The organism is Sulfitobacter sp. G5_S2_6_S6 (genome assembly GCF_054968505.1).
Genome location: NZ_JBQKUI010000010.1, coordinates 1 through 54,392, shown reverse-complemented (window position 1 = coordinate 54,392; position 54,392 = coordinate 1). Strand labels below are relative to the sequence as shown.

Here is a 54,392-nt window from a genome sequence, read left to right as displayed (position 1 = left end):
CCCTTCGACCTCCGCCACAACCCCGTTGATGGACTCGATAGCCCGATCGTACGTCTGGCGATGAAAATCCGTTCTGGCGATCTCGAACAGTGTCTGTTGCGTGAGTCCAGCGTCAGAGACTGCGGAGGATTTCAGGAAAGGCTGAGTAAGAACGTCATCCGTGAACATGGTCCGCAGGAATGCCGCCATCTGAGTTTGGGGGCCGTCATTGGGCTCGAAACGAGTGATTAGAAATCTCATGAAGTCCCAGTCGGGCGATGCGCCCACATCAGCAATTGTTGCCATGAGGCTGGATGTGAGCTGCAGGAATTGGGCCATCGAGGCGACGTCAAGCATGCTTGGAATGACAGTGACGACTAGGGACGTCGACGCTACCAAAGCCGATAGTGTGGTAAACCCGAGTTGCGGTGGGCAGTCGATGACGACAATGTCGTAGTCTGTCTCGACTTCATTAATGCAAAGAGCAAGCCGCTGATAGAACGGCGGCCTGATATTGTTTCGAAGCGCGTGTGCGGTTTCGGTCTCGAACTCAGAGAGCAACAAGCCGGCCGCGGCTAGATCGAGGTTGTGGAAATACGTTTTGCGCACAACGTCTCTAAATGGGATAGGGTCCTCATACCGGAGGGCATCGTACACCGTTCCGGCCTCAGGGAAGTCGATTTCCGGCCGGAAACCGAACATGGTGGTCATTGAGGCTTGTGGGTCGAGATCGATTGCCAGAACTCGATAACCATCAAGGGCAAGCTTTTGGGCGAGATGGATCGCCGTTGTCGTCTTCCCGGCCCCCCCTTTGAAGTTGGCGATCGAAATGATCTGGATATGCTCCCCATCCCGACGACGAGGAACGATATGCTGGAACTTGGTGCTTGACCGGGCTATTTCGTGGCGCGCTATATCGATTTGCTCTGCAGTGTAGAACCTGCGGCCGCGGGCGTCTGTCTCGATATCACCGAGATCGAGCTTGTCCTCGAAAAACATCTTCCGCAAAAAATCTTGGCTTACCCCGAGGATCTGGGCAACTTCCGTGGATGAGAAGCGTCTGAGAGCCTTTCGTTCATCAGGTAGAAACGACTTGCGCATATTCACATCAAGCGATTTGCTTAGACGTGTCGCCATCGTTTGGATTTTTTGATCCATTCTGATCCGCTGCTCGTTCATGCCCGTCCCGCCGCCCGTCTTCCGGGTCTATCTTGAGAAGGAACGCAAAACCGCCGGAAACTGATGGTTAGCGTTCTTCCGCAAAAATGTCAGGAAAGCGTTTGACAGGCAAGGATTTTTTCAAATGGTGGGCCGGTATCCGGTGAAATCATTTATTTACAATGACTTATCTTATTTTGCGGATCCAGCGCGTCAAGTGCTTGTGTCGCTGCCATCTCTTAAACGCAAGATGTACGCGATTCACATAGGCGGTTTTGCTTCCAAAGAACGAATCTGAGTCTCTTAAATCATTCCCAGACTCTCGGCTCGCTCCAACAGCATCTTGACCGATGAGGGCTGCCATCTCGTTCGGCCACGGGGCGTGCGTTCGCGCATAGCTTCCAGCCGTTCACAGATCGCTCGAAGCGTGATGTCAGGATCTGCGCCCTTGATGCCAGCAATAATGGCGGGCAGGCGGTCGTCGGTTTCGCGGCGCCCGGCGCGGGCCAGAACCTCGGCAGGCAGGAAGCCGTCGCCGACATATGCCTTCACAGCGCGCAAGAGACGGCTTTGGGTCCAGCGACGCGCCTCGGGCAATGGGCCGTTGATGATGCGCAACACGTCTTCCCAGGCCAAGTCGGGGCGCAACCGGCGCACATGGGGCACCCAGTCTTGTGCCGTCTCGTTCAGGCGCTCCATGTAGCCGTCCTGTCTTGCCAGCCGTACCTTACGAAGAGCGGCAGGGTCTTTGGCGCGCAGCCCAGGGTTCCCGCCCACGCGGCCCTTTGTGCGCGCGCTGGCGAGGCCGGCCTTGGTACGTTCCCGGATCAGGGCGCGTTCGAACTCGGCCGCGGCCCCCAGCACTTGCAACGTGAACTTGCCCTGCGGGGATCCGGTGTCGATGGGGTCGTGAATGGAACGAAAGAACGCGCCCTTGGCCTCCAGCCGCTCGATCACCTCCAGCAGATGCGACAGGGATCGCGCAAGGCGGTCGATCCGCACGACCACCAGCGTGTCGCCCTTGCCGATGCGCTCCAACACCCGCGCCAGCACCGGCCGCGCACGATTGCCGCCCGAGGCCTGTTCTTCATGGATCTCGGCGCAGCCCACGGATTTCAGGGCCTGCGTCTGGGGCAGGGGGGTCTGATCCTCGGTCGAGACCCGAGCGTAACCTATCAGGGGCATCAAAACAGTCTTTTTGCAGTTTTATGTATCGCTAATAAACGACCGTTTGAAAACGAATGCAAGGGCGTGCACTGTGGCGCTGCTCAGCAGAGAACCCTTGGTTTCCATACGCTGAGCGCGATCAGCGAGCTCTCGCAGACCATCGCGCGCCCGTGCTATATAAGGTGTGCAGGCGCACTCTGACAAAACACTTTGGTAAAATGCAAAAGTGCCATATTTTGCATACATGAAGACTCAAGTATCTATGCAGTATGATATTTTTTACGATCCTCTTGTGGATGCGGAGGGGCTTGAAGAGACGTCTGAGGACGACCTGTGGTTCCTGCCCGGTCCGATGGACGAGGAGCCAGATTATCTGCCGCCCGGACCTAGGGCAGAGCTTCGTGAAACCGCAGTCCTCGACGATTGGCGGAAGGCAGAGGCGGGCAATGCCGCGCGTCTCGCCCGTGTGGCTGGCCGGATCGGCGCGCTGGACGACCGGCTGCGCCGTGGCCCGAAAGGTTGGCGGCACAGGCTCGCGCTGATGGAGGCGGCAGACCTCAGCTGGTTTGTAGGCGACCGAATTGGCCCGGATCGGCTGGCGCTCTGGAAATCCATGCGCTTGTCCGGCGTGCAGGACGACACCGCGGCGCTCGCGCGTGTCGGATGGGCAGTGCGGCGTCTTACAGGCGGCCTTGGACCGGAAGTGGACCTGTCCGCCTTCCTCGACCGCCGCGACCCCGAGAACCTCGGCGTTGAAGCCGAACCGTCCGCGGATCGCGCGGGCGGTTGGCTCGATCTTATGGCGCAAGCCGCCGATCTTCACCCAATCACGCGCGCTTGCATGGGCTTCCATCTCTGGAGTCTCGCGGGCCTCGGGCAGCACGGCGACCGGATGGAAGCGGCGGTCACAGCCGCACGGATCGTGGCCAGTGAGGGCAAGGGGGCGCTCTTCGCGCCTTTGGCCATGGGCGGGGCAGGAGGATTGCGCTCCGGTGGCCCACCCGCTGACCGTCTGTCTCGTTGGCTTGACGGGATGGAGACCGCATGCCTGACCGCAATGCGTCACCTCGATGATATCGAGGCATGGTCGGCGAGGGCGGAAGCCGAGATGAGCCCGCTTTCCGGCCGCACGCCCCCGGCCTTGTGCGCGGTACTTACCGAATGGCCGCTCGTGTCCGCTCCGAAGGCCGAGGCCCTGATCGGCGCCAGCCGTGCTGCCGTCCAGCGCAACCTTGCTTGGATGGAAGCGCGTGGTATGATCCACGAGATGACGGGGCAGGGGCGGTATCGGATGTGGAGGGTCGCAACTTAAGCCGTGCTCTTTGTCGGGGGGCCGACAGTTTATGTTAGAGTCAACGCTTCTGTCCGCCAAACTTGCAGAGAATTCGCGCATCGAGCCCACTTTGATGAATTTTGCTCGAAGCACGAATGTCCGCATGGATGAAAACGAACCGCCCGTGTCCAGTCTTCGTCTCTTGCTGCGGCTTATAAATGCGTGGCCCAGCGAGGATGGCTCTCGTCAATGATCAAGGCATGGCTGTGCCTGCGATGTCCCCTTAGGTGGGGATGGTCGAGTGGCAAATTATCGTGGGTGTGCTCAAGCTCAACGGGATCGCCGGACGGCCAGAGTTTCAGCGCTGCGAGCATTCCGAAGGCGGCGATGAGGGCCAGTCCGATCAGTGCGGGAACGACACCATAGACTGTCAGCAGCCATCCCGACAGCGGATAGGTCACAAGCCAGCAGGCGTGGGACAGCGCGAATTGCGCCGCGAAGAGTGCCGGGCGGTCCCCGGCGTGGGCGGAACGGCGCAGCAGTCGGCCGGAAGGCGTGAGGACAGCGGAATATCCGAGCCCCACCAGCAACCAGGCTGTCAGAAGGATGGACCAGCCAAGGCCCGCTCCAAGGACCGTCAACGCCAGACCGACCAGAGTAGCCACCATCAGCGTGGCTCCGCCGAACATCACGGGCCGGTCCGGCAACACATCGAGAACACGCGGCAGGACCAGCGCGGCGATCATCGACCCTGCGCCGAAGGCGAACATCGTCCAGGCCAGAGCACTTTCCGAAAGGCCGAGCGAGCCGCGCACAAGAACGACGGTATTGACCAGCACCATCGCACCTGCCGCCGCCGCCGCGAGGTTCAATGCCAAGAGCCCGCGCAAGCGGGGCGTGGCCAGATAGATGCGGATGCCGCGCGTAGTGCGGTCATAGACACCGCGCGGCTCGGATGGGCGGGGACTGGGCAGCACGACCGAAACAACCAGAAGGGCCGATGCGGCGAAACCGAGGACCGTGCCGAGGAAAAGCGAATTGTAGGACATCACCGCGAGCAGAAGGGCCGCCAGCGTCGGGCTGACGATGTTTTCCAGATCGTAGGCCAGCCGCGACAGCGACAGCGCGCGGGTATAGCGCGCCTCTTCGGGCAGAACGTCCGGGATCGTCGCCTGAAAGGTCGGCGTGAAGGCGGCGGAAGCCGATTGAAGAAGAAAGATCAGGACGTAGACCTGCCAGACCTCGGTCACGAAGGGCAGTGCGAGCGCGACACCGGCACGCACCAGATCGAGCGTCACCAGAAGCGCGCGGCGCGGCACGCGGTCTGCGAAAGCCCCTGCAATGGGCGCGATGCCCACATAAGCAACCATCTTGATGGTGAAGACTGTGCCGAGGACCAGCGCCGCCCCGTCGCCCGAAAGATCAAAGGCGAGCAGGCCGAGTGCGACTGTGGCGAGTCCGGTACCCAGAAGGGCTACGACCTGTGCCAGAAACAGGTGCCGATAAGTGCGGTCGGAGAGAATATCGAGCATGGTCAGCCTCAGAGATATCGGGCGATCGCCCGCAACTCGGCGCGATCAGTTTCAGAACTTTCAACGTCGATACAATGGTCCATGTGATCATGGATCAGCGCACGCTTGGCGTTCGTCACGGCCTTTTCGACCGCTTGCATCTGCTGAGCAATCTCCAGACAGGGTTTGCCCGCCTCGATCATTTCGATCACGGCGCGCAAATGGCCGTCAGCGCGTTTCAGCCGGGCGACAAGGGCGGGATGGGTTGCATGGACTGGATGTTTTGTCATAAAGTAGTTCTATCCCCCCCGGGAGGATAGAACAAGATGGTGCCACGACGCACCACGCTAGAGACGGGCAGACGGGCAGATCCTATGGATACCTTGAGGACAGTTGTAAACGCCGCGTTTGCGACACTCTTATGTTTGGCCGTACTCCTCTGGTCTGTGGTGCCCGCAACCTCGCACGCACCCTCAGTCATCGGCGTCCTTCAAGAGCACGCAGAAATGGTTGCTGAGCACGGTCATTCGCATGGACTGGAAGAAGACCTCGCCTGGGCCATGCATGGACATAGCCATGACAGCATCGATCACGATCACAGTCAGGCGGTCGTGCCTGGCCCCGACCGATCGCCGCACCCGCTCGATATTTATAGAGCCGCATGGCCGTTGAGTTCGGCCACGTCGAACACCTTGCAGACATACCAAATCGAAAGACCTCCGCGCGTCTGATCGACTGCGTGCCAACAGCGCGCTGCATTCGATCATCAACACATATGCGGAGTTCAATCCATGAATACAGTCCACCAGGGCTGGACCGATCCCGGCATACGCCGGATCGTGATCCTGTCCTTCATTGCCCTTTCGGCGCTCGTCTTGGGTGCGGAAAACGCTCTTGCCCATGCCGTCACAGAAGGTGACGCAGGCTATATCCAGGAAATCTGGGGGGTGAACATCATCCCCTTCATGTATCTCGGCGCCAAACACATGGTCACGGGATACGATCACATCCTGTTCCTGCTCGGCGTCGTCTTCTTCCTCTACAAGATGAAGGATGTAGGCATCTATGTCAGCCTCTTCGCCCTCGGGCACTCGACCACGATGCTGGCCGGTGTCTGGTTCGGCTGGGGCATCAACGCCTACATCATCGACGCGATCATCGGCCTTTCGGTCGTCTACAAGGCGCTCGACAATCTCGGGGCTTATCAGCGCTGGTTTGGGTTCCAGCCGAACACCAAGGCCGCAACGCTGATCTTCGGCTTCTTCCACGGCACGGGCCTGGCCACGAAGATCCTAGACTACGAGATCGCGTCAGAGGGCCTACTGGCCAATCTTCTGGCGTTCAACGTGGGCGTCGAGCTTGGCCAGATCATGGCGCTTGCCGTGATCCTCATCGTCATGGGCTTCTGGCGGAAATCCCCAAGCTTCTTCCGCCAAGCCTACACCGCCAACGTCGTCATGATGTCCATGGGATTCATCCTCATGGGCCTGCAAATCACCGGCTACTTCGTAGCCACCTGAGAACTTAGGAGACCAAAATGTTTAACGCAAAAAAACCGAGCCTTGATGAGCTTCCCAGCTCCGCGCAGCTTATCCGTTCCACTGCCATTGCGGCGGCCAGCGCCGTTGCGATCCTTGTGACCGTCGTGCTGCCTGCCGAATACAACATCGACCCGACCGGGATCGGCGGGGTTCTCGGGCTGAGCGAGATGGGTGAGATCAAAGCCCAGCTTGCGGAGGAGGCCGAAGCCGACAGGCTGTTGGAGATCGAAGCCGAAGAGCAGTCGAGCCTTATGAACGATATCTTTGGACTTTTTGTCGGCACGGCATATGCACAGGAGGCCGAAATCTGGCGTGACGAAACCACCTTTACGCTTGCACCCGGCGACAGTGCCGAGTGGAAGCTGGTCATGGAAGAGGGCCAGACGGTGGAATACCGAATGCTGGTCGATGGCGGTCGGGTGAATTTTGACATGCACGGCCACGGCGGCGGCAATTCGGTGACCTATGAAAAGGGCCGCGGTTCGACGGGCGACGAGGGCGAGATCATCGCGGCATTCGACGGCGAACACGGATGGTTCTGGCGGAATCGGGACAGCCAGCCCGCAACCGTGACTGTCCAGGTGCGCGGCGAATACACCGAATTCAAAGACGCAAGTTGACACAAGGGCAGCCACCCGCATGAAAAGATGCGGGTGGTTGCCTGGCTCCGAAACAGACCTTGGATGAGTCCGCAGTCTCGCCTCAGATTTTCCCCCGAAACCAACCTCGGGCATCTTTTGGCCAATCAGTGAGTACCCGCGTGGCAATGTCACGCCTATGTTACGGGATACTTCTTGACCTCCCCCTACTGGAAGCTTGCATAAGGATCGCATGATCTGCGTTTTCCGCCTCATTTTGATTCTTGCATTGAGCTTCGGTGCCGTGGTTGCGCCGGATGTATCGGCAGCGAATGCGGCTGAGGCAGCAATGGCTCAGATGGTGGGCGCTGAAAGCGGGGACGACCATTGCGGCGGATGCGATCCGATCGGATTTGCTGACGGGATAACCTGCGAGGGTGGGTGTACAGTCCCTTGTGGCGCGGGAACTACGGCCGGTATCGTAGCTCGTACGTCAGCGATGACGCTTGAGATGGCCTTCGGTGTTGTCATCCCGGTCGCGGGACCTGTGATCCCGATTGGCGCGGTTCCCTCCCTTGATCCATTTCCTCCCAAGCTGCCTGTCTGAACCTGATAGCGGCCTCGCTTGTTGCGGGGCCTGACCGTTGCCTTGGCCGAAGCTGGCTGAGTGCGACCCTTTCAGATCAAGGCAGAAGTAATGACCCTCAACAGACTGATTTCACGACGGCACGTGCTGCGCACCGGTGCCGCTTTCACGGCCATATCCACTCTGTCACCGGCACGAGTAGCGATGGCAGGTCCGACAGAGGACCCATTCTTGCTACGCGCTGCGGCCGGACAAGCCGCCCTGCGACCGGCACCCTACGGCCCTACCGACGTCTGGAGCTACAACGGATCCCTCCCCGGCCCCGAGATCCGGGTGCGGCAGGGAGACCGAATTCGGGTTCTGGCCCGGAACGGGCTAAATGAAGGGACGACGGTCCACTGGCATGGCATTCGCACACCCAATGCGATGGACGGTGTGCCGTTCCTGACACAGGACCCGATCCCGGTCGGTGGCGAGTTTCTCTACGAATTCGATGCGCTGGACGCAGGTACATTCTGGTATCACCCGCACCAGCGCAGTTCGGAACAGGTCGGGCGCGGGCTTTACGGGCCGCTGATCGTCGAGGAAGCAAACCCGATCCGCGTGGATCGCGATTTGACCTGGATGCTCGATGACTGGCGGATGACCGGCGACGGACAGATTGCGACAGATTTCGGAAGCCGGCACGACGCGATGCACGGCGGTCGTATCGGCAATTCCGTGACGATCAACGGCCAGATCCCTGACCGTATCGCGGTGCGATCCGGGGAACGCATCCGCCTTCGGCTGGTCAATGCAGCGAACGCGCGGATATTCGGGCTGGATTTCGGGGGGCTTGCGCCGGTCGTGGTCGCTCTGGACGGTCAACCCGTGTCACCTCATGTACCAGACGATGACATCGTGGTGGTCGGTCCGGCCATGCGTGTCGATCTGGTGATTGATATGACCGGCAAGCCCGGAGAGAGCCTGACCATCACCGATGTCTTCTACAGGGATCTGGAATACCGTCTGGTCGATCTCGCCTACGGGCCGGATCGGTTACGGGACGCGGTCCCGGACTGGTCGATGGAACTGCCACCCAACCCGCTGGCCGAACCCGATATGCAAGCTGCCACGCGGCATCAGATCATCTTTAATGGCGGCATGATGGGGCAGATGATGATGGGCGGCGGCATGGGGTCCATGATGGAGCAGATGCGCGAAGGCAACATGTGGTTCATCAACGGCAAAGCAGCAACGGGGCACATGATGGATCCATTGCTGGTCCTGCCGCAGGGCACGTCGCATGTGCTGCAGATGGACAATCGCACCGCGTGGCATCACCCGATGCATCTTCATGGACATTCGTTCCGTGTGATCACACGGAACGGGCAACCGACACGGCATCGCGAATGGCAGGACACCGTCCTGATGGCACCGGAGGAACGGGTCGAGATCGCCTTCGTGGCGGACAATCCGGGAGACTGGATGTTCCATTGTCACATCCTGGAACACCAGGCGGCCGGCATGATGGGCATCATACGTGTCGATCCTGGCACGACCAAAACCTGAAACAATCTCACGTAACGATCACCACGAAAGGAAAGAACCGATGAAGAAACTAATTGGACTTGCCAGTCTTGGCACCGCAGGTGCTGCCGCTGTCCTTGCAATGAGCCTGAATGCCGCGCCTGCAGCAGCGCAAGAGGCCACGCTCTACAAGAACCCGCAATGCGGATGCTGCGAGAGCTATGCGGACTACCTGCGCGAGAATGGCTTCACGGTCGAGGTAAAGCCGACCCATGATCTGGCTCAGATCAGCCGTGATGCAGGTATCCCGGACGATTTCCAGGGCTGCCATACGACCTTTCTGGGTGACTACGTCGTCAGCGGTCATGTGCCAATTGATGTCGTCAACAAGTTGCTTGATGAGCGCCCGGACATTGCCGGTCTGACACTTCCCGGCATGCCGTTGGGATCGCCGGGTATGGGGGGCGCGAAGCAGGAACCGTTCAAGATTTACACCGTCGAAGAAGGTGTGAACCCGACCGTCTATGCGGTCGAATGATTAATTGCGCGGACTGGTGCGATCCCGTGCCTGACCGGTTTCAAGGGAAAACAAAGGATGAAGTGCATGATGATGGATGGTGGAATGATGGGTGGCGGCATGATGATCGCGATGGGACTGGTTTGGTTACTCATCGTGGCGGTGCTGGTGCTCGCGGCAATCGCCTTGGTCAAATACATCCGCTCGGACAGCGGAAAATAGAAATGCGCCAAGATGCGGAATGAGGGCGACAGCAACGGCGACGGCCTGTTGTCGATGGGGATTGGTCTGGGGGCGTGCGTCCTGCTTGTCGTGGCATCGATAGTCGCACTCTCGTTGTATTTGGATAGCCAGAAGAAGGCACAAGCGACATGAAAAACACCATTAGGCTCGCCGCGGTCTTGCTCGCCACAACGGTCTCTCCCGTTTCGGCGGAGAGCGGCTTGCGCATGGGCGAGCGTCTCTATCAGGAGAATTGTGCCAGTTGCCATGGCGCAAACCTGGAGGGGCAGCCTGATTGGCGCACCCGATTGCCGAACGGCAGATTGCCTGCCCCGCCGCATGATGCGTCGGGTCATACCTGGCATCATACGGACCGCGTATTGTTCGACATCGTGAAACGCGGACCGGCGGCGATTGTCGGGGCCGGTTATGAAAGCGACATGCCCGGATATGAGGGCGTACTGACAGATGACGAAATCACGTCGATCGTCGACTACATCAAGAGCACCTGGCCCGACAAAGAACGTGCCTTTCAGAGTGAGCGGACCCGCGAGGACCAGCAAGCACAGCCATGACCAGCTATCGTGACAATATGACTGTTCCCACGCCCCGCCGGAGAAATCTCGGCTTTGTGCTGGTGCCCGTCGTGGCTTTGGCCCTTATGGTCCTGTTTGGCTGGGGGCTTTTCAGCGAGGGCGATGATCTGCCGTCCGCGCTTATCGACAAGCCTGTACCGGAGTTTGCACTCGCTCCGGTGCTCGGCCGCGAGGAAGGTCTTTCGACGCAGGACCTGATCGGCCATGTTTCGCTGGTGAACGTCTTTGCCTCGTGGTGTGTGCCCTGCCGCGCCGAACATCCGCTATTCATGGAATTGAGCGCCACGGGCGAAGTGCCGCTCTACGGGATCAACTACAAGGATCCGCCCGAACAGGCGCGCGCCTGGCTAGACGAACTGGGTGATCCCTACACCCGCATCGGGGCCGACATAAACGGACGTGCGGGCATCGAGTGGGGTGTTTACGGCGTGCCTGAAACCTATGTCATCACTTCCGACGGCACCATTGCCTACCGCCATGTCGGCCCCATCACGCGAGCGATTCTGGAGGAAACCCTTTTGCCGATCGTCCGTGATCTGAAAACCCAAGCCGGCAAGGAGCCAACGCCATGAAATATCTCAAAACGGCGCTGCTCGTCTGGGCATTGTCCGTCGGCACGGCGTTTGCCGGGCCGCAAGGCTTCGCACTGCACGACACGCCGCAGCCGGTGATCAATGTGCGCTACGAGACCGAGGACGGCAGCCGTGGGGACATGGAGGATTTTCGTGGCAAGGTGATCCTCGTGAACGTTTGGGCAACCTGGTGCGTCCCCTGCCGGGAAGAGATGCCGACGCTGGATGCACTTCAGGCGGAACTTGGCGGCGACCGTTTCGAGGTTGTCGCCCTGTCCATCGACAGGGCCGGGTCGCCCGTCGTGCGGCGGTTCTACGACGAGATCGGTGTCAACAATCTCAAGATGTATGTCGACAAGACCATGCTGTCGATGACCGCGCTGCGCACCGTCGGTCTGCCGACAACGATCCTGATCGACGCGCAGGGGCGGGAGCTTGGGAGACTGGTCGGCCCGGCCGAATGGGATGATCCCGAGATGGTCTCCTTCTTGCGAGGCTTTATCGAATAAGCGCCCCTGAAAGAGCGCCGCCCGCCCTTGACCGCCCAGTTATCAGAATGACCAGTACTCAAACTTCAGAAGGATTTTCCGGATGACCGACATATCATCTTCCAACGATGCGGGTGCCGCCGACATCGAAAGCGCAGGCAACTGGCCCCGGTGGTTGACGCGCAGACGACTGCTGTTCGTCGGTGCGGCAACCGTTATGGGCGGCGGCATGGCGCTGAACTGGGGATGGCTCACCGCGATCGGTCTCGCGCCTGTCTTGGTTTCGCTGGCACCCTGTGCCGCGATGTGCGGGCTCGGTCTGTGCATGAAGGGCGGGTCCGGCGGGAAATGCGACGATGCGGGTGGTGGCAAGCCCGATCAATCCGAAAGGTGATGCAGTTGATTGTCTATCTGACCCGGCGCGCCGCCTTGGCGACATTTGCGGCCACGATCGCCTTTCCGGCCTCCGCCGATCATCCGGGTGAAAATCTGGATGCCCGGATGTTCGAGATGGAGCCATACTTCCAGGCCATCGACGCGGCACAGGCCCCGGATTTCGAGTTGCAGAATGCGGAGGGCAATCCTGTGCGCTTGGCGGATTTCAGCGAAAGGGTCGTCATCCTGCATTTCATCTACGCCAACTGCCCGGATATCTGCCCGCTCCATGCGGAAAAGATCGCGGCGGTCCAGGCTTCGATCAACGACGGGCCGATGAGGGATCTGGTGCAATTCATCTCGATCACAACCGATCCCGTGAATGACACGCCGGACGTTCTGCGCGACTACGCGGACCGGCATGGGCTCGATCCGAGCAACTGGGTCATTCTGACCAAACGGCCCGATCAGAGCGACGACGCGACGCGCCTTGTGGCGCGGGACTATGGGCTCGAGTTCACCACGACCGCCGACAGCGACATGATGATGCACGGTGCGGTCACCCATGTCGTGGATATCGGCGGGCGGTTCGCCGCAAAGTTCCATGGCATGGATTTCAAGAATGTGAACCTGATCCTCTATGTCAGCGAGTTGATCAACAATGCCCAGCATCGACGCCGGGAACGCAGTTGGTGGGACCGGGTGACAGGGGTGTTTCAATGAGTGTCACCGCGACTGGCGTCATGCCATCTTCGGCGGATGGAATATCCCTGACAGCGCTACGTCGGTATTTTTCGGTAATCATCCCGGCCAATCTGATCTGGGAGTTCGCCCATATGCCGCTCTACACGATCTGGAACGAGGGCACCTGGGGTGAGATCGTCTTCGCCGCGGTTCATTGCACGGGTGGCGACATCCTGATTGCCATGAGCGCGCTGGTGCTTGCCTTGATGCTGACCGGCCGTGGCTGGCCCTTCGTGGCTCCGACGCGACGCTCGGTAACCGTCCTGACGGTGGTGTTCGGGTTGGGATATACGCTGTTCAGCGAATGGCTCAACATCGTGATCCGCGCGGCTTGGGCCTATTCGGACCTGATGCCGATCATTCCGGTCCTCGATGCAGGGCTGTCGCCCGTGCTGCAATGGATCGTAATCCCGCTGATTGCCTTCTGGTGGGCGGCGCGACCCTTCAGCGCCGAGCATAAAGCATGATGGATATTTCCGGCATCGGCATCTTCGCGGCCTTTCTGGCGGGGGCCATTTCCTTCCTGTCACCCTGCGTCCTGCCACTGGTTCCGGGCTATGTTTCCTACATCGCAGGCCAGCCGGATTTGCGCACGACGCGATCGGTCGGCCTGCGGGCACGCGCCGGGGCACTTGGCCTAAGCACCTGCTTCGTTCTGGGGTTCTCCACGGTCTTTGTCGCGTTGGGGGCCGGGGCCAGCGCGCTCGGGTCGTTGCTGCTGACTTGGCGCACTGAGCTCAACTATCTGGGCGGGGCGATCATCATCCTGTTCGGACTGGTCATGCTGGGTGCCTTCCGTCTGGAAGCGTTCTCGCGTGACACCCGCTTCACACTCGACATTCCGGGGGGTCGCCCGCTTGGAGCCTACGTCCTGGGCTTGGCCTTCGCCTTTGGATGGACGCCCTGCATCGGGCCGATCCTCGGCGCAATCCTGACGCTCAGTTCGACATCCGGCGGTATGTCGGACGGCATCTGGCTGTTGTCGATCTATTCCGCAGGGCTGGGCGTGCCGTTCCTGCTGGCCGCGCTGTTCACCGACGCCATCGCCGCACGGGTCAGACAGATCGGCAAAGCCGGTCGCTGGCTCTACAAGGGCGCGGGCGTCGCCATGATCATCATGGGCGTTGCCATCATGACCGGCCAATTGTCCCGGTTTGCCTACTGGCTTCTGGGAACCTTCCCATTCTTGGCCTCAATCGGTTAGTCTTCCTCGGCATTCCTGATGTGAAGCCAGATCAGTGCTGACCCGATGACAAGAAAGATCAGGTTGAGGAAGAACGTGTAATCGATGCTGAACCGGACCATTTCCTGAAGCGAAGGCCGCTCGGTCGGGATCATCCCTACGAGAGCGAACAGGTAATGCACCGTAATTCCCGCAGCGACCATGCACAGGTACAGCAAGCCTGAAAGATAGAGCGCATACTGCCAGCCGTAATATTTTGCGTGCACCCATATCACCGTGGCAGCAACAAGATCGGCTCCGAGAAAGGCGATCACGCCTCCGAACGACGCATCACGCGACCAGAGCATCGCAGCCAGGGGGACATTGCCCATCGACCCGATGAAGGTGAAGAAGGCCACGACCGGTGCCACCAGCGCGTTTTCAAGAACGATCAGGAAGCCCGGCGCGTCCTGCGCACCGCCATCTCCGACCAGAAAGATCGCGTTCCAGAAGCTCTGCGGCACAAAGACGGAAATGAAACCCGCGACCGTGAAGCCGAAGAGGATCTCCTTCCAGACCATCTTCCATTCCATGAAGAAAGCGCGGGCGATCCGGTCCCATCCTTCGCGGGACAGCAGTTTGTCGCGGAACGAACCCTTCATGGTCTGGTCCCTGTCCATACCTTCGTCGGACTGGGCCTTCTCCGCATGCTCTTTTGCGCTTTCGACAAACGACCTTGGAAGCCATATCAGGGTGAGGGCATAGGCGTAGATCGTCATCAGGATGCCAAGCATGAAATTTGCCACCATGAATTTCCAGCCCAGCAGGACCAGAAGGACGATTCCAAGCTCGATCACCAGATTTGTCGATGAAATCAGGAAGGCGATCGAATTGACCGGATGCGCACCCTTCACGAGGATCGAACGCGACGCGGCAAGAGCCGCGAAGGAACAGGACGATGACACAAACCCAAAGAAGCCGGCAATGCCTGCCTTCCTGGCACCACGGTCGCCAAGAACACGCGCCATCTGATCCCGTGTCACGAAAATCTGGATGCCTGCGGAGATGATATACCCGAAGATGAGCGCCCAGAGCGCCTTCCAGAGCATGCCCGCCCCGGTCGTGAATGCTTCGATTATCTGGTCCATTCAGCTTGACCCTTTTTCGCAGTGCTGTCCGACTTGCGCATCTATCGGGAGAACGAGTCCGAGGGATATGAAAACGGCACCCGCCTTTCAGCCGATCAGATAGACCCTGATCGGCATCCAGATCCCCATGACCATCATCATCAGGTTCTCTGTGAGCGAGACAAAGCCGAGCGGTACGTTGCTGTCGCCGCCGACGCAGGCGCACTTCAATTCACGCTTGTCGATATAGACCGCCTTGAAAACCGATACTGCGCCAACAGTGCCGATGAACAAGGCCACCGGTGCCGAAAGCCAGGTCAGCGCCCCGGCGACCATGAGGATACCTGCGAAAGCCTCTCCAAACGGATAGATCTTGCCATAACGCACCCACCGACGCGCCAGCAGGTCGTAGTTCAGGAACATGGTCGAGAAGCTCTCGACATCCTGAAGTTTTTGTACCGCCAGAAAGCACATCGAGATCGAAATGAACCATTCCAGCCCGCGCAGGGTGAAAATGTTCTCGAAGCTGTACCACGACAAACCGAGCGCCATCAGGAACGCGACGGCAAAGATCGTGATCACCGGCTGGTAGGACGTGTCCGAGCGTTCGTCTTCCGGCGCATCGATGCCGAAATGGACGCGAAGGTCGTCATATCCGCCGATCCGCTCGTCCCCGATCCAGGTTTGCGGGGTGGTTTCGACGCCGTGCTCTTCCATGAACGCGTCGGTTTCCTCACGCGTGGTCAAAGGGTGATCCTCGACTTCGAAACCCTTGCGCTCCAGCAGGTCCTTGGATTTGAGCCCATAGGGACAGAGGTGGTCGGGCATCACCATCCGGTAAAGCTTGGCTGTCTGGGTTGTGTCTCTTGGCATGTCATATCCTCCGTTTCAGGGTTCAGGCGTCGCAGCCATAATAGCCGCGATAGCCTGCCCGCAGGCCGGCATCGAGTTCGAGCACGAGGTTGGCGTCCTGCACTTCACCACTGTTTTCCAGCGCCGCAGCCCCGTCCGGCGCACTGAGGCTTACGGACATTCCTTCGGTGCTCAGGGTGCCGGTTGCGTCGGTTGAACCAAGACGCACCAGGTCGCCGCTGATCTTTGCCAGCGCCGCCGGGGCACCGTCGATCTGTCCTGTGGCAAGCACAGGTTTGCTGGTCGTCGTATACTTGAAGGTGCAGATGGCCCCATCCGGGAAAAGCTGCGCGATCTCATCGCCAGTCAGGAATTCCAGATCAAGGATGGCGATTTCGGCGGATGAGAGTGCCTCGTTCAGATCGACGATGCGGGCTGAACCATCCAGACCCTCATCAGCCGCGTCACCATTCGTGTCGATGTCATTCACCAGATACCGCATTTCGGCGATTTCTTTGTCTTGGGCAAAGATGATCTCGTCAGCCAGTTTGCGCACCCGAGGGTCAGAAATGTTGGCGCGGCTCGATGTCATGATCGCGATCGAATGGTGCGGGATCATTGCCTTCATGTAGCTGGTATCGCCCACGGTCACCTGGCTCCGGACCAGCCAGAGGGATCCGGCAAACACCACGGCGCCGCCAATAAAGATGGCAGCGTTGATCGCCTTGCTGGAGTACATCGACAGCATGAAGCCCAGCATGATGATCGCCATTATGGCCCCCATCAGCACGGCCATATAGGCGCGTGTTTCGGACCAGAAGATATGGCTCAGCAGATAGGTGTTGAGATACATCAGGATGAACATCACCACCGTGGATGTGGCGATCATCGCGAAAAAGCGTATGTATGTCATTGGAAACCTCCAGTCTCGAAAAATTGATGTCCTATAGAAGGAACAACATTGCTGCGCTGGAATGTTCCGTAGTTTTCGGGAAAGTTCGGCTTTTGCAGACGTCAGAGCTATCCGGACGCCTTGCTGATACTGCCCGCCTTTTGTTCCATCGCCAGATCGGCCAAGATGGGGCAATCGGGGCGGTGATCACCCGCGCATGCATCCACAAGATGCGACAGCGTCGCGCGCATTTCGGTTAGTTCAGCGATCTTGCTGTCAATCCGATCAAGATGCTCTTCGGCAATCTGCTTCACCTCGGCACTGGCGCGGTCAGTATCGGTATAAAGCTTCAGCAGGCTCCGGCAATCCTCGATGGTGAATCCAAGGGCCCGTGCCCGGGCGAGAAAGGCCAGCTTGTGCACGTCGCTTTGCCGAAAGCTGCGATAGCCATTTGAACTGCGCAGCGGTTCGACAAGACCGATGTCTTCGTAGTAGCGGATCGTTTTGGCGGGAAGGCCGGAAAGGTCGGCCACATCTCCGATGTTCATAATCGTTTCCTCCTTGAGTTCATTCAGCTGGAATCGGGGATGCCGAGGCTTCGGAGACGGGGCGCGCCGTTTCGTCCATCGCCGGGCGCACGCGGCGCAGCCGCAGCGCATTCGTCAGCACGAAGACGGAGCTGAGCGCCATCGCACCGGCAGCCAGAACCGGTGAAAGCAAAAGCCCCGACACCGGATAAAGCACGCCCGCCGCCACCGGGATCAGGGCGACGTTATATCCGAAAGCCCAGAACAGGTTCTGGCGGATGTTGCGCATGGTGCTTCGCGACACTTCGAGGGCGTTCACGACGCCACGCAGATCGCCGGACATCAGCACCACGTCGGCGGATTCGATGGCCACGTCGGTGCCGGTGCCGATGGCGATCCCAACGTCCGAATGGGCAAGCGCGGGTGCGTCGTTGATCCCGTCGCCAACGAACGCGATGCGTTGGCCCGCGCCGCGCAGATCGTCCAGCGCGGCCACCTTGCCGTCGGGCAGAACGCCGGCGATCACATGGTCGATGCCGGTTTCGCGGGCGATAGCCTCTGCCGTTTCGCGCTTGTCACCGGTGATCATGGCAACCTTCAGTCCCTGTGCGTGCAAGGCGCGGATTGCAGCGGCGCTGGACGGCTTCACGGGATCGGCTACTGCAATGACGGCGGCGACACGACCGTCAATTGCAGCGAAAAGTGCGGTGCGGCCCTGTTCGGCCAGACGGCGCTCCTCATCGGCCAGATCGCCAATCTCCAGCCCCTCGCGGGTCATCAGGCGGTCGGCCCCGACAAGCACCTCGCGGCCCGCCACTTTTGCCCGCACGCCGTGGCCGGTGATGGATTCAAAATCCTTGGCGTCATGCCGCGCGACGCCCTCGACCTTTGCCGCGCGCACGATTGCCTCGGCGATCGGGTGTTCCGATTGCGCCTCGACAGCGGCGACAAGCGCCAGCACCTCGGTGCGGTCAAAGCTGTCCGCAAGCACGAGATCGGTCAGTTCCGGGCGGCCCTGGGTAACCGTTCCGGTCTTGTCCAGCGCCACCACATCCACGCTGGATAGCTGTTGCAACGCGTCGCCCTTGCGGAAGAGCACGCCCATCTCGGCGGCACGTCCCGTGCCGACCATGATCGACGTCGGCGTGGCGAGCCCCATCGCGCAGGGGCAGGCGATGATCAGCACAGATACACCGGCCACCAAAGCAAAGGACAGCGCGGGCGAAGGACCGACCAACAGCCAGACAATCACCGTCAAAAGCGCCAATGCCATGACAGCGGGCACGAACCAGAGCGTGATCCGGTCCACCAGCCCTTGAATCGGTAGCTTGGCGCCCTGCGCCTCTTCGACCATCCGGATGATCTGGGCCAGCGTCGTGTCGGTGCCCACACGCGTCGCGCGGAAGTGGAAGGCACCGCTGCCGTTGACGGTGCCGCCTGTGACGGGATCGCCCACGGATTTGGCGACCGGCACCGGTTCGCCGGTGATCATACTCTCATCCACACGGGCACTGCCTTCGGTCAGTTCACCATCCACTGCGATCCGCTCGCCAGGGCGCACGATCAGAATGTCGCCAGCGACGATGCGGTCGATGGCCACATCCTGCGGCTCCCCGTCAACCAGCACACGGGCCGTCTTTGCCTGAAGGCCCATCAGCTTCTGGATCGCAGCCCCGGTCCGGCCCTTGGCGCGGGCCTCCAGCCAGCGGCCCAGAAGGATCAACACCACGATGACCGCCGCCGCCTCGAAATAGACCGCGCGCGATCCCGCGGGCAGCAGCGTCGGTGCGAAAAGCGCCACGAGCGAATAGATGTAGGCCGCCGATGTGCCAACCGCGACAAGGCTGTTCATGTCCGGCGCGCCTTTCAACAGTGCCGGGAAACCGCGTGTGTAAAAAGTACGTCCTGGCCAGAGCAGGACTGCCGTGGTCAACACGAACTGGATCATCCAGCTGGTCCAGTGGCCGATGGTGTTACCGATCAGACCGTGCATGCCGGGGATCAGATGTGCGCCCATCTCAAGTAGAAACACCGGCAGGGCGAGGGTCGCTGCCACGACAGTCCGTCGTGCCAGAACCCGCGCCTCTTCGTTCCTACGGGCTCCTGCGTCTTCCGATGAACTATCTTCGGCCTGAGTGGCGGGGTAACCTGCGTCGCTGGCCGCCCTGATGAGGTCGACAACCGCGACCGCGCCCTCCAGATAGGTGACCGTAGCGGTTTCCGAGGCCAGGTTGACGTTCACGTCCAGCACGCCCGGCAGCACTGCCAGTGCCTTGTACACCCGACCGACGCACGAGGCACAGGACATGGATGAAATGTTCAGACGTACGCTCCCGGTACGGGCCGGATAGCCGATCTCCTGAAGGGTCGTGGCGATTTCGGCGATGCGCTCCGGTGCGTCGATCTGCGCCTGGGCGGTCTCGTTGGCGAGATTGACACGGATATCGCTGACCCCCGGCAGACGCGTGAGGCCACGTTCCACGCGGCCGACGCAGGAAGCGCAGGACATGTTTTGCAGGGAAAGCCGAAGGGTGCGCGGATCCGACATGAGAATCTCCTTGTTCTGATACTCCTGCAGATAGGGCCTCCAGTTACTGGAAGGTCAACAGGCATGTAGAATAAAATTCTGGCCATTGACCTTCCCGCGCCGGAACGCCTTACATGCATGTCGTCAAAGGAGATTGCGATGTTCAGATTCAGCGTACCGAACATGAGTTGCGGCCATTGTACCGCTTCCATCCAAAGGGCCATTATGGCGGCCGACCCAGATGCAACGGTTTCGTGCGATCTGACTGCACGTATCGTCGACGTCGACAGCACTCTGGATGAAACTGCATTGGCCGCAGCGATCAGCGATGCGGGCTACAGGTCTGAGAAGCTGGCAGAGGTTCAGTAGCCAAGATGCGTCAGCAACGCTCCGCTGGACGGAGATAGTGGCTCTCTCTATGTCGCTGATATGCAACACTCTCTGACAGCAGCGGCCAAAACTCGCCTGTTTCAAAAAAAGCGACAAACCTTCCTGCGCAGGACGGATTGACTGTACTGCATCGCTCTCCGATATTCGCGGCATGAGCTTTCGAGTTTTCATATCAAGCTGGTCAAGGGCGTTTACGTGCATTGCGTTTGCACTGGCATTGGTGTTTTCACCACCTTCTGCCGCTCACGCTGCGTCCGGCATGCATGACGGACATCAAGCCAAGTCTGTTGGTGTCGTTGGTGCTGCCATGACTCATGACACCGGAAGCGATGCGCATGAGAAGCTTGGGGTCGCAAGCGACATCGACATCGCAGCGTCCGACAAGGATGGCAAAGAGCAACAATCCCAAGAGTGTTGCAACGGCATCTGTATTTCTGTCGTCTTCATCGAAGACAGCAGGATCAGAGCAGAGCCGGTTGGTACAAGTGAATATGTCATTCTGGACGGTCAAACGTATTCGGTAGAAACAGCAGGGTTTCTTCGGCCCCCTCGATTCCTGATCTGAACCGGCGCCCAAATCGGGTGTGAGCCTTGCGCAGATTCTGCGTGAGATAACGTTCACCAATCAGGTTACTTTCATGAAAATTCATCTACTTGTGGGGGCTTCGGCCCTCGGGCTTGGCGCATGCGCCTATGAGCCCACCCCGTTGCCGTCCGTCGCGACCCAACAGGCCGTCGTCAACGCGGCAGTTTCGTCACCGATCAGCTATCAGGACCCCTTGGCGGGCTACACCTATCGCGGCCCTACAGGTCCCCGCGACTGGCGTTCCGTCAATCAAGAACAGACGGAGGGCAACTGATGCGGGTATCGAAATTTCCGCTGGTTTTCGGCTTTCCGCTAATCTTGGGTGCCTGTGCTACAGCAGTGCCGGGCATCTACACGGAACCAAAAGCTGGCTTCGCCAATATTTCCAGCCAGGTCACACCAGCCATCGGCAAACGGACAGCCTTCGCCGAAACCCAGGCCGAAAACGAGGCCTTGAAGAAGCAGGTGCACGCAATGGTGCACCGCAAGACCATTTCGGCGGACACCGCCGTTCAGGTTGCGCTTCTGAACAACAAGGGGTTGCAGGCGTCTTATGCGAATGTCGGCCTATCCGCCGCTGAGGCCTGGCAGCAATCGACCCCGGAAAACCCGATCGTTTCGATTGGTGTATTGGGCATCGGTGCGCCCGAACTGGGTGCCTACAGAGCGATCGAAGGACTGATACGGTCGAACGTACTCGATGCCACCACCCGTAAACAACGTGTGGCCATTGCTGACGCAAGCTTCCGGCAGGCACAGCTCAACGCGGTGAACGACACACTCGCGCTGGCCAATCAGACGCGGAAGGCATGGGTCGATGCCGTAGCCGCCTTCGAGGCCGTGAGCTATCTGCGCCGTGCGAAAGCGACCTCTGACGCCGGATCGGAATTGGCGATGAGGCTTGGCGAGACCGGCGCGCTCAACACAGCCGGGCAGGCCCGTGAACAGGCATTCAATGCCGAACTCGCCGGACAACTTGCCCAGGCACGCTTGAATGCTACCCGGTCCAAAGAGCAGCTGACCAGGCTCATGGGGCTGTGGGGCACCGAAGTCGACTATTATGTGCCCGATGCCCTTCCTGCGCTGCCGCGTTCCGTCGGCCGTGTGACTGACATCGAAGCGAAAGCATTGCGAAATCGGGTTGATCTGCGCGTTGCCAAACTTGGCCTGGAAGCACAGGCCAAGGCGTTTGGTCTGACTGATCAGACTCGCATTATCAGCGATCTCGAATTCATTGCCGGGTTCGAAGCGGAGCGGGAAATTGAGGACGGAGAAACGGAGACCGTGACCACCCCTCAGGTGGAGGTGGAGTTCGCAATCCCGATTTACGACACCGGGAAGGCACGGATGCGCAAGGCGGAATTGTCGTACCTGCAAGCAGCTAACGTGCTGGCAGAAAGAGCCGTCAACGTGCGGTCCGAAGCGCGTGGTGCTGAAGCCTCCTATCACGCCGCGTATAAGATCGCCCGCCACTATCGCGACGTTCTGGTGCCGCTACGCACGACCGTCGAAGAAGAGGGGCTGCTGTCTTATAACGGCATGATCACCAACACTTTCGAGCTGCTGACAGACGTGCGCGAGAAACTGGGCGCATCACTTGAAGCGGCAAACGCAAAACGCGAATTCTACATGGCACAGGCTGATCTGACCGCTGCGATCTATGGCGGCGGCGAAGGCGGTGGCGGTGCTGGTGGAGAAGGCGCGACACTTGCCGCCGGTGGCGGCGCAGGACACTGAAAGGAACTGACATGCTAAATAGACGTCAATTACTCGGAGCCGGCGCGGCAGGTGCAACGCTGGTATCTTCGAAAGCCTGGGGTCAAACCCTGAACATGGGCCTGCCCGAAGCTGCCCAAATGGATAGCGCAGCAACGGCGATCACGGCGCGTCCCAATTCCGGGCCGGACTACACACCTGTGGTCACATTGAACGGGTGGACCCTGCCGCACCGGATGAACAACGGGGTGAAAGAATTTCACCTCGTGGCCGAACCGGTAGAACGCGAGCTTGCCGACGGCATGATCGCGCATTTGTGGGGCTACAACGGCCAATCCACCGGCCCGACGATCGAAGCAGTCGAAGGCGACCGGGTGCGCATCTACGTCACCAATAAGCTGCCGGAAGGCACAACGGTGCACTGGCACGGGCTCATTCTTCCTTCAGGCATGGATGGGGTCTCCGGATTGAGCCATCCAAGCATCCCGCCGGGCAAAACCTTCGTCTACGAATTCGACTTGGTGAAGTCCGGAACGTTCATGTACCACCCCCACGGCGATGAAATGACCCAGATGGCGATGGGGATGATGGGCATGTTCGTGGTCCACCCCAAGGATCCCACATTCATGCCGGTGGATCGTGATTTCCTGATCATGCTGAATGCTTTCGACATCGATCCGGGTACCTATGTACCCCGCATCATGACGATGACGGATTTCAACCTTTGGACCTGGAACAGCCGGATCTTCCCCGACATTGATCCGCTGGTCGTGAACAAGGGCGACCGGGTGCGAGTACGGGTTGGGAACCTTACGATGACGAACCACCCGATCCATATGCACGGCTATGACTTCAAGGTCACCTGCACGGATGGCGGCTGGGTGCCGCCTGAAGCACAGTGGCCGGAGGTCAGCATCGACATTCCCGTAGGTGCGATGCGCGCCTACGAATTCGTCGCCGATCATCTGGGAGATTGGGCGATCCATTGCCACAAATCGCACCATACGATGAACGCCATGGGCCATGACGTGCCGACGTTCATCGGGGTGAACAAGAAGCCGCTGACCCAGAAGATCCGTCAATTCCAGCCGGAATACATGCCGATGGGCATGTCCGGCATGGGGGACATGGCAAAAATGGAAATGCCGCTACCCGACAATACCATCCCGATGATGACGGGTTGGGGCCCGTACGGACCCATCGAGATGGGCGGCATGTTTTCGGTCGTGAAGGTGCGGGACGGCATCGACGCGGACGATTACTCCGATCCCGGCTGGTACGAGAATCCTCCGGGCGAGATGGCCTACGAATGGACCGGCGAATTACCCGAATTTGCCTCCAACAACAGCCCCAAGACCATTCTCACACCGAAACCAACCTCGAAGGGCTGAGCGGCCCTTCGTCATCTCCAACCTAACCAACCTACAGGACAATAAAATGCAAAAGATACTTCTCAGCACGGCCATCACTCTCACACTTGCCACGGGCGCTTATGCATCTCCCGGGCATACCAGCAAAGCTGAAACGGCGGCACCGCAGATGGACATCGGTGTCCCTGGTGACGCCGCCAAGGTGGACCGCACAATCGACGTCACTTTGCTCGAAAACGATGAGGGCCAGATGCTGATCGAGAGTGAGCCGATGGATATCAAGGAGGGCGAAACCATCCGCTTCAACATCACCAACAAGGGTGAGCTGGAGCATGAATTCGTCCTCGACACGGTAGAGCGGAATGCCGAGCACAAGATCGAAATGGCCAAGATGGATATGGAACACGACGATCCGAACCGTATCCGTCTCGATGCGGGCGCGTCGGGTGAGGTTGTCTGGACTTTCGCGAATTCTGGTACGTTCGAAGCGGCGTGCCTGATCCCTGGCCACTACGAATCCGGCATGCACCGTGAGGTCGCAGTCGGTGACCAGATGGCCCAAGCTGACGTGGAATACACGAGCGGGACCATCAAGAAAATCGACGCCAAGGCCGGCAAGGTCACAATCATCCACGGCCCTCTGGTCAACCTCGATATGCCCGCGATGACTATGGTGTTTCGCGCCGACGAAGCAATGATGGCCAAGATGGCGGAAGGTCAGGGCATCGAATTCGTCGCTGACCGGGTCAAGGGTAAACTGACCGTCACGCAGATGAAGTAACTACAAACAATGGGGTCGGGGGTAAACACTCCGGCCCCATCGCCTTGATCGCTTGGCCCGAGCAAGCAAGAAGATCCCATAAAATCAAGCGCTACGGAGGTAGCCGAGCATGAAGAATTTCCTGAGAACCTGCACCATCGCCCTTGCGCTCGTCCTTCCGGCTTTTTCAGTAGGCGCTTCCAGTGGGAAGGGCCAGCAGCCTCACGCCCGAGCCTTCGAAATGCTTGGCCATGATCCGATCGGGAAACCCGGTGATGGCTCCTCGATCGACAGGACGATTGAATTGTCCATCAGGGAGACAGAAAGCGGCTACATGCTTTTCGAGCCGGACGCGATCCAGATTGAAAGGGGGTCGGTCATCCGGTTTTCGATCGGCAATGCCGGCAGACTGGATCACGAGTTCTTTCTTGGCTCCTTTGACGAGGTTGCAGAACACCAGCAGTGGATGCGCGAACATCCTGATATGCAACATGACAACGCCAATTCAGTTTCGATCCCTAGTGGACAAAATGCCGAGTTGATCTGGGAGTTCTCCGATATGGCCAACCTGGAGTTCGTATGCTTGATCCCCGGCCACCGGGAAGCGGGCATGTGGGGCGTCATCATCGTGCACGACCACCTTGCGCCGAAATCCAAGGGCTAGACTTTTCAATGTCACTCTTGGACAGGTATCACCTGCTTGTACACGACGTAGCTGCCGCCTTTGGGTACGACTACAACGATGCCACGCCAGACTGGGTGCATCCGTTCATTCATCTCATACTGGTCTTGGCCCCCGCGCTGCTGATCACCGTTGGCTCATATCTTGCTATTCGCGGCATTCTGAAGCTTTGGAAGTACCGCAGCACGCCGGCGTTACACACAGAGCCCATACGAGGGCTTGAAAAAAGTCTTTTCAAGACTGTCTTGCGCTACTCCAGAAGTCAGCAGGCATTGATGATATTGGTTAGCCTCATCGCAATGCCTATACTCTATCTGACTTTAGAACTGCCAAAACAGATCGTAAACAACGCTCTGGATTCAGGCCGTTTCCCGATTGCCATTTTGGGACAAGACCTCGATCAGGTCGTTTTCCTCATGCTGCTTTGCGGTCTTTACCTTCTGGCGATCATCCTGAACGGGCTAAACAAATATGGCCTTAATGTCTTCAAAGGGTATGTCGCTGAGCGTTTTCTGCGGCGCTTCCGCCTGCTGGTCTATCGGCACTGGCGCAGCGATCCAGACGCTCGAAACCAGAGCGAAATCATCCCTATTCTCGCACAGGAAGTTGAGCCCATAGGTGGCTTTGCTGCAGATGTCCTTGCGCTACCAATCCTGCAAGGCGGTACGCTTCTGACGATCCTGTCTTTCATGTTCGTTCAGGACCCTGTGTTGGGTGCCGCCGCACTGACGGTGCTGCCAATTCAACTCGTGCTGCTGCCCAAGCTACAACGCCGGGTCAACGCCCTTTCACGCACAAGGATCAGGGAAGTCCGACAACTTGGCAGGCAGCTCAGCGATCAGTTGCGCGAACGACAGGTCAATCCGGCCGGGCTGCTGCCAGTGAGTACAAGTTTTAGAGAGCTTGAGCGCGTGCGCAGGAAGATTTTCCGTCTGAAGTTCTTCATCAAGGCCCTCAACAATTTTCTGACCGCGCTGACGCCATTCCTGTTCTACTCTTTGGGTGGATATTTTGTCATCGAAGGTCGCATTACACTCGGCGCGCTGGTGGCCGTCCTGGCAGCACACAAGGACTTCTCGGCACCGCTGAAAGAGCTCTTCAATTACTATCAGACGCTGGAAGACACGCGGATCCGGTATCAGGAAATCATGGCCTTTTTAAACAAATCGATTCAGCCATTGGGGCATGCTCAGCCAGACAACACTGCGCCACAAGAGGCTGGCCAATTCGAGCGATCCAAGCAGAGATACCCAGCTCTGTCTTTGGTAGGGCAGGGGGCCATAGCAACATCATGAAGGAGTTTGATGGGATGAAATGGGCAGCGATATTCTTTGCTTTGATCGCCGTTGCTTCAGCAGGCTGGTACATCATGCAGCCGGATTACTCTCAAACGGGTACGCAGACGGATGAGGGCGTCGCGCTTCCCGCAGGCGCGCTTGTAACTGTCACGCTACCAGCAAGTTTTACAGAGCAGGAGCAAATCGGCGCAGGCGCTTATGATGCGGTCTGTGCCGTGTGCCACGGCCTGAACGGGCAAGGCCGGGATGGCGTTGCTCCACCGCTTGTTCACAAGATTTACGAACCGAGCCATCACAGCGACATGGCGTTTGTCCTCGCGGCGCAAAATGGAGTGCGGGCGCATCATTGGAAATTTGGAAACATGCCAGCGGTTGAAGGCGTGACGCGATCAGAGATCCTTGCTATCGTGACGTATATTCGAGCATTGCAGCGTGCCAATGGGATCAATTAAGCCGTTTCGACAGATAAGAGGGTGGAGTTTGGTTCGCGGTCAACGACTACTAGGTTCGCCGCGACATGGCCACAACTGGCGGAAGAACGTTTTCATGAGTAAATGTCTTTATGCGTCCATATTGAGTATTGGTGCATTTTTCAGTTCTTTCACCGCAACATATGCCGAGGAAACCGACCTCTTCAGATTGACCGACCGCGCAGCCCCGGTCGGCATCGGTGCCCGTGAGCCATCACTTGCAACCTTGCCGGATGGCCGGGTCGTATTGAGTTGGACAGAAGAAAACGGAGCCGAAGCGGAAGTTCGCATGGCCATCCTTGATGGCAGCGAGTGGTCGGACGCTCGCACAATTCATAAATCGTCAAAGATTTACATCAACTGGGCCGATTTTCCATCGGTAGCGGTGCTGGCTGATGGCGGCCTGGCGGCACAATGGCTTAAACTGAATGGGGAGGGTGATTACCAATATGACGTCAATATCGCTTTTTCTAAAGATGAAGGCAGAAGCTGGACGGAACCGCTTGTTCCCCATGATGACAGATCACAACGCGAGCACGGTTTTGTTTCGTTGGTTCCCGATCAGTTTGGCGGGTTGACGGCGCTGTGGCTGGATGGCCGGGAGTATGACAGTCAAACAGAAGGCGAAAACTTCGAGAATGCGATGCAGCTGCGCGCACGACAGATCAACTCTGACGGAACGATGAAGCCAGAAAGCCTGTTGGACGCGCGCGCTTGTACTTGTTGTCAGACGTCCGCAGCGCGGACCGCTTCGGGCGATATCGTGGCGGTCTATCGTGATCGAACCGCCGATGAAATCCGCGACATTTCGATTGTTCGATCTACCGGAGGGGACTGGACGCAACCCCTCACTGTTCACGACGACGGATGGGAAATTGCCGGCTGCCCCGTAAATGGCCCAGCTGTTGATACGATGGACGACAAGGTGTCCGTCATCTGGTTCACTGCAGCTGAGAATAAACCGGAGGTTTATATCGCGTTTTCGGACGATGGCGGCGCGCAGTTTGACGAACCGCTCCGCATTGACCTCGGCACAGCCGCGGGACGGGTGGATGTTCTGCAAATGCCGGATGGAAGCGCATTGGCGCTCTGGATTGAATATGTGGGAGGCGGTGAAGCGATCGTCATGTGCCACATATCGCGAAGTACCGGATGCGCAGCGCCTCAGGCGCTCCATATCAATCGGGGCGGCGGATCGATCGGTTTTCCCCGAATGGCGCGCGGAGACGCCGGTACGTTTGTGGCCTGGACGCAGCCGACCGGCGGCGGGGATGGGGACACTACAATCCGCATGGTCGAAGTCGCGGTGACTCCATAGGTTTCGAGCATACATCTCAATATCCTATTGCTTGCTTGACGCCGTTGCCCTTATTCTGCGGCCCGCCCGAGGGCCAAATCAGGCACTGTACCGGCTTGCTTCAGGCTCCACCCTTTGATGATGGCATAAACCGCCGGAATGACGATCAGGGTCAGCAAGGTTGACGACACCATTCCCCCGATCATGGGCACTGCGATGCGCTGCATGATCTCGGACCCGGTGCCATGCGCCCAAAGGATCGGCATCAGGCCGGCCATGATTGCGACAACTGTCATCATCTTGGGGCGCACGCGGTCTACTGCACCCACCATGATCGCGGCGTGGAGCTCGTCGCGGGTCAGGTCCCTGTCGCCCGCGCGGGCACGCGCTTCATTCAACGCCTGATCGAGATAGATCAACATGATCACTCCGGTTTCAGCCGCCACCCCGGCCAGCGCGATAAACCCGACGGCCACCGCAACCGACATGTTGAAGCCCATGAACCACATGAGCCAAATGCCACCGACCAGAGCGAAAGGCAGCGACAGCATCACGATCAAGGTTTCCGTCAGGCGGCGGAAGTTTAGGTAAAGCAGCAGAAAGATCAGCGCCAGCGTCAGCGGCACAACAGTGGCCAGCCGCTGTTTCGCGCGTTCATGGTATTCGAACTGACCGCTCCAGCCCAAAGAATAGCCCAGCCTTTCAAAAACTACACTGGGACCGCAAATGGTGCTTCCCGTAGATGGAAGGTCAAGTCCAATCGCCTCGCTGTCGCGCCCGAACAGTTCAGAGGAGGTACAGTGCTGATTGTGATGGCCTTAAGCACAGAACATCCCAAGAAACTTCTTGAACCTCTAGCAACTGAAGCTCCTATCTTTGGCTCAACGCTTATTCTCAGAGGTTTCCCATGTCCCACGACGGTCCAGACACGCATCCGCACGGTCATCAGGATGATCGCAAAGACACAAAGGCTTGCTGTGGCCAGACGGCCGAAGACACCGCGCAGGTGGCAGCACCTCCACCATCCTCCGGACGCAGTTTTCGCGTTAACGGGCTGGATTGTGCGGAAGAGGTCGCGATCCTGAACAAGGTCGTCGGGCCGGAAGTCGGCGGCAGCGAGCATCTGGCCTTCGATGTGATCAACGGGCGCATGACCATCCTCAAAAGCGCCAAACCGCTCAGCGACGATAAGATCATCAAGATCGTCGGGTCGACTGGGATGAGCGCGAAGATGTGGGATGCCGAAAGCGCCGAAGCGGATCAGGCGGCGCATTTCGCACGTCAACGCCTCTTCACCGGACTCAGCGGCGGCTTCTGGGCCGCGGGGTTCCTTTACCACATCGTCGAGACGGGGGCGGGCGGCGCGCTGCGGCTCTTCTCCGGTCATGGCGAGACGTCTATGCCTCTGGTCGAGATGGGGCTGTTCATGCTGGCGGTGGTGTTCGGAGCCTGGCTGGTCGCCCCCAAAGCATGGTCCGCCGCGCGTAGATTGTCGCCTGACATGAACCTCCTGATGATCGTTGCCGTAGCCGGTGCGATCGGGCTGGGCGAGTTTTTCGAGGCGGCGACGGTCGCATTCTTCTTTGCTTTGTCCCTCGCTCTCGAATCCTGGAGCGTGGGGCGTGCGCGCAACGCGGTCTCGGCCCTGTTGGACCTGGCACCACCCACGGCGCGCGTCATTCGCGCCGACGGATCAGAGACCGATGTTCCTGCGGCTCAGGTTGCGATCGGTGACCGCTTCGTAGTGCGCGGCGGAGACCGTATCCCGCTCGACGGAGAGGTGAGCGAGGGTCGGGGCGATGTTGATCAGGCTCCGATTACCGGGGAAAGCGCACTAGTCGCCAAGGAAGCCGGAGACGAGGTCTACGCTGGCACAATTAATGGCGACGGCACGTTGACGGTCAGGGCCACGAAGGCCGCGGGCGATACCGTGCTCTCGAAAATCATCCGTATGGTAGGCGACGCCCATTCGCGCCGCGCCGAGGTCGAGCAATGGGTCACGAAATTCGCCCGCATCTACACGCCCATCGTGATGGCGCTGGCGATTCTAATCGCCGTCGTTCCGCCGCTGCTGTTCGCGGGGGCATGGAATTACTGGTTCTACAATGCGCTGGTTCTTCTGGTAATCGCTTGCCCCTGTGCGCTCGTGATTTCTACGCCGGTCTCCATCGTCGCTTCGCTCGCGGCCTCGGCACGCAATGGCGTGCTGATCAAGGGCGGTGCCTATGTGGAGGCGCCGTCACGCCTGACAGCTCTGGCAATGGACAAGACCGGGACGATCACCATGGGAGAACCGGAGGTCGCGGGTCTGCATCCCTTGGGCGGCACGGCCGAGCGCGACCTTCTGAGCGCCGCTGTCGCGCTGGAAGCCCGCTCTTCGCATCCTCTGGCGCGGGCCATCCTGGCGCGCGGCGAACGCGACGGGTTGAGGCAGTCGGCGGCTACCGACACCAAAACGGTGCCGGGCCGCGGTGTCGAGGGAACCTGGGAGGGTCAGCCCGTCTGGCTCGGCTCGGATCGATTTGCGACCGAGAAGGGGCTTGGCGAAGCGATCCCCCGCGACCTGCTGGAACGGATAGAAGGGGCTGGCAGCACACTCGTTGCCGTAGGCTCCGCAGACCGCCTGCTGGGCCTGATCGAACTGCGCGACCGCATCCGCCCGGATGCGAAGGTGGTCGTGGCACGCCTGCATGCCCAGGGCGTAAAAAAGATCATCATGCTGACCGGCGACAATGAACGCACGGCGCGCGCCGTGGCGGCGGAAGTCGGCATCGATGAGGTTCGCGCAGAACTCCTGCCAGAAGACAAGGTGGCGGCAATCGAAGAACTGGTTGCCAGTTACGATGTCGTGGCAATGATCGGAGATGGTGTGAATGACGCCCCAGCCATGGCGCGGGCGCATTTCGCCATCGCCATGGGCGCGGTCGGATCGGATGCAGCCATCGAAACGGCGGATATTGCGCTGATGACAGACGATATTTCCAAAGTGCCGTGGCTGATCGGGCATTCGCGCCGCACCATGAACGTCATCCATCAGAACATCGCAATTGCGCTTGCGACGAAGGCGCTGTTCGTCGGGCTGACAGCGTTCGGCATGGCAACAATGTGGGGTGCCATCGCTGCGGATGTCGGCGTTTCGCTACTGGTAGTCGCCAACGCACTAAGGCTGCTCCGGGCCAAGAAGGATCGGCCGGACGGGTCCGGGGGTGAGCAAGTGGGCGAGAAGATGGCGCAGGGAGCCCTGGCGCACGGCCATTGATTGATCAGACATACCGATACCGATATGAGTGGACAGGTAAAAAGATCGAGCGGACGACATGATGAAAACGACACGACGAACGGCACTCTTGGGCGGACTTGCACTTGGCCTTGCAGGGTGCGCCAGCAAATTACGAACCTACGATGGGCCCGAGGTCACCCGGTTGCAGATGTTCAAAGGTGACCGGAACCTGTTCCTGTTCAACAATACCTCGGTCCTGAAAGCCTACAGGATAGACCTCGGTTTCGCGCCCGAGGGGTCCAAGCAGTTCGAGGGTGACGGGAAAACGCCCGAAGGGGCTTATACCGTCGACCGACGCAATCCCGACAGTCTGTTCCATCTCTCCATCGGAATCTCTTATCCGAACGAGGCCGATATCGCATTTGCCGCTGCACAGGGACAAGAGCCGGGCGGCGACATTTTCATCCATGGCGGGCCACGACCCGGTATCGACGCGATCAAACCAGACTGGACGGCGGGTTGCATCGCGGTGTCGGACCGCGAGATTGAGGATATCTACGCGATGGTGCGGGACGGGACGCCAATCGACATATTCGCATAGCATCGTACCGGCCTTGGCTGGCGGTTCATAGAACCCGTGCGAGAAAGATCGAGGCGAACAACGCCAGGAGTCCGAATGCGATCGCGGAACTCGTCGCGTATTGGGCGATGTCCAGCTTGTTGCCGCCACGCTTCCTGGCGAGATATCCGCCCCATGCGGCCCCCGCCACTGCTCCAAAGATTACGATCATGGTGCGCTTTCCTTTCTGTCGGTCATTCCAATGGCTCCTACAATGCTCGCCGCCAGAATGAGCAAGAACGTCAACTGTCCGTATGTCGCGAAGGGCGTAGGCGGGAGCGCAGCTGGCAAGCGGGCGTCCAGCACGCCGGTCTCATCCAGCCCGAGGCGGCCGACGATCCGCCCGTACCCATCGATAACTGCTGAAATGCCCGTGTTGGCCGCGCGAACCATAGGCAGCCCCTCTTCGACCGCGCGCATCCTGGCAGAGGCCAGATGTTGCCGGGGACCGGAAGACGCACCGAACCAAGCGTCATTGGTGGCGTTGAATATCCAGTCCGGACGCGAAGCGGCGTCTACGACGCGTCCCGGAAAAATGGCCTCGTAGCAGATCGAAAGGCCGACCGGAGATAAACCGGGTAGCTCAACGGTCTGGGGGCCGGGACCGGGCGTGAAGTCCCCAAGCCCTGCGGTCAGTCGCTGGATCGGAAGAAAACCCCGCAAGGGAACATATTCCCCGAACGGCACGAGATGATGCTTGGAGTATCGCGTGACGATCCGTCCGGTCTGATCGACCGCGAGGATCGAGTTTCGATAGCGTGTGCCCGTCCCGCCCGGCTCTCGCGTCTGGGCGCCGGTCAGTAGAACGCTGCCTTCAGGCAGACGGTCAGCAATCTGTTCCAGCATTCCAGGATTCTCATCAAGATAGCCGGGAAATGCACTTTCGGGCCAGAGAAGGACGTTAAACCTGCCAGACTGCGCGGACAGATCCAGATAGCGGGATATGTTCCGGTCGCGGAACGCGGGGTCCCATTTCTCCGTCTGAGAAATGTTTCCCTGAACGATCCTGACGGTTGTGTCTGTTGGCGGTGTGGTGGCCATAAGGCGAACCGTACCGAGGGTTCCGGCACCCCCCACCACCGACATGAAAACAAATGCGGCGAACGCATTTTGCCGACGATTCCGCATGAGGAGCGTTACGGGCAGGACCGACAGCAGAACTGTGAGGAGGCCAAGTCCGTAGCTGCCAACCCATGCGGCCATTTGGCGTGGAATATCGTAGTCGGCCCATGCATAGGCAATCAGGTTCCAGGGGAAGCCTGTCAGCATGGTGCCGCGCAGCCATTCAGAAACCGACCAGCAGACCGCGAAGATCAATGCGCCGGAGACACCTTTCGTCCTGCTCCATGCGAACGCTGCCATTGCCGCCGCCGGGAACAGCGCAAGGCCGGCGGCCAGTCCAGCCACCGCAGGAACGGCCATCCAGCCGAACCGCTTCGCGTCGACGAAAAAGCTCTCCGCGATCCAGGACAATCCGAACAGGAAGAAGCCAACGCCGAACGCCCATCCGGCAAGTCCGGCCCGCATGCGGCTCTCTCCGACCGTGAGGAGATACAGCGCGCCAAACGCGACGGGCAAAAGCACCGGCATCGAGAATGGTGGCAGAGCGAGAACCGCCAAAGCGCCGAGACCGAATGCACAGAATGTGAGGATGATACCTGACATTCTGGAAATGCGGAGAACAGTGATGCCGATTGAAATCACCGAGATCTATCTCGAGGTTTCGGACGCATCGACCTTCTCGCGCCCCGCGAAGATCAGCAAAACCCCGACGCCGCAGACCACGAAGACATCCGCGAGGTTGAACGCTGGCCAATGCGCCGTTCCGAGATAGAAATCCAGAAAATCGGTCACCCCTTCAAAGCGAAGACGATCGACGATATTCCCAAGAGCGCCGCCGATCACCATGCCGTAGGCAACCGCCTCGGCTGCCTGCGTTGCCCGGATCAGTGAAACGACGAGGAACAGAACGACGGCGGTGGCGACCAATGCAAGGACCCACCACGGCACATTTTGAAAGAACCCAAAGGTCACGCCGGAGTTGCGGTGGAAGATCAGGTTGAAGCCGGGGAATACAGCGACGCCGGTGGCGAGCGCTTCTGCGTTCGCAAGCACGAACGCCTTCGATGCCTGATCGGCGGCGAGTGCCGCGACAGCTGCACAAATGCCAATGGAACGAATTGCCATGAATCACCCCAACCAGACATCTAGGAACAACATAACGACGAGGCCGATCGCGAGCCCGGTCGTCGCCTGCTTCTGGTGGCCGCTGCGATGGGTTTCCGGGATGATCTCGTGGCTGATGACGTAAAGCATCGCGCCCGCCGCAAAAGCCAGACCCCAGGGCAAGAGAGGCTGCGCCACGACGATCACCGCGGCACCGAGAAAACCTGTGACGGGTTCGACCAGTCCGGTCAGTGCTGCGATGCCGAACGCACGGCCCGCCGAGTATCGCTCGCCCAGTAGGGCGACTGCAACAGCCAGCCCTTCAGGCGCATTCTGCAATCCGATCCCGAGAGCGACGGGAAATCCGCCCGTAAAACCATCAGCGCCGAACGCAACGCCGACGGCCAAACCCTCCGGCGCATTGTGGATCGTGATGGCGATGATGAAGAGCCAGACACGGCGCAGCGAGACCGCCTCCGGGCCTTCGCGCCCGCTGCTGAAATGCTCGTGCGGGATCATTTCGTTCATCAGGGCGACCGCACCCATGCCCATCAGGATCGCGATGCAGACGATCAGTGCAGGTATCGCACCGTCTCCGTATCGCCCCTCTGCCGCGTCGAGGGCGGGGATGATGAGCGAGAAGAACGATGCGGCAAGCATGACCCCGGCAGCAAAACCGAGCGAGATATCGCGCCATTTGCGCGAGGGGGTCTTGCCCAAAAGGACCGGCGTCGCTCCGACGGCGGTCATCAGACCGGCGGCGAGACTGCCCAGAAAGCCGAGTGCGACAGGCGAAAGTGTTGCGACCTGCTCCACTTTAACTCGCCGGATAGGACGAAAAGATCTCAGTGGAGCCGTCGGATTTCACCAGAAAGACATCGTAGGCTTCGGCATCGTCGCCGAAATCCATGCCGGGCGAGCCGATGGGCATGCCGGGCACGGCCAGGCCTATGGCATCGGGACGTTCTTCAAGCAGTCGAGTAATATCGGCTGGCGGAACGTGACCCTCGATGGTGTAGCCTTCGACGGTCGCCGTGTGACAGGAGAACATATCGACGGGAATACCGCGATCCATTTTCAGACGAATCAACGCCCCGCCCATATTCTCACCTTCAGGAGCGAACCCGGCATCGGACAGCTTTTCCATCCAGGCAAGGCAACAACCGCAGCCGCGCGTCTTTCCGACGTGGATAGCGGTCTGGGCGGTTACTGCCGTCGCGGCAGCAATCATGAGGGTCGCAGCGGCCAAGGTTTGAAACCTGTTTTTCATCGGAATTCCTTTCAAATCAGTCATGTGTCTTCGCGAAGAAAGGTCGCGAACCGTGTGCGCGTCGCTTCAAGGATTTCAGTGGCATCCGCAGTGTCGAAATTTTCCGCAGAGGCGAGCAATTCCTCCCCGAGCGGATCGATAGGTCGGCCGTCCACGCGCACTTCGTAGTGAAGGTTCGGAGCTGTCGCCGTGCCTGTCTCACCGACCTGGCCAATCGTTTCGCCCGCGACCACGCGGTTTCCGACGGCCAGACCCTCCGGCACAGCGCTGAGGTGCGCATAGCGGGTCATTGTGTCTGACCCGTGCGCGATCTCGACCACCCGGCCATACCCGCTCCGCCATCCGATGAAGGACACCCGTCCGGGTGCGGTCGCTGCTATCGGTGTCCCCGCAGCGGCAGCATAATCGACACCTGTGTGCATCCGCATATTGCCGTAGATCGGATGCTTGCGCTGCCCGAAGACCGACGACAGTCGTGCGCCTTCCACCGGCGGCGCGACCGTCCGCAGGATTTCACCATTCAAATAGACCGTTGCCCGCCCGCTGTCTTCGGCTGACCAGAGGATTTCGAAGCGGTCGTCGGCCAGATCGAGGGCCGCATAGGAGATTGACGGTTGAGCGACCTCTGAACCATCGCGAAGGACGGTCTGACCCCAAAGGATATTCAGGGTCTCTCCGCCTTGAAGATCCCTGCGAAAGTCGACCGTTTCCCCGAGGATTTGTGCGAGATCGACGGCAAAACGGGCCGGGACGCCTGCTCGATCCAGCGAAGCGTAGATCGACCCGTTTACCAGCACCTGGCTCGCACGCTCGACTGTCAACGCGCTCGGCGTTACCGTCCGACTCGCAATGGTGTCGTCCAGGGTGACTTCGATCCGCACACCGTCATCGACAGCCAACGTCACAACGGATGGCGTTCCGTCCGGGCGAAAGTCGACGCTGAGACGATGGCCCGGTCGAAGGCGGCGCAGGTCGTATTCAACCGTCAGTGCCAGTGCGACTTCGGTCCGTGTTTGCGCATCCATGTCCGCGAGAGAGAGAAGCACGTCCAATGTGTCACCCGCCTCGACCGTCGCCTCCCAAGGCGGCGTGGCGAGGGCCTGAACAAGCGCCATCAGATTATCTAGCTCGGCCCGTTCGAGTGCGGGAAACTCAGGCGGCTGAAAAGCGGCCGGAAGCATATTCGGCATCGTCTCGCCGGATGCGTTGACGCCTGGTCCATCGAGAGGTTCGGGCGGACTGTCCAAGGCTTCCGGAGCCTCGGAAAAGATGTACTCGGGCGGCGCCTCCAGGATCAAAGCCCGGCTCGCTATCGTGCTGACCGCTGCCGCGGCCATTGTCGTTCCCAGAACGATATGTCTCAGTTTCAAGATTCTGCCCTCTCGGTTCTGTTCTGCATCGCGCGCCTTATCTTCGGCACGGCGAATTCGCGTGGTTCGTGATAGTCGATGGTGGTGACGAAGCGACCTGTCGCATCGAACAAGAAAACACCCGCCGTGTGGTTCATCGTATATTCGCCGTTTTCCGCCTCAACCTTCTCATAGGTGACACGGAAACCATCGGCGATGGCCGCGATCTGGTCTGGCAAGCCCGTCCATCCTTGTATCTGCGGATGGAAATACGAGACATACTCGGCCATGGTCTCGACCGTGTCGCGGTCCGGATCTACGGTGATGAAAACGGTATTCAGGTCTTCGGCGTCCGGCCCAATCTCGTCGAGCCATCCGGAAATGTCCGAGAGGGTCGTCGGGCAAACGTCGGGGCAATAGGTGAATCCGAAGAAGACCAGACTCGGCTCGCCGATGAGGGTTTCCGGGCCGACATCCCGACCATCCTGATCCGTCAGGCTGAATTCCATAGCAGTCAGCGGTAGAGACCGCTTGCCCGGCGCGGAGTCAGCGCCAGGCCCATCTACCTGCCACCAGCCGACAAACAGGGCGGCAAAGACCGCCGCCGCTCCGATCGCTGCGATTTTGGCCACCCTCATCATTAGCCGGATCAGCCTTCGGGGCCGCGTGCGCCGATGCCAAGGACCGGGACGGTGATTTCAAGCTCCGTTCCATCGGAAAAGAGCAGGGTCAGCGGAAAGGTCTCCCCCTCGACGAGCGGAGATTGCAGTTGCATCAGCATCGCGTGATATCCGCCGGGTTCAAGGGCGAACATACCCCCGGGCGGGATCACGATATCGTCCGCCGGAGCCATGCTGCTGACGCCGTCAGAATTGGTTCTGGTTTCGTGGATCGAAGCCATGCCGGAGATCTCCGCGCGAAGACCGATAAGGGAGATCTGATCGCTGCCCTCGTTCCGAACGGTCAGATAGGCCCCGCCGGGCCGCGACATTCCAAGGCTCGCGCGCGCCCAGGGGCTTTCGACCACAATCGATGCGTTCTCTGACAACTGCTGCGCTGAGGATGCCATTGGCAAGCCCATCAGAAGGGCGACAGACAGGCTCTGGATTGCCTTTGCGAAGGTTTTGAACACGTTGGATCTCCTGTTCATTCTAGTTTGTTGCCGCAGCCTCGACTTCGGCTTGGACGAGCGACAAGAGCTGCTCCGCACCGAACTCTGGCAAAGGCTTACCGTTGACGAAGAACGTCGGTGTGCCTTGGATTCCGACAGCTTCGACGTCTGCCCGGTCTTGATTGAGGACGCCGACGATGCTGGGTGACATGATCTGATTTGCGGCGGCGTCTGTGTCCAAGCCCGCCGCTCCGGCGATCTCCATGATGCGCTCCCCTGCCGGAGCGCCGTGAGAGGCCCAGGCGGGCTGATTTTCAAGCAGCGCTTCCAGCACGGGAACAAAAACGTCCTGCAACCGAGCCGCTTCCAGCACCTTGATTGCCAGCTCGGACCCCTCGCCGTGGAACGGCGTGTAGCGCATGACGACGCGCACATCGTCGGGATATTGCGCCAGTATCTGCTTCACGATGGGATGGAAGGCGCGGCAGGCCTCGCAGGCTGGGTCGAAGAACTCCACGATGGTCACTGGCGCATCCTCACGCCCGAGTATGGGAGAATAGGACCGAACAAGACGATCCTGTTGTTCCAGCGGAGCGGCTGTCGCCACCGGGGTCGGATCGGGTCGCGATACGAACCAGGCACCAGCCACGAAAACGGCCAGTACCAGAGTGAGTATCGCGAGCAGAAGAGTCTTTCGGTTCATGTTGAAATCCGTCGAAGTTGAATGAGAAGGACAAGGATCGCCCCGAACGTCAGCAAGGAGAGCAGAGGGATTGGCAGGCCAAGGATCAGCATCGCGTCATCGGTGCAGGATGGCCCGGACGCCGTGCAGGGGACGATCGGCGCCGGCACGATCCCTGCGTAAAGCAGGGAATGGTAAAGGGCGACGGCACCACCCAGAACCGCGAGCGGCGCGGCATAGCGCCAGATCGAGAGGTCGGCGCGCCAAGCCGCCACCCCGAGGATGACCGCGAGCGGGAACATGAAGGCACGCTGGAACCAGCACAGATTGCAGGGGGTCTGCCCCAGAACCTCTCCGATGAAGAGCACGGCAAGCGACGCGGACAAGGCGACGAACCATGCCGCGAAGAGGAAAGCTACCGGGCTCGCGGCGCGTGGCGTTGCGTCTGGGCCAGCTGTCACGCGCCGATCCTTTCGCGAAGATCAGTAACGATCAGTCTGGGTTCCTCGTCGTATTCGTAGATGCGGACAAATTCGCCTTCCGGATCGAACAGGAGGAAGGACGACGTATGCCCCATCGCATAGCCGTCGGGCGCCGAGGCTTCCTCGATCTTCTGGTAGTAGATCTTGAAGGTCTCGGCAGTGCGTTCGATTTGGTCCGGCGGTCCGCTCAACCCAAGGATTCCCTGACCAAACTGGGGAACGTAGTTGGCCAGAGCGCTTGGCGTATCCCTTTCAGGGTCGACCGTGATGAACAGGGGCTGGACGGCGGAACCTTGGGTGCCGAGCTCGTCCATGACCTCCGCGATGGTTGCGAGCCCCATGGGACACACGTCGGGGCAGTTCGCAAATCCGAAAAAGACGAGCATCCAGCGCCCTCGGAAATCCTCGTCGGTCTGCACCATACCGGTATGGTCCGTCAGCTCAAAATCCGCAGTGAAACTCTCGGCCTCAGGATCAACACGCGCGGCGACCGGTCCCTGATTGCGTTCAGTCATCCAAAGCGTGGCTGACACCGCCGCAGCGACAACCACTGCCGACCAGAGAACTATCCGGACCTTCTTCATTGCTTGCGCTACCCACCTGTTCAGTTTGTCTGTGCGCGGGATACAAGCTACAGCAGATAGAGGTTCAAGCGAAAAGTTACTTTTTGTTGTCCGAAGTCACGCCAAAGTGAAACCTTTGTCTTTTCAATGGAGTTGTCTCTTCAGTAAGCTACAGTCTTTGTAGATTGAAGGATCGCACATGCTGGCAATTGGAACACTCTCGCGGAGAACCGGAACCAAGGTTCAGACGATCCGCTACTACGAAGAAATCGGTTTGATGAACGAGGCCGGAAGGACCGCAGGCGGCCAGCGCCGTTACTTTGAAAAGGACCTCGACCGGCTGGCTTTCATCCGGCACTCACGCCAGCTCGGATTTTCGCTCGACTCCATCCGGGAGCTGCTGGACCTCTCGGACAACCCGTCCCAATCCTGCGCGGAGGCGGATTCGATCGCGCGTCGGCAACTCCACCAAGTCGAACAGCGGATCAAGCGTCTGCAAGCGCTTAAGAAGGAATTGAAACGCATGGTCGCCGAGTGCGACGGTGACAGCGTTGCGGAGTGCAAGGTTCTGGAGGTCCTTCGAGACCATGCGGAATGTCTGACCGAGCACGACGAGATTGGGGCTTGAACGTCGCAATTGCCTATCCGCTAGCTGCTGTCGCAGAGATCAGCGGGTGTTTCGCTATCTGGGCGTGGTGGCGTCTTGGGGCATCACCGCTCTGGCTCGCACCCGGCATATTCGCGCTCGCGCTTTTCGGCTGGTTGCTGGCGCAGGTCGAAACCAGCGCAGCGGGCCGCGCTTTCGCAGCCTACGGCGGCATCTACATCGGGGCCTCCATGCTCTGGATGTGGTTCGTCGAGGGCCAGCGACCTGACAGATGGGACTTCATAGGGACGTCTATCTGTTTGATCGGTGCCGCGATTATTCTTTCGGTGCCGAGAGAGACGTAGATAAATTCTCTTGGATCTACAGTCGCTAGAGGTTCTATATATCTTTTTGATAGCGGCATCCGAAGATGGCGTTTCTGCCCCCTTTCTTAGAAATCGGAAGGTTTGCCAGTTCGATGGTCGAAAGCGAATTCAGCGGGAAGAATGAAAAAGAGCGCCAGACGCTCTGGATTGTTCTCGGTCTCAATCTCGCAATCGCTGCGGGGTTCTTCGCCACGGGAGCTATCGGCGATTCCAGCGCCCTGATCGCCAATGGTCTCGACAACACATCCGACAGCCTCGTCTATGGCATCAGCCTTCTGGCCTTGTCCCGGTCGTCGAAGTGGAAGCGGGGTGCCGCGAACGTATCCGGCGGATTGCTTCTGATCTTTGCGGTTGGCATTCTGATTGACGCTTGGCGGCGCTATGTCGGCGGTTCCGAACCGCTCGGAACTCTGATGATCGCAATGTCGCTGATCGCTGCGGTCGTCAACCTCGCCTGCATCTGGCTGCTCGGGCGACTGAAGGAACCGGACGTGAACATCCGGGCCGCCAACACCTTCAGCCTCAACGATTTCGCATCGAACGGCGGCATCCTGATCGCGGGCGGTCTCGTTTGGTGGTTGGGCAGCAACTGGCCCGACCTCGTTGTCGGGGTCGCGGTGGCTGGCATCGCGGCGTGGGGCGGCATAGGCATCCTGCGGGACGCGCATGACGAGCATCACAAGGCAGTTCACAATCACCAACCAGAATAGTCTCTCGCGCCGCGACAAGATAAAGGTTGAAGCTACAGTGACTGTAGAAACTATCATCTTCGTATAGTTGATTCTAGGAAACGCTCATGACCCCTGTTGACCCGCTGCTTTCGTCGACGCCACTCTTGGATGTCAGGCATCCTTCACTTGCCGCTCTGATCGCCGACCGGGGGTGGGGAACCTTGCCGTTGCATGATCGAATTGGTGCAATCTACGACTTCGTGCGAAACGAGATCGACTTTGGCTATAACCGCGCCGACGACATTCCTGCCTCTGAAGTACTCGACGACAGGTTTGGACAATGCAACACGAAGGGAACGCTGCTGATGGCGCTTCTACGCGCTGTCGGCGTAAGATGCCGCTTGCACGGCTTCACAATCCACAAAGCGTTGCAACGGGGCGTCGTGCCTGAACTGATCTATCCGATCGCACCCGCAGAAATCCTCCACTCATGGATCGAGGTCGAGACCGAGGCAGGATGGGTCGATCTTGAGGGCTTCATCCTCGACACACCCTTCCTGTTGGCCCTGCAGCGGTCGTTTCCCGAGACACGGTCCCTATGCGGCTACGGTGCTGGGACCGACTGCTTGAGCGCACCGCCAGTCGGATGGACGGGGGAGAGTACATATATCCAGAAGACCGGCATCGCCCGCGATTTTGGAACATTCGATAATCCTGACATGTTTTATGAGCACCATCGTCAGGCGTTTGGCCCCCTGCGCGACTGGATCTATCGGCACCTCATTCGCCATTGGATGAATGCCCGCGTCAGGGCGATCCGCGTTGGTCGTTTGCCAAGCGTTCCAGGGCTCAGCCGGCCAAACCACGGCCATGAGGAGGCTTCTCGTGCCGCATGATCATGCCCATATGGAGCCTAAAGAAGGCGACCGGCGGGTTGCCATTGCCATCTGGGCAAACGGCCTCCTGACGGTCGCGCAGATTGTCGGCGGGATACTATCCGGCAGCCTCGCGCTGATCGCGGATGCCATCCACAACTTCTCCGACATGGCGTCGCTCGTCATCGCATTCGGCGCGCGCAAGATCGCGCGCCGCCCGGCCGATGCGAAAATGACCTTCGGATATGGCAGGGTCGAGATCGTCGCCGCGCTTATCAATTATACCTCGCTGATCATCATCGGCCTTTATCTGGTCTATGAGGGCGCGATGCGGTTTGTTGATCCGCCCGAAGTCGTGGGTTGGACCGTGGTCATCCTGGGCAGTGTGGCGCTGTTCATCGATACCCTCACCGCGTGGCTGACCTATTCGATGCAGAAAGGCAGCGTGAACATCCGGGCGCTGTTCCTCCACAACCTCAGCGATGCGCTGGCGTCTGTGGCCGTGATCGTCGGTGGCGTTCTCATCCTTCTCTACGATGTCCGCTGGGTTGATCCGGCGATCACCATCGGGATTGCCGCCTATATCCTCTGGCTCGCCTTCAGCGAGATCGGTGGCCCGATCCGCACCCTGATGTTGGGAAGCCCGCCCGATATCGACACGGACAAGGTTATCGCGGCCGTGGAGGACGTGGACGGAGTCGAGGAAGTTCATCACGCACATTTCTGGCAGATGCAGGAGCATCGTGCGGCGCTCGATACCCACGTCGTAATCGCCGAGGACCGCTGGGATGACCTCGAAAACATCAAGACGGCAATCAAGAGCCGCCTCGACGAGGAATTCGGGATCGACCACTCAACGCTGGAGTTTGAACGCTCAGCGACCAAACATCGGGACGCAGACAGGTATGGTCATGGGTGACCTCAAAACCGTGGTTCTCGTGCTGGGTTGTGCGGCCAATCTGTTGCTGGTCGCGGGTATACTCTGGTCCATGTTCCAACCGGAGCGACGTGTCTGGCCGCCGATTCACTCTACAGGAGCCCACAAGATTGTCGTCTGGGGACTTACGTGCGTCGGCTTCGGATCTGCCATCGTTTTGGCTCTGCTAGAATGGGGTGAGCTCGACTTCCCATGGATCATACGTTGGGGTCTAGGGCTTTGTCTGATCGTTCTGGGCAATGCCGTTGTCTGGTCCGGTGTGATGCAACTTGGGATGGCGGCGACGAGTGGTGATGAAGGCGTTCTGCGGACCCGTGGCCTTTACCGGTTTTCCCGCAATCCTCAGTATGTGGCTGACATGGCGATCCTCATCGGGATCGGACTGCTCTCCGCCTCGATCCTCGCGTGGCCAGTGATTATCACCGGCGTTACTGCATTGGCACTCGCGCCCTTCGCTGAAGAGCGCTGGTTGATTGATCGCTACGGGGACGCTTACCGAGCCTACCTCCGCACAACCCGCAGGTTTCTCTGACAGCATAAGGACAGCTGATCTCACGGCTTTGTGAGTGGCAGCCTGTTGAAGCTCTAGTGGGTGGAGGTCCCAAAATAGTGCAAACAGATAAAATTTGAGGTTTTCATGATGAAACGAGCGAACGACATGTCAGTCACGCGCAGGGCTGCGCTCCTGGGGGCCGCCGCAAGCGGCTTGGTTCTCGGAACCGGCAGGGGAGTGGCACAGACAAACGAGGGTCTGGCGACACCGGCGGTGCGAAGCAATATTTCCGGGTTTAGGGTTGCGTCCTGGCAAGATCATTTTGACAACCTGCGGAATGGCGCGATTCTCTGCGACATTGACTCCCGCGCGGTGCAGTTCTGGTCGGAAGACGAAAACGTCTACAAGCTTTACCCCTCCAGCGTCCCTCTTACGGAGGAGTTGACGCGGCGCGGTTACACCGAAATCGTTCGCAAGGTGGATGGCCCGAGCTGGCGACCTACGCCGTCGATGAAGGAGCGCAATCCCGAATGGCCGGATTTCGTTGGCCCTGGCCCCGACAATCCCCTTGGAACACACGCCCTTTATCTGTCATGGCAGTACTACCGCGTTCACGGCACAGGTGACACGCGCAAGATCGGTCGACAATCGTCGAACGGCTGCATCGGCCTCTACAACGAACATATCGAAGAGTTGTTTGGATTAGCCGAGGTTGGTACTCAGGTTAAGTTGTTCTAAGGGCGGAAATTTTAAATATGCGAATTCATCTTGGCTTACTTCTCCCAGCAGCGTTTTTGTTGGGAGCGTGTTCCGCTTCTATTCCTGGCGGGCCCGACACTGCACAAAACAGACCACTGCCGGAGGCAGTCGTCGCTATGGCCGCAACGGGTCAGGATCTTCAGTCCGCGCGCCTTTTGCCGGAAGACGGCTGCTACTGGTATCTGCACAACGGTCCCGTGGAAGTTACCCTGGTGCCGCTCCGAACCCCTCGCGGAAATCCGATTTGTACCGCGCCGGCGGCCTAGCGGGGTTCAATAATCCGAAGTGCTCCCCGGCTAGGATAAACTCCCGTCACTTTCCCTGACCGATGGTGCTTTGGTACACGGCCTCAGCTTCCCGCAGTGACACTGTCCTCGGCCGAGTAGAGGAAAGCTGTCGAACCAATATCGACGTTGGGATAAAGCTCGTTTATGTGCGCCATGACCATTCTGACGCAGCCGGAACTTGCACGACCGCCAATGCTTCTCGGCTGTGGCGTACCGTGAATGCGGAGATAAGTGTCCCGGTCGCCGAGAAAGAGATAGAGAGCTCGCGACCCAAGCGCATTCTTAGGTCCGGGCTCCATACCGTCGGCGATATCAGCGTAGAGTTCTGGGTCGCGGTCGATCATGTTCTGCGTCGGCTGCCAATGCGGCCATCTGACTTTACGCTTGATCGTGTATGTACCTGGTTCGTACAGATCACCACGAGCAATGGCGACGCCATAGCGCATGGCAGTCCCGCCCTCCTCGATGTGATAAAGGTAGCGCGCAACCGCATCGACATGAATGTCACCCGGTGTCAGCCCGTCTTTCGCGGCCACCCGGGTCGGGAGAAACCGCGGATGTAAGCCCCAGGGGTTCGAGGTTTCCGGGTCAAAGCCGGGCGGCGTCACCTGTGCGTCCCAGGCAACCTTCTGCGATTCGGTCGGCCAGGTATTTGCCAGCACCGGGCTGGCAACCGGGGCAGAAAAGAGGGCGGCGGTGGTCATCACGAAATGTCGTCTAGTCAGCATACTATACTCTTCCAGCTTTGTCTGGCGAATGCCGTGACACGAGAAACGGCGTTTAATGTACCATAGAACCTCTACCAACTAGAGCTTCAAGGAGTTTCTTTTGACACAGATTGATTGCTCGGCTTCTACATCTTGTCGCGTGGTCGATGGCGATTATTCGAGCACTTAATGTAAAATACGACTGTAATTTACATAACCCTGATTATGCGCGTAATACACTTTGCGTTGCAATAGTATATTATTGAAGGTAAGGTGGCTCCCGACAAAGGGTCCCCTACCATGCGCTTTCAACTTAGACGACTGTCTCTATGCCTAACCGCTGTAACCGCTTTGGTAACCGGTGTGCTGCCGAGCACCACAAAAGCACAAACCTATCCAATCGACTGCGCAATCCTTCTCTGCCTGTCCGGCGGTTGGCCCGCTTCCGTGCCCTGCAGCCGTGCCCGTGCCGAGTTTATCCGTCGCATCACGCCTTGGCCTGTGGAGCCACCACTGCAGATTTGGCGCTGTCCCATGGGCGCATCTTATGAGACCGAACGGCATCCGAGCAATGTAAACCGAATCTTCGAAGCCTTTCTTCAAGGCGAGGACTATTCGCCCCGCCAATCGTTTCCAGGCGATGATGTTGCCGTCCAAGCAAGATCAAAAAATGCCGTTTGGCCCTCTTCAGAAACCGGAACGGATGCCATTCCGGCAGACTTCGTGCTTCGCCTCGTCGAGGATCGGTCGGACATCGATATCAGCGGTCCGGAGTTCAATTTTCTCCGATCCATTCGCGTCTTTGATGTACGGTATGCGCGACAGCACGAGTCCGGGCGCGATGGGGACTGTAACCGAAGCGCGACCGTGGTCCTCGGCACTTACGGGACCCAAGGCGATTTCACTTGGCAGAGGGCTTCCGTCACTGCCCTTCCTTCGGCTCACGTAGGCCTTGAACGCTGGGGCGAGCATTGCCCTGGCATTTATCACCGATCCGTCTTCGTCGATTGGCGTGACTATGAGGGTAACTACGGGTTCGAGCAGGTGAACTACTGACCTGCCGCCACGTAGATTTGTCTCGGAAGACGGCTTCTTTGACGTGTACGGCCGCACCGCGTACGCGTCGCGGTCCACATGCTGTTTGGCGTTTCGGCAAATACCGCAGGTTTGCACTCCTCAACCGCCGTCGCCACTTCGCATCCGCGTGAGTGCATCGAAGTCGATTTCGCGCTTCTCCGCGTCCTTCAAATCAGGCTGACATTGTCCAACCCGTCGCGGGCCGTTGACATCCCACATCACCGCCAACGCGCCCGTATTCCAACGATATACCCAACCGACGACACTACGCTCATCTGCCCCGATCAAATTCGCAATCGCGACGCCTTCGACCTTATCTTCGTTCACTTTTTACTGACTTCCTGCACTGTGGCGCTGCGAAATGCGGCGTGGGGTTGCAGAGCGTTCACTACGACCGTGCGCCGGACTTCGTTGATTCTGGCTAACTGGTCCTCGATGAGGAAATGATCATCAGACCGGGGAAATGGGTTCCTGTTTTCTCAACAATTCATTGGCTTCAAATCCGGTGGTCGGGCTCCGTGGCTGCTTCAACGATCGCCAGAACATCGAAGGGGTCAAAGCCGATGGCCCGGGCGAGGACGACCAGTTCGACGACGTCGACCCGGCGCTGGCCGCTTTCAATGCGCGCCACGAGGGATTGGTGGCATCTGAGCTTGGTCGCCAATTCAGCCTGGCCAAAGCCTGCCTTGATCCGGGCGTCGACCAACGCCTGGCAGAGTGCCACTTGTCCCGTGCTTCTGATTGTCTTTGCCACGCGTCACATACCTTTTGTGACGTCGCTAGCGGATGAAATCTGTTATCTAAAAAGTGGATATATGAGGGTGTTATCGGCGTCTGGTTTCCATGGGCTGCAAGTCTGATGCTCCCGAGGCTGCCCATCAATCCCCTACCAATTGCAGAAATCGGCCATAGTCCTCGCTGACTTCGCGCGCTTCCTCGAAGGCGCGCGCCCGTTCGCCGTCTAGGCAACGGAAGTAGCTCTGGATATCCTGGATGTAATCTTCGAAATCGCCACGGATGATGTCTGCATAGTCCCGCGCTGCCTGCGAATCGCTTGGCAGGAAAGGACGGGCCGGGGCGAAGCAGGATTCTGCGAAACCCGCGCCAGGGACAACCAGGAGTATCGGTACAGCCCGCAATAGGTGTTGGCCTCTCAACCTGCGGTTTCTCAAACCTGTTATCTCCTTGATCGCGGACACTGGCCGTGACTAGTGTTTGCGTAACCAAACTACAGCTAAAGCATGATATTACATCTTGCGGTTGATAATATACTATCGTAACTCTAGGCTTCAAGTGGGAATGCCTGGGGTCGCGCCATTGGAGAAAGCGTGAGCCGGGCCATGAACTGGGACATCGAAGCACCAAATGTGGTTACGGAAGCCAGGTTCCGCGAGCTCGTGGAAAGCGGCTATAGCGCAGAAATCCTGTGCCAGGAATCAGCACATAAGAAAGGCCCCAGCTATTACGGGGTCTGGATCATGCGCGTTGTCTCTGATGACGGGGTGGAAAAGCTCCTCGTCACCGCCCGCACGCGGACGACCTACAACGATATCAAGATCCGCGAGTTCAAGACGATCTCCGGCGTGGTGTCTTTCTTCATTGGCCTTGGTTTTGCGCATGTCGACCTGCCGCTTGAAGCGGGGACAAGCCGGAGCCACAAGCTCGACCCATCAAACAAGGACGCTGGCAGCTAACCTCGTCTGTCTCTGGCTGGTCGCCTCGCCAGCCTCCGCGCAAATGGTGCTGGTCATGGAGAGCGACGGCTCCCTGATCCCGTCCCGCTCCCAAAGCAGCTTTGCTCGAAACTACAATGACGGGATTGGTCAGGGTTCGGCCTCCGATGGGATCGCGATCTTCGGCGAGGTAGAGTCCGAGCAAGAGGGAGTCCAAGTCGCGGCCCTTGCCTACCCGACCCCCCTGCCCCGCGCCGATGTCCTCTCCGGGATTCAGACCACAGCCTTGCGCTATGCCGGCCATCCTGGCCTGCGTCGCGCGGGGCTTTCCGTGACGGATTGGCTGGCTCTCTATCGGGCCAATATCGAGGTTGAGAGCGCCTACCGGCAGGATGCGATTTCAAGTGCAGGTGCCATTGGCCTTGGTCAATTGATGCCAGCGACGGCGCGTGATCTGGGCGTCGACCCGCGTGATCCGCTGCAGAACCTCGACGGCTCCGCCCGCTACCTCGCGATGATGCTGGAGCGCTTCGGCGATCCGCGCCTGGCGCTTGCGGCCTACAACGCGGGGCCGGATGCCGTGCACCAACACGGTGGCGTTCCCCCTTACCGAGAAACCCAGAACCACGTGGCCCGCGTCATGGCTGTCGTGGCCCGATTGGAAGGATCAAATTCATGAAAGAGATTTCAAACCTCTTTATCGCCTCGCTCGCGCTATTCCTGCTCATTGCCGAGCCCGCCCTTGCCCAGAGCATCGATCTCTCCCCAATCCAGAGCTTGTTGCAGGGCATTGTCGATGCGCTGACCGGACCGCTCGGCGTCGTGATCGCCACACTCGCGGTCCTTGGCGTTTTCTTGAGCTGGTTCTTCAACATCATCGATCTGCGCCAGGCGCTCTGGGTCCTCGTCGGGATCGCCGGTGTTGCGGCTGCCCCCACCATCGTTGCCGCGGTCTTCGCCGGTGGCTGAGCGCGCGCCTCTCTTCCTCGGCCTCGTGCGCCCGCCCAAGCTTCTGGGCCTGCCCATCATGTATGCGATGGTCTGGCTCTTCGGTTCGGTGCTCTTGTTCGTCTGGGTCCAGCACATCGCGGTACTGGCTGTCGCGGCCCTGCTCTACCCGGTGCTTTGGAAGGCCGCAGATTGGGACCCGCGTTTCATCGACGTGATGATGACAGCCCTGCAGGAGACACCGCCCACGCGCAACAGGTCCATCCATGGCGGGGACAGCTATGCCCCGTGATGCTGCGCTCGATGCCGGCACAATGACGCCAGACTGGTATGCGCGCGAGACCCGGCTTGCGCATATGCTGCCCTATGTGAGCCTCGTCGACGACCAGACCGTGCGGACCCGGGTGAACGAACTCTTCCGGTGCATTCGCCTTGAGGGGATCAACAGCTACACGACCGACGATGCCTATCTCGACAAGGTGACGGCGCTTTTTGCCCGCATCGTCGCGCAACTCGGGCCGGAATTCAGCTATTACGTCCACAAGGTCTCCAAGGCGATCAAACCGGATCTGGACCCGATCCGTGAGGACAGCTTCGCGGGCGAGGTGGACCGGCGCTGGCGCGCGAAACTCGAGACCAGCGGGCTCCGCGACAAGACGCTGACGCTCACCGTCATTCACCGCCCACCCCCCAAAAGCCTCCTGCCGTTCCTGAGCCGCAGCGCGCCGGACCGACTGAAGGAGGAGACCCGCAAACGCCTGCAGCGCCTGGGCGAGGCCGTGAACGTCTTTCTGTCCGGCCTCACCGAGCTCAAGCCGCAGCTTCTCTCCGCCGCATCTGGGGAGTTGGTCGGGTTTCTGGGCGCGCTCAACACGGGCACCGAGCTGCCGCTCTACCCGGCCAACACCTACGGCTTTCTGTCCTTCAACGTCGCCAATACCCGCGTGACGTTTCACGGCGACCATTTCGAGCTTTCCGAGGGCGTCGTGGGCCACCGCTACGGCAAGAGCTTCACCATCGGAGAATACTCGGAAGGCACCTCCTGCACCATGTTCGACATGCTGAACCTGCCGGTCGACATGATCGTGACGCACTCCTTCACACCGATCAATTCGAACCTCATGGCGGGCCGCATCAAACGACAAAAGCGCCAGATGCAGGCCAGCCAGGACGCAGCCCTCTCGCTCCTGGAAGCCCTCGACATCGCCGCCGATGATCTCGAGGCCAAGCGCCAAAGCTTCGGCGAGCATCACATGGTCGTGACGCTCTTTTGCGACACGCTCGAAGAACTGCAAACCCTCAGCGCCGAGATCGTGAACGCCGCCGCAACCGAAGGCGTGAAGATGATTGGCGAGCGGGTCGCGGCCAAGGCGCATTACCTAAGCCAGCACCCCGGCAACCAGCCCAAGCGCGTGCGTGCCAGCGCCGTCACCAATCGCAACTTCGCGGATTTTGCGGCCTTCCACCGGACACAGCTCGGCAAACCTGCAGCACTTACCCCCTGGGGCCGGGTCGTCACCTATCTGCCCACGCCGGAGCAAAGCGCCTACCGGTTTTCCTATCACGAGCAGGGCGCGCCCGACAAAGAACCCACCAGCGGGCACACCCTGATCATGGGGCGGCCCGGGTCGGGCAAATCGGTGCTCTCGGCCTTCCTGATGACCCAGGCCCGTCGCGTGGGCGCCCGGATCTTCGTTTTCGATTACCGTCTTGGCATGGAGATGGCGGTGCGCGCCAATGGCGGGCGCTACGCGTCCCTGAACGCCGGTCAGCCCACGGGCCTCAACCCGCTCTGGACCGAGACCGATGCGCGCGGCACCGCCTGGCTCTCGGACTGGCTTGCTACGCTTCTTTACCGCGCTGACAAGCCGCTCACACCGGCGCAGACCAACCGCATCCAGGAGGTCGTGCGCCAGAATGCCCAGGCCACCAATCCGGCCCTGCGGAACTGGCGGGATTTCGCATCGCTTTTTGTGTCCACCGATGATGGCGGCGATCTGCACCAGCGCCTGCTCGAGTGGACCGAAGACGGCCGCTATGGCTGGATCTTCGGGCAGAGCCTCGAGGACACGTTCTCGCTCAAAGGCGATGTGGTGGGCTTCGATCTGACCGGCATTCTCGACAGCGAGGCCGACAAGGAACGGATGGCGGTCCTGTCCTATCTTTTCCGCCGGGTCGAGCGCGAGATCGAGGACCGCCGCCCCACCATCATCGTGATCGACGAGGCCTGGAAGGCGCTCGACAACGCATATTTCGCCGAGCGGCTGTCGAACTGGCTGGTGACAGCGCGCAAGCAGAACACGGTTGCCGTGATGATGACGCAATACGCAAGCCAGCTCGAGCGCACCCGGACCGGCAAGACCATCGTCGAGGCCGTGCCGACGCAGATCCTGCTGCCCAATATTCGCGCGCAGCCTGCGGATTATGCCATGCTGAACCTCACAGAGAAGGAGCTCGACGTCCTTCTCAACACGGGCAGCAACAGCCGCCTCGCACTGATCCGCGACGATCAGGGCTCGATCGTCGTCGATGCCGATCTGAGCGCCCTTGGGCCCAATCTCATGATCCTTGGCGGAATGGAAAAGGGAGAAGCGCTTGTCGGCGCCGATTACCGCGACCGCCCAGATTTTTGGAGGCTTTCATGATCCGTATTCTTATCGCTTTGGCTGCGCTCGGCGCGCTGGCTTCCTGCACCCAGTATCGGGAGCCGCAGGCCAATTGCTTTTCCTTTCTCGCCTCGACGGCAGCGACAGCCCAGGATTGCCACTTCGCACCGCTCGGCGCGCCGGAGGGCGACGTTGAAGTCTAGCCTGCCTCATATCGTCGCGTTTTGCCTGCTGCCCGGTCTCGCCTTGTCTCAAGGCGTGCCGACCAATGACAGTGGGCTGACCGCGCGTGACATCGTCGAGACAGGCGATCACGAGGCAGACTTGGCTGTTCAGGCCGACAAGCTTGCAGTGCGCGAACTCATCGCCGAGATCGAACGGGAGCAGCTGGAAACCCTCCGACGCATCCTCGATGCCCAGACCAGCTTCGGCGGTCAGGGCCTGCCCGCCATGGTCTCGGAGCTGGAAAGCGGCAGCGGGGATCCGGCCCGGTCAGTCGAGGCGGTCTATGGCACGGGCGAGATCGATCCCAATCCCGGCGGTGCGCAGATGTTCGGGGATACGTCTGAGACCATCGAGCGGCTCATCATCCGCGTGGCTCAGGAGACCAGCGGCTTTGCAGGAGTTGGCCGCGCAGGGCTCTCACCCGTCCAGTGGCGCGCGTTGCTGCAAGCGCTCATCTGGCAGGAAAGCCGGTTCACCATTGGGGCACGGTCTCCCGTCGGCGCCTATGGTCTCACCCAGATCATGCCGGGCACCGCCAGCGATCTCGGCATCAACCCGGAATACTATGACAGCCCCTATCTGCAGGTGCATGGCGGCGCGCGCTATCTCGCGACCCAGCTCAACACATTCGATGGCAACATCATCAACGCCCTCGCGGCCTATAACGCCGGACCTGGCCGGGTTTTCGAGTATGGCGGCGTGCCGCCCTTCCGCGAGACCCAGCACTACGTCCAGGTGATCCCCGAACGCTATAACCTCTATTTGACCCGTATCGGCGGGATCGAAGCGCTTGGCACGATCGACCCCGCGCTTCTGGCCAATGCTAACCTCTCAATCACCGGGCACGGCGCTGCCTTCTATGGCAACAACTCACCCGCCGCGATCCACCAAGCCGCCCTGCGCATCCGCGATATCGTCGAACGGATTTCCGAAACCGAGGACGTGCAGGAGAGCGTCGCGCTCAACACCTATGCCCGCGCCGAACTCGTACGCCTCGTCGCCGCCCGCATCCGGCTTCAGGCGGCGCGCACCCGCGTCCTTTCCGCCGAAGAGCTGGCTCAGGCCAGTGCGCGTATGGCCGAAGGCACGTTCATGGAATTCACGATCAGGGAGATAGACTGATGAGAGATTTGCTCGTGAGGACGGCATTGGCCACGACGCTTGGGATCGGTCTGCATCTCGGCACCCTGTCCGCTGCCGTGGCGCAAGGTGTGCCGGTCGTCGACACCCAGAATATCGCGCAAAACATCCAGCAGCTCCGGCAGATGATCGAGGACGAGATTCTGCAAAACGAGCAGCTGACGCAGCTCCGCGAACAGCTTGCCACACTCACGGATCAACTCGCGGAGCTGCAAAGAACCTATGAAGCGTTGACCCGACTTGCCGAGCTTCCCGAAATCATCCGGACGGAAATGGAAGACGAGTTGAACGGTCTGCTCGACCAAGAATTCGGCGACATCCTCGCCACGATTGAGGCGATCAAGACGGGGGATTTCTCGGGCCTCTCGGGCTCCGGCGCAGGCGAGATCGAAACCCAGATGGACCGGGTGCTGGCCGATCTCGGCTTCGATGAAGACACGCTCTCGGAAATGGCCACCAGCGGCAATCCCGGGGCCAACCGCGTGGCGACGCAGGCCACCACCGGCGCCCTTGTCTCGGCGGCGGCCCAGAACAGCTATGAGGATGCCGGCCAATCTCTCGAGCGGGTCGACCGCCTTGTCGGACTCATCGACGACATGGACGAACTCAAGGAAAGCATCGATCTCAACACGCGCGTGACCGCGGAGCTCGCCATTGCGCTGGTCGCCATGTGGCAACTCGAAGCCATCCAGACCGTGGGCGATGGCACCGGCGGCGTGATCGATGCCGCCACCATCGCCGAAGAACAGCGATTCATGGATTTCACGCTGCCCGAGCTGCGGGCCGAGTGAGTGCGGGGTGTGACGCGTGGCAAGTGAACAAGAGATCATCGAGGAAGAGCTGGTCTACGGTGCCCTGCGCCGCGAACGGCTCTGGCAACGCCTTGGTCTGACAGGTCTTGTCTTCGGCATCATCGGTTGTCTAAGCGCAGCAGCAGTCGCGATCCTCGATGTCGATCCGCCCCCCGTCGTTGTCCCCTATGATCCCGCCACCGGCTTTGCACTCCCCGAGGCCTCGGTGGGCGCTTCCTCGGTGACCGCCAACCAGGCGATCATTGAGGCGGAGGTGTTCCGCTATGTGACCGACCG

At 59.6% G+C, this 54,392-nt stretch carries 67 protein-coding genes (1 of these 67 running past the window's edge); 42 read left to right on the top strand and 25 right to left on the bottom strand.

The window, feature by feature from the left end; genetic code table 11:
* A protein-coding gene (gene repA / locus ACTRWK_RS14890) for a plasmid partitioning protein RepA (protein WP_037930882.1) crosses the window boundary here: on the bottom strand, positions 1–1,158 show its 5' portion. 30 nt of this gene lie to the left of the window's left edge; only the first 1,158 of its 1,188 coding nucleotides appear in the window; the start codon lies at positions 1,156–1,158; its stop codon lies off the left edge, out of view.
* A gap of 282 nt (positions 1,159–1,440) precedes the next feature.
* Positions 1,441–2,322 carry a recombinase family protein gene (locus tag ACTRWK_RS14885; protein WP_462843999.1) on the bottom strand — a complete coding sequence of 294 codons (882 nt, stop codon included), beginning with the start codon at positions 2,320–2,322 and terminating at the stop codon, positions 1,441–1,443.
* Positions 2,323–2,548: 226 nt separating this feature from the next.
* Here ACTRWK_RS14885 and ACTRWK_RS14880 point away from each other — a divergent pair, with 226 nt between their 5' ends.
* The gene (locus ACTRWK_RS14880; protein WP_462843998.1) at positions 2,549–3,616 is read left to right on the top strand and encodes a hypothetical protein; all 1,068 of its coding nucleotides are present in this window, start codon (positions 2,549–2,551) and stop codon (positions 3,614–3,616) included.
* Positions 3,617–3,789: 173 nt separating this feature from the next.
* Here ACTRWK_RS14880 and ACTRWK_RS14875 read toward each other — a convergent pair whose 3' ends face one another.
* Together ACTRWK_RS14875 and ACTRWK_RS14870 are read right to left on the bottom strand one after the other, a co-directional pair.
* The gene (locus tag ACTRWK_RS14875; protein WP_007120628.1) at positions 3,790–5,109 is read right to left on the bottom strand and encodes an MFS transporter; all 1,320 of its coding nucleotides are present in this window, start codon (positions 5,107–5,109) and stop codon (positions 3,790–3,792) included.
* An 8-nt stretch (positions 5,110–5,117) separates the two neighbouring features.
* A complete protein-coding gene (locus tag ACTRWK_RS14870) occupies positions 5,118–5,378 on the bottom strand; it encodes a metal-sensing transcriptional repressor (RefSeq protein WP_007120627.1) in 261 nt (86 codons plus the stop codon).
* A gap of 501 nt (positions 5,379–5,879) precedes the next feature.
* Here ACTRWK_RS14870 and ACTRWK_RS14865 point away from each other — a divergent pair.
* The 12 genes from ACTRWK_RS14865 (at position 5,880) to ACTRWK_RS14810 (ending at position 14,020) form a co-directional block, all read left to right on the top strand.
* Complete coding sequence (locus ACTRWK_RS14865) at positions 5,880–6,608, top strand: HupE/UreJ family protein (RefSeq protein ID WP_009820205.1); 729 nt, start codon at positions 5,880–5,882, stop codon at positions 6,606–6,608.
* Positions 6,609–6,625: 17 nt separating this feature from the next.
* Complete coding sequence (locus ACTRWK_RS14860) at positions 6,626–7,249, top strand: hypothetical protein (protein WP_007121517.1); 624 nt, start codon at positions 6,626–6,628, stop codon at positions 7,247–7,249.
* Positions 7,250–7,904: 655 nt separating this feature from the next.
* Positions 7,905–9,344 carry a multicopper oxidase family protein gene (locus ACTRWK_RS14855; protein ID WP_075571762.1) on the top strand — a complete coding sequence of 480 codons (1,440 nt, stop codon included), beginning with the start codon at positions 7,905–7,907 and terminating at the stop codon, positions 9,342–9,344.
* A 40-nt stretch (positions 9,345–9,384) separates the two neighbouring features.
* Positions 9,385–9,840, top strand: coding sequence for a DUF411 domain-containing protein (locus ACTRWK_RS14850; RefSeq protein WP_009820203.1), 456 nt, complete (start codon positions 9,385–9,387; stop codon positions 9,838–9,840).
* A 66-nt stretch (positions 9,841–9,906) separates the two neighbouring features.
* The gene (locus tag ACTRWK_RS14845; protein ID WP_007121580.1) at positions 9,907–10,041 is read left to right on the top strand and encodes a hypothetical protein; all 135 of its coding nucleotides are present in this window, start codon (positions 9,907–9,909) and stop codon (positions 10,039–10,041) included.
* Positions 10,042–10,190: 149 nt separating this feature from the next.
* Entirely contained in the window at positions 10,191–10,616 is a 426-nt protein-coding gene (locus ACTRWK_RS14840; RefSeq protein ID WP_462843997.1) for a c-type cytochrome, read from the top strand.
* Positions 10,613–11,209, top strand: a complete 597-nt coding sequence (locus tag ACTRWK_RS14835) for a DsbE family thiol:disulfide interchange protein (protein ID WP_009820201.1) — start codon at positions 10,613–10,615, stop codon at positions 11,207–11,209. Before ACTRWK_RS14840 ends, ACTRWK_RS14835 begins: the two co-directional genes overlap by 4 nt.
* A complete protein-coding gene (locus tag ACTRWK_RS14830; RefSeq protein ID WP_007121403.1) occupies positions 11,206–11,718 on the top strand; it encodes a TlpA family protein disulfide reductase in 513 nt (170 codons plus the stop codon). The genes ACTRWK_RS14835 and ACTRWK_RS14830 overlap by 4 nt, the downstream gene beginning before the upstream one ends.
* Positions 11,719–11,800: 82 nt before the next feature.
* Positions 11,801–12,091, top strand: coding sequence for a hypothetical protein (locus tag ACTRWK_RS14825; RefSeq protein ID WP_007121402.1), 291 nt, complete (start codon positions 11,801–11,803; stop codon positions 12,089–12,091).
* Complete coding sequence (locus tag ACTRWK_RS14820) at positions 12,091–12,795, top strand: SCO family protein (protein WP_045685125.1); 705 nt, start codon at positions 12,091–12,093, stop codon at positions 12,793–12,795. The genes ACTRWK_RS14825 and ACTRWK_RS14820 overlap by 1 nt, the downstream gene beginning before the upstream one ends.
* Positions 12,792–13,283, top strand: coding sequence for a hypothetical protein (locus tag ACTRWK_RS14815; protein ID WP_007121400.1), 492 nt, complete (start codon positions 12,792–12,794; stop codon positions 13,281–13,283). The genes ACTRWK_RS14820 and ACTRWK_RS14815 overlap by 4 nt, the downstream gene beginning before the upstream one ends.
* Positions 13,280–14,020: a cytochrome c biogenesis CcdA family protein gene (locus tag ACTRWK_RS14810; RefSeq protein ID WP_040652296.1), complete on the top strand. Its 741-nt coding sequence runs from the start codon at positions 13,280–13,282 to the stop codon at positions 14,018–14,020. The genes ACTRWK_RS14815 and ACTRWK_RS14810 overlap by 4 nt, the downstream gene beginning before the upstream one ends.
* On the opposite strand, the gene ACTRWK_RS14805 is transcribed toward ACTRWK_RS14810, so the two are convergent.
* The 5 genes from ACTRWK_RS14805 to ACTRWK_RS14785 form a co-directional block, all read right to left on the bottom strand.
* Positions 14,017–15,126: a permease gene (locus ACTRWK_RS14805; RefSeq protein WP_007121398.1), complete on the bottom strand. Its 1,110-nt coding sequence runs from the start codon at positions 15,124–15,126 to the stop codon at positions 14,017–14,019. The genes ACTRWK_RS14810 and ACTRWK_RS14805 overlap by 4 nt on opposite strands.
* Positions 15,127–15,213: 87 nt before the next feature.
* Positions 15,214–15,978: a MauE/DoxX family redox-associated membrane protein gene (locus ACTRWK_RS14800; protein ID WP_197089315.1), complete on the bottom strand. Its 765-nt coding sequence runs from the start codon at positions 15,976–15,978 to the stop codon at positions 15,214–15,216.
* A 22-nt stretch (positions 15,979–16,000) separates the two neighbouring features.
* Positions 16,001–16,870 (bottom strand): DUF305 domain-containing protein, encoded by an 870-nt coding sequence (locus ACTRWK_RS14795; protein WP_045685131.1) that lies wholly within the window; start codon positions 16,868–16,870, stop codon positions 16,001–16,003.
* Between the two features lie 107 nt (positions 16,871–16,977).
* On the bottom strand, positions 16,978–17,397 hold the full coding sequence (cueR, locus tag ACTRWK_RS14790) for a Cu(I)-responsive transcriptional regulator (protein ID WP_462843996.1): 420 nt from the start codon (positions 17,395–17,397) through the stop codon (positions 16,978–16,980).
* A 19-nt stretch (positions 17,398–17,416) separates the two neighbouring features.
* Entirely contained in the window at positions 17,417–19,924 is a 2,508-nt protein-coding gene (locus ACTRWK_RS14785; RefSeq protein ID WP_462843995.1) for a heavy metal translocating P-type ATPase, read from the bottom strand.
* Between the two features lie 117 nt (positions 19,925–20,041).
* Here ACTRWK_RS14785 and ACTRWK_RS14780 point away from each other — a divergent pair, with 117 nt between their 5' ends.
* The 10 genes from ACTRWK_RS14780 to ACTRWK_RS14735 all read left to right on the top strand — a co-directional run bounded on the left by ACTRWK_RS14780 (position 20,042) and on the right by ACTRWK_RS14735 (position 28,493).
* Positions 20,042–20,272 (top strand): heavy-metal-associated domain-containing protein, encoded by a 231-nt coding sequence (locus ACTRWK_RS14780; RefSeq protein ID WP_462843994.1) that lies wholly within the window; start codon positions 20,042–20,044, stop codon positions 20,270–20,272.
* Between the two features lie 328 nt (positions 20,273–20,600).
* On the top strand, positions 20,601–20,858 hold the full coding sequence (locus ACTRWK_RS14775) for a hypothetical protein (RefSeq protein WP_462843993.1): 258 nt from the start codon (positions 20,601–20,603) through the stop codon (positions 20,856–20,858).
* Positions 20,859–20,931: 73 nt separating this feature from the next.
* Positions 20,932–21,153, top strand: a complete 222-nt coding sequence (locus tag ACTRWK_RS14770) for a hypothetical protein (protein WP_188678696.1) — start codon at positions 20,932–20,934, stop codon at positions 21,151–21,153.
* Positions 21,153–22,616 (top strand): TolC family protein, encoded by a 1,464-nt coding sequence (locus ACTRWK_RS14765; RefSeq protein ID WP_230797760.1) that lies wholly within the window; start codon positions 21,153–21,155, stop codon positions 22,614–22,616. The genes ACTRWK_RS14770 and ACTRWK_RS14765 overlap by 1 nt, the downstream gene beginning before the upstream one ends.
* Positions 22,617–22,627: 11 nt before the next feature.
* Positions 22,628–23,986 carry a multicopper oxidase family protein gene (locus tag ACTRWK_RS14760; protein ID WP_007120886.1) on the top strand — a complete coding sequence of 453 codons (1,359 nt, stop codon included), beginning with the start codon at positions 22,628–22,630 and terminating at the stop codon, positions 23,984–23,986.
* 46 nt (positions 23,987–24,032) lie between these two features.
* Positions 24,033–24,746: a copper-binding protein gene (locus ACTRWK_RS14755; RefSeq protein ID WP_007120885.1), complete on the top strand. Its 714-nt coding sequence runs from the start codon at positions 24,033–24,035 to the stop codon at positions 24,744–24,746.
* A gap of 109 nt (positions 24,747–24,855) precedes the next feature.
* Positions 24,856–25,389: a cupredoxin domain-containing protein gene (locus ACTRWK_RS14750; RefSeq protein WP_007120884.1), complete on the top strand. Its 534-nt coding sequence runs from the start codon at positions 24,856–24,858 to the stop codon at positions 25,387–25,389.
* An 8-nt stretch (positions 25,390–25,397) separates the two neighbouring features.
* The gene (locus tag ACTRWK_RS14745; protein WP_007120883.1) at positions 25,398–26,702 is read left to right on the top strand and encodes an ABC transporter transmembrane domain-containing protein; all 1,305 of its coding nucleotides are present in this window, start codon (positions 25,398–25,400) and stop codon (positions 26,700–26,702) included.
* Positions 26,699–27,157: a c-type cytochrome gene (locus ACTRWK_RS14740; RefSeq protein WP_008282869.1), complete on the top strand. Its 459-nt coding sequence runs from the start codon at positions 26,699–26,701 to the stop codon at positions 27,155–27,157. Before ACTRWK_RS14745 ends, ACTRWK_RS14740 begins: the two co-directional genes overlap by 4 nt.
* A gap of 94 nt (positions 27,158–27,251) precedes the next feature.
* On the top strand, positions 27,252–28,493 hold the full coding sequence (locus ACTRWK_RS14735) for a sialidase family protein (protein ID WP_462843992.1): 1,242 nt from the start codon (positions 27,252–27,254) through the stop codon (positions 28,491–28,493).
* 50 nt (positions 28,494–28,543) lie between these two features.
* Here the strand turns inward: ACTRWK_RS14735 and ACTRWK_RS14730 are convergent, their stop codons facing one another.
* On the bottom strand, positions 28,544–29,158 hold the full coding sequence (locus tag ACTRWK_RS14730; RefSeq protein ID WP_245875766.1) for an efflux RND transporter permease subunit: 615 nt from the start codon (positions 29,156–29,158) through the stop codon (positions 28,544–28,546).
* A 221-nt stretch (positions 29,159–29,379) separates the two neighbouring features.
* On the opposite strand from ACTRWK_RS14730, the gene ACTRWK_RS14725 reads away from it, so the two are divergent.
* Entirely contained in the window at positions 29,380–31,731 is a 2,352-nt protein-coding gene (locus ACTRWK_RS14725) for a heavy metal translocating P-type ATPase (protein ID WP_462843991.1), read from the top strand.
* A gap of 61 nt (positions 31,732–31,792) precedes the next feature.
* Entirely contained in the window at positions 31,793–32,293 is a 501-nt protein-coding gene (locus tag ACTRWK_RS14720; protein ID WP_462843990.1) for a L,D-transpeptidase family protein, read from the top strand.
* Positions 32,294–32,318: 25 nt separating this feature from the next.
* Here ACTRWK_RS14720 and ACTRWK_RS14715 read toward each other — a convergent pair whose 3' ends face one another.
* The 11 genes from ACTRWK_RS14715 to ACTRWK_RS14665 form a co-directional block, all read right to left on the bottom strand.
* The gene (locus tag ACTRWK_RS14715) at positions 32,319–32,483 is read right to left on the bottom strand and encodes a hypothetical protein (RefSeq protein WP_165802951.1); all 165 of its coding nucleotides are present in this window, start codon (positions 32,481–32,483) and stop codon (positions 32,319–32,321) included.
* A complete protein-coding gene (gene lnt, locus ACTRWK_RS14710; protein WP_462843989.1) occupies positions 32,480–33,976 on the bottom strand; it encodes an apolipoprotein N-acyltransferase in 1,497 nt (498 codons plus the stop codon). Before lnt ends, ACTRWK_RS14715 begins: the two co-directional genes overlap by 4 nt.
* A 45-nt stretch (positions 33,977–34,021) precedes the next feature.
* Positions 34,022–34,498: a signal peptidase II gene (lspA, locus tag ACTRWK_RS14705; protein WP_462843988.1), complete on the bottom strand. Its 477-nt coding sequence runs from the start codon at positions 34,496–34,498 to the stop codon at positions 34,022–34,024.
* Positions 34,499–34,501: 3 nt separating this feature from the next.
* A complete protein-coding gene (locus ACTRWK_RS14700; RefSeq protein ID WP_043939879.1) occupies positions 34,502–35,227 on the bottom strand; it encodes a ZIP family metal transporter in 726 nt (241 codons plus the stop codon).
* A 67-nt stretch (positions 35,228–35,294) separates the two neighbouring features.
* Entirely contained in the window at positions 35,295–35,747 is a 453-nt protein-coding gene (locus tag ACTRWK_RS14695; protein ID WP_069301625.1) for a DUF411 domain-containing protein, read from the bottom strand.
* Positions 35,748–35,767: 20 nt separating this feature from the next.
* Complete coding sequence (locus tag ACTRWK_RS14690) at positions 35,768–37,084, bottom strand: M23 family metallopeptidase (RefSeq protein WP_462843987.1); 1,317 nt, start codon at positions 37,082–37,084, stop codon at positions 35,768–35,770.
* Positions 37,085–37,113: 29 nt separating this feature from the next.
* The gene (locus ACTRWK_RS14685; protein ID WP_237280039.1) at positions 37,114–37,737 is read right to left on the bottom strand and encodes an SCO family protein; all 624 of its coding nucleotides are present in this window, start codon (positions 37,735–37,737) and stop codon (positions 37,114–37,116) included.
* 8 nt (positions 37,738–37,745) lie between these two features.
* Positions 37,746–38,177 carry a copper chaperone PCu(A)C gene (locus ACTRWK_RS14680; RefSeq protein ID WP_043939878.1) on the bottom strand — a complete coding sequence of 144 codons (432 nt, stop codon included), beginning with the start codon at positions 38,175–38,177 and terminating at the stop codon, positions 37,746–37,748.
* Positions 38,178–38,247: 70 nt separating this feature from the next.
* Entirely contained in the window at positions 38,248–38,910 is a 663-nt protein-coding gene (locus ACTRWK_RS14675) for a DsbA family protein (protein ID WP_462843986.1), read from the bottom strand.
* On the bottom strand, positions 38,907–39,350 hold the full coding sequence (locus ACTRWK_RS14670) for a disulfide bond formation protein B (RefSeq protein ID WP_442042213.1): 444 nt from the start codon (positions 39,348–39,350) through the stop codon (positions 38,907–38,909). The genes ACTRWK_RS14675 and ACTRWK_RS14670 overlap by 4 nt, the downstream gene beginning before the upstream one ends.
* Positions 39,347–39,955, bottom strand: a complete 609-nt coding sequence (locus ACTRWK_RS14665) for an SCO family protein (protein ID WP_462843985.1) — start codon at positions 39,953–39,955, stop codon at positions 39,347–39,349. The genes ACTRWK_RS14670 and ACTRWK_RS14665 overlap by 4 nt, the downstream gene beginning before the upstream one ends.
* 178 nt (positions 39,956–40,133) lie before the next feature.
* On the opposite strand from ACTRWK_RS14665, the gene ACTRWK_RS14660 reads away from it, so the two are divergent.
* The 7 genes from ACTRWK_RS14660 (at position 40,134) to ACTRWK_RS14630 (ending at position 44,620) form a co-directional block, all read left to right on the top strand.
* Complete coding sequence (locus ACTRWK_RS14660) at positions 40,134–40,562, top strand: MerR family transcriptional regulator (protein WP_024099356.1); 429 nt, start codon at positions 40,134–40,136, stop codon at positions 40,560–40,562.
* Positions 40,529–40,885 carry a YnfA family protein gene (locus ACTRWK_RS14655; protein WP_205387933.1) on the top strand — a complete coding sequence of 119 codons (357 nt, stop codon included), beginning with the start codon at positions 40,529–40,531 and terminating at the stop codon, positions 40,883–40,885. Before ACTRWK_RS14660 ends, ACTRWK_RS14655 begins: the two co-directional genes overlap by 34 nt.
* A 113-nt stretch (positions 40,886–40,998) precedes the next feature.
* A complete protein-coding gene (locus ACTRWK_RS14650) occupies positions 40,999–41,616 on the top strand; it encodes a cation efflux transmembrane domain-containing protein (protein ID WP_024099354.1) in 618 nt (205 codons plus the stop codon).
* Positions 41,617–41,702: 86 nt separating this feature from the next.
* Positions 41,703–42,473, top strand: a complete 771-nt coding sequence (locus tag ACTRWK_RS14645; RefSeq protein WP_462843984.1) for a transglutaminase-like domain-containing protein — start codon at positions 41,703–41,705, stop codon at positions 42,471–42,473.
* Positions 42,463–43,371 carry a cation diffusion facilitator family transporter gene (locus ACTRWK_RS14640; RefSeq protein ID WP_462843983.1) on the top strand — a complete coding sequence of 303 codons (909 nt, stop codon included), beginning with the start codon at positions 42,463–42,465 and terminating at the stop codon, positions 43,369–43,371. Before ACTRWK_RS14645 ends, ACTRWK_RS14640 begins: the two co-directional genes overlap by 11 nt.
* Positions 43,364–43,921: a methyltransferase family protein gene (locus tag ACTRWK_RS14635; RefSeq protein ID WP_047997965.1), complete on the top strand. Its 558-nt coding sequence runs from the start codon at positions 43,364–43,366 to the stop codon at positions 43,919–43,921. Before ACTRWK_RS14640 ends, ACTRWK_RS14635 begins: the two co-directional genes overlap by 8 nt.
* Positions 43,922–44,029: 108 nt before the next feature.
* On the top strand, positions 44,030–44,620 hold the full coding sequence (locus ACTRWK_RS14630; protein WP_067293148.1) for a L,D-transpeptidase: 591 nt from the start codon (positions 44,030–44,032) through the stop codon (positions 44,618–44,620).
* Positions 44,621–44,990: 370 nt separating this feature from the next.
* On the opposite strand, the gene ACTRWK_RS14625 is transcribed toward ACTRWK_RS14630, so the two are convergent.
* Complete coding sequence (locus tag ACTRWK_RS14625) at positions 44,991–45,656, bottom strand: L,D-transpeptidase (RefSeq protein ID WP_368999777.1); 666 nt, start codon at positions 45,654–45,656, stop codon at positions 44,991–44,993.
* A gap of 279 nt (positions 45,657–45,935) precedes the next feature.
* On the opposite strand from ACTRWK_RS14625, the gene ACTRWK_RS14620 reads away from it, so the two are divergent.
* The gene (locus ACTRWK_RS14620) at positions 45,936–46,691 is read left to right on the top strand and encodes a hypothetical protein (protein WP_462843982.1); all 756 of its coding nucleotides are present in this window, start codon (positions 45,936–45,938) and stop codon (positions 46,689–46,691) included.
* A 120-nt stretch (positions 46,692–46,811) separates the two neighbouring features.
* Here the strand turns inward: ACTRWK_RS14620 and ACTRWK_RS14615 are convergent, their stop codons facing one another.
* From ACTRWK_RS14615 to ACTRWK_RS14605, 3 genes are all read right to left on the bottom strand, one after another.
* The gene (locus ACTRWK_RS14615; RefSeq protein WP_462843981.1) at positions 46,812–47,039 is read right to left on the bottom strand and encodes a hypothetical protein; all 228 of its coding nucleotides are present in this window, start codon (positions 47,037–47,039) and stop codon (positions 46,812–46,814) included.
* Positions 47,040–47,208: 169 nt separating this feature from the next.
* Positions 47,209–47,466: a helix-turn-helix domain-containing protein gene (locus tag ACTRWK_RS14610; RefSeq protein WP_462843980.1), complete on the bottom strand. Its 258-nt coding sequence runs from the start codon at positions 47,464–47,466 to the stop codon at positions 47,209–47,211.
* 124 nt (positions 47,467–47,590) lie between these two features.
* On the bottom strand, positions 47,591–47,851 hold the full coding sequence (locus ACTRWK_RS14605; RefSeq protein ID WP_007120685.1) for a hypothetical protein: 261 nt from the start codon (positions 47,849–47,851) through the stop codon (positions 47,591–47,593).
* A 201-nt stretch (positions 47,852–48,052) separates the two neighbouring features.
* Here ACTRWK_RS14605 and ACTRWK_RS14600 point away from each other — a divergent pair, with 201 nt between their 5' ends.
* The 9 genes from ACTRWK_RS14600 to ACTRWK_RS14560 all read left to right on the top strand — a co-directional run.
* Positions 48,053–48,406 carry a hypothetical protein gene (locus tag ACTRWK_RS14600; RefSeq protein WP_462843979.1) on the top strand — a complete coding sequence of 118 codons (354 nt, stop codon included), beginning with the start codon at positions 48,053–48,055 and terminating at the stop codon, positions 48,404–48,406.
* Positions 48,407–48,449: 43 nt separating this feature from the next.
* Positions 48,450–49,064, top strand: coding sequence for a lytic transglycosylase domain-containing protein (locus tag ACTRWK_RS14595; protein ID WP_462844030.1), 615 nt, complete (start codon positions 48,450–48,452; stop codon positions 49,062–49,064).
* Entirely contained in the window at positions 49,061–49,354 is a 294-nt protein-coding gene (locus tag ACTRWK_RS14590) for a TrbC/VirB2 family protein (protein WP_462843978.1), read from the top strand. Before ACTRWK_RS14595 ends, ACTRWK_RS14590 begins: the two co-directional genes overlap by 4 nt.
* The gene (locus tag ACTRWK_RS14585) at positions 49,347–49,625 is read left to right on the top strand and encodes a VirB3 family type IV secretion system protein (RefSeq protein WP_025042451.1); all 279 of its coding nucleotides are present in this window, start codon (positions 49,347–49,349) and stop codon (positions 49,623–49,625) included. Before ACTRWK_RS14590 ends, ACTRWK_RS14585 begins: the two co-directional genes overlap by 8 nt.
* Positions 49,615–51,978 carry a VirB4 family type IV secretion/conjugal transfer ATPase gene (locus ACTRWK_RS14580; RefSeq protein WP_462843977.1) on the top strand — a complete coding sequence of 788 codons (2,364 nt, stop codon included), beginning with the start codon at positions 49,615–49,617 and terminating at the stop codon, positions 51,976–51,978. Before ACTRWK_RS14585 ends, ACTRWK_RS14580 begins: the two co-directional genes overlap by 11 nt.
* Positions 51,975–52,142, top strand: coding sequence for a hypothetical protein (locus ACTRWK_RS14575; protein ID WP_009815545.1), 168 nt, complete (start codon positions 51,975–51,977; stop codon positions 52,140–52,142). Before ACTRWK_RS14580 ends, ACTRWK_RS14575 begins: the two co-directional genes overlap by 4 nt.
* Positions 52,132–53,286, top strand: coding sequence for a lytic transglycosylase domain-containing protein (locus ACTRWK_RS14570; RefSeq protein ID WP_462843976.1), 1,155 nt, complete (start codon positions 52,132–52,134; stop codon positions 53,284–53,286). The genes ACTRWK_RS14575 and ACTRWK_RS14570 overlap by 11 nt, the downstream gene beginning before the upstream one ends.
* Positions 53,286–54,095, top strand: a complete 810-nt coding sequence (locus ACTRWK_RS14565; protein WP_462843975.1) for a type IV secretion system protein — start codon at positions 53,286–53,288, stop codon at positions 54,093–54,095. The genes ACTRWK_RS14570 and ACTRWK_RS14565 overlap by 1 nt, the downstream gene beginning before the upstream one ends.
* 16 nt (positions 54,096–54,111) lie before the next feature.
* A partial coding sequence (locus ACTRWK_RS14560) for a VirB8/TrbF family protein (RefSeq protein ID WP_462843974.1) occupies positions 54,112–54,392 on the top strand: 281 nt, incomplete at its 3' end.

Coding starts and splice junctions, on each gene's coding strand:
- ACTRWK_RS14885 (WP_462843999.1), bottom strand. CDS start 2,322: ATGCCCCTGATAGGTTACGCTCGGGTCTCGACCGAGGATCAGACCCCC.
- ACTRWK_RS14880 (WP_462843998.1), top strand. CDS start 2,549: ATGAAGACTCAAGTATCTATGCAGTATGATATTTTTTACGATCCTCTT.
- ACTRWK_RS14875 (WP_007120628.1), bottom strand. CDS start 5,109: ATGCTCGATATTCTCTCCGACCGCACTTATCGGCACCTGTTTCTGGCA.
- ACTRWK_RS14870 (WP_007120627.1), bottom strand. CDS start 5,378: ATGACAAAACATCCAGTCCATGCAACCCATCCCGCCCTTGTCGCCCGG.
- ACTRWK_RS14865 (WP_009820205.1), top strand. CDS start 5,880: ATGAATACAGTCCACCAGGGCTGGACCGATCCCGGCATACGCCGGATC.
- ACTRWK_RS14860 (WP_007121517.1), top strand. CDS start 6,626: ATGTTTAACGCAAAAAAACCGAGCCTTGATGAGCTTCCCAGCTCCGCG.
- ACTRWK_RS14855 (WP_075571762.1), top strand. CDS start 7,905: ATGACCCTCAACAGACTGATTTCACGACGGCACGTGCTGCGCACCGGT.
- ACTRWK_RS14850 (WP_009820203.1), top strand. CDS start 9,385: ATGAAGAAACTAATTGGACTTGCCAGTCTTGGCACCGCAGGTGCTGCC.
- ACTRWK_RS14845 (WP_007121580.1), top strand. CDS start 9,907: ATGATGATGGATGGTGGAATGATGGGTGGCGGCATGATGATCGCGATG.
- ACTRWK_RS14840 (WP_462843997.1), top strand. CDS start 10,191: ATGAAAAACACCATTAGGCTCGCCGCGGTCTTGCTCGCCACAACGGTC.
- ACTRWK_RS14835 (WP_009820201.1), top strand. CDS start 10,613: ATGACCAGCTATCGTGACAATATGACTGTTCCCACGCCCCGCCGGAGA.
- ACTRWK_RS14830 (WP_007121403.1), top strand. CDS start 11,206: ATGAAATATCTCAAAACGGCGCTGCTCGTCTGGGCATTGTCCGTCGGC.
- ACTRWK_RS14825 (WP_007121402.1), top strand. CDS start 11,801: ATGACCGACATATCATCTTCCAACGATGCGGGTGCCGCCGACATCGAA.
- ACTRWK_RS14820 (WP_045685125.1), top strand. CDS start 12,091: ATGCAGTTGATTGTCTATCTGACCCGGCGCGCCGCCTTGGCGACATTT.
- ACTRWK_RS14815 (WP_007121400.1), top strand. CDS start 12,792: ATGAGTGTCACCGCGACTGGCGTCATGCCATCTTCGGCGGATGGAATA.
- ACTRWK_RS14810 (WP_040652296.1), top strand. CDS start 13,280: ATGATGGATATTTCCGGCATCGGCATCTTCGCGGCCTTTCTGGCGGGG.
- ACTRWK_RS14805 (WP_007121398.1), bottom strand. CDS start 15,126: ATGGACCAGATAATCGAAGCATTCACGACCGGGGCGGGCATGCTCTGG.
- ACTRWK_RS14800 (WP_197089315.1), bottom strand. CDS start 15,978: ATGCCAAGAGACACAACCCAGACAGCCAAGCTTTACCGGATGGTGATG.
- ACTRWK_RS14795 (WP_045685131.1), bottom strand. CDS start 16,870: ATGACATACATACGCTTTTTCGCGATGATCGCCACATCCACGGTGGTG.
- cueR (WP_462843996.1), bottom strand. CDS start 17,397: ATGAACATCGGAGATGTGGCCGACCTTTCCGGCCTTCCCGCCAAAACG.
- ACTRWK_RS14785 (WP_462843995.1), bottom strand. CDS start 19,924: ATGTCGGATCCGCGCACCCTTCGGCTTTCCCTGCAAAACATGTCCTGC.
- ACTRWK_RS14780 (WP_462843994.1), top strand. CDS start 20,042: ATGTCGTCAAAGGAGATTGCGATGTTCAGATTCAGCGTACCGAACATG.
- ACTRWK_RS14775 (WP_462843993.1), top strand. CDS start 20,601: ATGACTCATGACACCGGAAGCGATGCGCATGAGAAGCTTGGGGTCGCA.
- ACTRWK_RS14770 (WP_188678696.1), top strand. CDS start 20,932: ATGAAAATTCATCTACTTGTGGGGGCTTCGGCCCTCGGGCTTGGCGCA.
- ACTRWK_RS14765 (WP_230797760.1), top strand. CDS start 21,153: ATGCGGGTATCGAAATTTCCGCTGGTTTTCGGCTTTCCGCTAATCTTG.
- ACTRWK_RS14760 (WP_007120886.1), top strand. CDS start 22,628: ATGCTAAATAGACGTCAATTACTCGGAGCCGGCGCGGCAGGTGCAACG.
- ACTRWK_RS14755 (WP_007120885.1), top strand. CDS start 24,033: ATGCAAAAGATACTTCTCAGCACGGCCATCACTCTCACACTTGCCACG.
- ACTRWK_RS14750 (WP_007120884.1), top strand. CDS start 24,856: ATGAAGAATTTCCTGAGAACCTGCACCATCGCCCTTGCGCTCGTCCTT.
- ACTRWK_RS14745 (WP_007120883.1), top strand. CDS start 25,398: ATGTCACTCTTGGACAGGTATCACCTGCTTGTACACGACGTAGCTGCC.
- ACTRWK_RS14740 (WP_008282869.1), top strand. CDS start 26,699: ATGAAGGAGTTTGATGGGATGAAATGGGCAGCGATATTCTTTGCTTTG.
- ACTRWK_RS14735 (WP_462843992.1), top strand. CDS start 27,252: ATGAGTAAATGTCTTTATGCGTCCATATTGAGTATTGGTGCATTTTTC.
- ACTRWK_RS14725 (WP_462843991.1), top strand. CDS start 29,380: ATGTCCCACGACGGTCCAGACACGCATCCGCACGGTCATCAGGATGAT.
- ACTRWK_RS14720 (WP_462843990.1), top strand. CDS start 31,793: ATGAAAACGACACGACGAACGGCACTCTTGGGCGGACTTGCACTTGGC.
- ACTRWK_RS14715 (WP_165802951.1), bottom strand. CDS start 32,483: ATGATCGTAATCTTTGGAGCAGTGGCGGGGGCCGCATGGGGCGGATAT.
- lnt (WP_462843989.1), bottom strand. CDS start 33,976: ATGTCAGGTATCATCCTCACATTCTGTGCATTCGGTCTCGGCGCTTTG.
- lspA (WP_462843988.1), bottom strand. CDS start 34,498: ATGGCAATTCGTTCCATTGGCATTTGTGCAGCTGTCGCGGCACTCGCC.
- ACTRWK_RS14700 (WP_043939879.1), bottom strand. CDS start 35,227: ATGACCGCCGTCGGAGCGACGCCGGTCCTTTTGGGCAAGACCCCCTCG.
- ACTRWK_RS14695 (WP_069301625.1), bottom strand. CDS start 35,747: ATGAAAAACAGGTTTCAAACCTTGGCCGCTGCGACCCTCATGATTGCT.
- ACTRWK_RS14690 (WP_462843987.1), bottom strand. CDS start 37,084: ATGGCCGCGGCAGCGGTCAGCACGATAGCGAGCCGGGCTTTGATCCTG.
- ACTRWK_RS14685 (WP_237280039.1), bottom strand. CDS start 37,737: ATGATGAGGGTGGCCAAAATCGCAGCGATCGGAGCGGCGGCGGTCTTT.
- ACTRWK_RS14680 (WP_043939878.1), bottom strand. CDS start 38,177: ATGGGCTTGCCAATGGCATCCTCAGCGCAGCAGTTGTCAGAGAACGCA.
- ACTRWK_RS14675 (WP_462843986.1), bottom strand. CDS start 38,910: ATGAACCGAAAGACTCTTCTGCTCGCGATACTCACTCTGGTACTGGCC.
- ACTRWK_RS14665 (WP_462843985.1), bottom strand. CDS start 39,955: ATGAAGAAGGTCCGGATAGTTCTCTGGTCGGCAGTGGTTGTCGCTGCG.
- ACTRWK_RS14660 (WP_024099356.1), top strand. CDS start 40,134: ATGCTGGCAATTGGAACACTCTCGCGGAGAACCGGAACCAAGGTTCAG.
- ACTRWK_RS14655 (WP_205387933.1), top strand. CDS start 40,529: ATGTCTGACCGAGCACGACGAGATTGGGGCTTGAACGTCGCAATTGCC.
- ACTRWK_RS14650 (WP_024099354.1), top strand. CDS start 40,999: ATGGTCGAAAGCGAATTCAGCGGGAAGAATGAAAAAGAGCGCCAGACG.
- ACTRWK_RS14645 (WP_462843984.1), top strand. CDS start 41,703: ATGACCCCTGTTGACCCGCTGCTTTCGTCGACGCCACTCTTGGATGTC.
- ACTRWK_RS14635 (WP_047997965.1), top strand. CDS start 43,364: ATGGGTGACCTCAAAACCGTGGTTCTCGTGCTGGGTTGTGCGGCCAAT.
- ACTRWK_RS14630 (WP_067293148.1), top strand. CDS start 44,030: ATGAAACGAGCGAACGACATGTCAGTCACGCGCAGGGCTGCGCTCCTG.
- ACTRWK_RS14625 (WP_368999777.1), bottom strand. CDS start 45,656: ATGCTGACTAGACGACATTTCGTGATGACCACCGCCGCCCTCTTTTCT.
- ACTRWK_RS14620 (WP_462843982.1), top strand. CDS start 45,936: ATGCGCTTTCAACTTAGACGACTGTCTCTATGCCTAACCGCTGTAACC.
- ACTRWK_RS14600 (WP_462843979.1), top strand. CDS start 48,053: ATGAACTGGGACATCGAAGCACCAAATGTGGTTACGGAAGCCAGGTTC.
- ACTRWK_RS14595 (WP_462844030.1), top strand. CDS start 48,450: ATGGTGCTGGTCATGGAGAGCGACGGCTCCCTGATCCCGTCCCGCTCC.
- ACTRWK_RS14590 (WP_462843978.1), top strand. CDS start 49,061: ATGAAAGAGATTTCAAACCTCTTTATCGCCTCGCTCGCGCTATTCCTG.
- ACTRWK_RS14580 (WP_462843977.1), top strand. CDS start 49,615: ATGCCCCGTGATGCTGCGCTCGATGCCGGCACAATGACGCCAGACTGG.
- ACTRWK_RS14575 (WP_009815545.1), top strand. CDS start 51,975: ATGATCCGTATTCTTATCGCTTTGGCTGCGCTCGGCGCGCTGGCTTCC.
- ACTRWK_RS14565 (WP_462843975.1), top strand. CDS start 53,286: ATGAGAGATTTGCTCGTGAGGACGGCATTGGCCACGACGCTTGGGATC.